The organism is Phaeobacter sp. CC-HEC084 (genome assembly GCF_059429255.1).
This window is the reverse complement of the sequence record NZ_JCAIJQ010000009.1, coordinates 955100-1012121: the sequence shown is the minus strand read 5'-3', so window position 1 is coordinate 1012121 and position 57022 is coordinate 955100. Positions and strand designations below refer to the sequence as shown.

Annotated in this window: 49 protein-coding genes and 1 tRNA gene (2 of these 50 cut by a window edge); 21 read left to right on the top strand and 29 right to left on the bottom strand. The window is 60.5% G+C overall.

Annotation, left to right across the window (positions count from 1 at the left end; genetic code table 11):
• Both AC5SSZ_RS21985 and dxs read left to right on the top strand, forming a co-directional pair.
• A protein-coding gene (locus tag AC5SSZ_RS21985; protein WP_495440079.1) for a polyprenyl synthetase family protein crosses the window boundary here: on the top strand, positions 1 to 67 show its final stretch. It extends 818 nt beyond the left edge of the window; the window shows 67 of its 885 coding nt (coding positions 819-885); its start codon lies off the left edge, out of view; it ends in the stop codon at positions 65 to 67.
• 39 nt (positions 68 to 106) lie between these two features.
• The gene (gene dxs, locus AC5SSZ_RS21980) at positions 107 to 2035 is read left to right on the top strand and encodes a 1-deoxy-D-xylulose-5-phosphate synthase (RefSeq protein WP_495440077.1); all 1929 of its coding nucleotides are present in this window, start codon (positions 107 to 109) and stop codon (positions 2033 to 2035) included.
• Here the strand turns inward: dxs and AC5SSZ_RS21975 are convergent, their stop codons facing one another.
• Both AC5SSZ_RS21975 and AC5SSZ_RS21970 read right to left on the bottom strand, forming a co-directional pair.
• Positions 2036 to 2656, bottom strand: a complete 621-nt coding sequence (locus AC5SSZ_RS21975) for an NYN domain-containing protein (RefSeq protein WP_495440075.1) — start codon at positions 2654 to 2656, stop codon at positions 2036 to 2038. It lies immediately after the preceding gene.
• Between the two features lie 165 nt (positions 2657 to 2821).
• Entirely contained in the window at positions 2822 to 3709 is an 888-nt protein-coding gene (locus tag AC5SSZ_RS21970; RefSeq protein WP_495440074.1) for an SDR family oxidoreductase, read from the bottom strand.
• Between the two features lie 125 nt (positions 3710 to 3834).
• Between AC5SSZ_RS21970 and AC5SSZ_RS21965 the strand changes: the two genes are divergently transcribed.
• Positions 3835 to 5841 (top strand): hydantoinase/oxoprolinase N-terminal domain-containing protein, encoded by a 2007-nt coding sequence (locus AC5SSZ_RS21965; RefSeq protein WP_495440072.1) that lies wholly within the window; start codon positions 3835 to 3837, stop codon positions 5839 to 5841.
• 75 nt (positions 5842 to 5916) lie between these two features.
• Here AC5SSZ_RS21965 and msrA read toward each other — a convergent pair whose 3' ends face one another.
• Together msrA and msrB are read right to left on the bottom strand one after the other, a co-directional pair.
• Positions 5917 to 6432, bottom strand: coding sequence for a peptide-methionine (S)-S-oxide reductase MsrA (gene msrA, locus AC5SSZ_RS21960; protein WP_274829969.1), 516 nt, complete (start codon positions 6430 to 6432; stop codon positions 5917 to 5919).
• Positions 6429 to 6878: a peptide-methionine (R)-S-oxide reductase MsrB gene (gene msrB, locus AC5SSZ_RS21955; protein WP_065271970.1), complete on the bottom strand. Its 450-nt coding sequence runs from the start codon at positions 6876 to 6878 to the stop codon at positions 6429 to 6431. Before msrB ends, msrA begins: the two co-directional genes overlap by 4 nt.
• A gap of 163 nt (positions 6879 to 7041) precedes the next feature.
• On the opposite strand from msrB, the gene AC5SSZ_RS21950 reads away from it, so the two are divergent.
• Positions 7042 to 7566: a glutathione peroxidase gene (locus AC5SSZ_RS21950; RefSeq protein WP_495440069.1), complete on the top strand. Its 525-nt coding sequence runs from the start codon at positions 7042 to 7044 to the stop codon at positions 7564 to 7566.
• A 7-nt stretch (positions 7567 to 7573) separates the two neighbouring features.
• On the opposite strand, the gene AC5SSZ_RS21945 is transcribed toward AC5SSZ_RS21950, so the two are convergent.
• The 4 genes from AC5SSZ_RS21945 to ade all read right to left on the bottom strand — a co-directional run bounded on the left by AC5SSZ_RS21945 (position 7574) and on the right by ade (position 12340).
• Positions 7574 to 8473 (bottom strand): DMT family transporter, encoded by a 900-nt coding sequence (locus AC5SSZ_RS21945; protein WP_495440067.1) that lies wholly within the window; start codon positions 8471 to 8473, stop codon positions 7574 to 7576.
• 165 nt (positions 8474 to 8638) lie between these two features.
• The gene (locus AC5SSZ_RS21940; protein ID WP_065271973.1) at positions 8639 to 8932 is read right to left on the bottom strand and encodes an HU family DNA-binding protein; all 294 of its coding nucleotides are present in this window, start codon (positions 8930 to 8932) and stop codon (positions 8639 to 8641) included.
• 142 nt (positions 8933 to 9074) lie between these two features.
• Positions 9075 to 10541, bottom strand: a complete 1467-nt coding sequence (locus AC5SSZ_RS21935) for an AMP nucleosidase (RefSeq protein ID WP_274835179.1) — start codon at positions 10539 to 10541, stop codon at positions 9075 to 9077.
• Positions 10538 to 12340: an adenine deaminase gene (gene ade / locus AC5SSZ_RS21930; protein WP_495440064.1), complete on the bottom strand. Its 1803-nt coding sequence runs from the start codon at positions 12338 to 12340 to the stop codon at positions 10538 to 10540. The genes AC5SSZ_RS21935 and ade overlap by 4 nt, the downstream gene beginning before the upstream one ends.
• Before the next feature lie 182 nt (positions 12341 to 12522).
• Between ade and AC5SSZ_RS21925 the strand changes: the two genes are divergently transcribed.
• Positions 12523 to 13293 carry a class II aldolase and adducin N-terminal domain-containing protein gene (locus AC5SSZ_RS21925; RefSeq protein ID WP_495440061.1) on the top strand — a complete coding sequence of 257 codons (771 nt, stop codon included), beginning with the start codon at positions 12523 to 12525 and terminating at the stop codon, positions 13291 to 13293.
• 43 nt (positions 13294 to 13336) lie between these two features.
• Positions 13337 to 14536: a hypothetical protein gene (locus AC5SSZ_RS21920; RefSeq protein WP_274867871.1), complete on the top strand. Its 1200-nt coding sequence runs from the start codon at positions 13337 to 13339 to the stop codon at positions 14534 to 14536.
• Between the two features lie 3 nt (positions 14537 to 14539).
• Here AC5SSZ_RS21920 and AC5SSZ_RS21915 read toward each other — a convergent pair whose 3' ends face one another.
• Entirely contained in the window at positions 14540 to 15478 is a 939-nt protein-coding gene (locus AC5SSZ_RS21915) for a GlxA family transcriptional regulator (protein WP_495440058.1), read from the bottom strand.
• 78 nt (positions 15479 to 15556) lie between these two features.
• Between AC5SSZ_RS21915 and AC5SSZ_RS21910 the strand changes: the two genes are divergently transcribed.
• From AC5SSZ_RS21910 to AC5SSZ_RS21900, 3 genes are all read left to right on the top strand, one after another.
• Positions 15557 to 16720: an acyl-CoA dehydrogenase family protein gene (locus AC5SSZ_RS21910; protein WP_065271978.1), complete on the top strand. Its 1164-nt coding sequence runs from the start codon at positions 15557 to 15559 to the stop codon at positions 16718 to 16720.
• A 353-nt stretch (positions 16721 to 17073) separates the two neighbouring features.
• Complete coding sequence (locus tag AC5SSZ_RS21905) at positions 17074 to 19113, top strand: acetate--CoA ligase family protein (protein WP_495440054.1); 2040 nt, start codon at positions 17074 to 17076, stop codon at positions 19111 to 19113.
• On the top strand, positions 19110 to 19910 hold the full coding sequence (locus AC5SSZ_RS21900) for a carnitinyl-CoA dehydratase (protein WP_495440053.1): 801 nt from the start codon (positions 19110 to 19112) through the stop codon (positions 19908 to 19910). Before AC5SSZ_RS21905 ends, AC5SSZ_RS21900 begins: the two co-directional genes overlap by 4 nt.
• Before the next feature lie 109 nt (positions 19911 to 20019).
• On the opposite strand, the gene queG is transcribed toward AC5SSZ_RS21900, so the two are convergent.
• The 5 genes from queG to AC5SSZ_RS21875 all read right to left on the bottom strand — a co-directional run bounded on the left by queG (position 20020) and on the right by AC5SSZ_RS21875 (position 28918).
• Positions 20020 to 21072 carry a tRNA epoxyqueuosine(34) reductase QueG gene (queG, locus tag AC5SSZ_RS21895; protein WP_495440051.1) on the bottom strand — a complete coding sequence of 351 codons (1053 nt, stop codon included), beginning with the start codon at positions 21070 to 21072 and terminating at the stop codon, positions 20020 to 20022.
• Positions 21073 to 21093: 21 nt separating this feature from the next.
• Complete coding sequence (fzlA, locus tag AC5SSZ_RS21890; protein WP_065271982.1) at positions 21094 to 21759, bottom strand: FtsZ-binding protein FzlA; 666 nt, start codon at positions 21757 to 21759, stop codon at positions 21094 to 21096.
• Positions 21760 to 21823: 64 nt separating this feature from the next.
• Positions 21824 to 22558 carry a monofunctional biosynthetic peptidoglycan transglycosylase gene (gene mtgA / locus AC5SSZ_RS21885; protein WP_065271983.1) on the bottom strand — a complete coding sequence of 245 codons (735 nt, stop codon included), beginning with the start codon at positions 22556 to 22558 and terminating at the stop codon, positions 21824 to 21826.
• Positions 22559 to 22870: 312 nt separating this feature from the next.
• Positions 22871 to 27403 carry a glutamate synthase large subunit gene (gene gltB / locus AC5SSZ_RS21880; RefSeq protein WP_274829980.1) on the bottom strand — a complete coding sequence of 1511 codons (4533 nt, stop codon included), beginning with the start codon at positions 27401 to 27403 and terminating at the stop codon, positions 22871 to 22873.
• A gap of 75 nt (positions 27404 to 27478) precedes the next feature.
• The gene (locus AC5SSZ_RS21875; protein ID WP_274829981.1) at positions 27479 to 28918 is read right to left on the bottom strand and encodes an NAD(P)-dependent oxidoreductase; all 1440 of its coding nucleotides are present in this window, start codon (positions 28916 to 28918) and stop codon (positions 27479 to 27481) included.
• Positions 28919 to 29156: 238 nt separating this feature from the next.
• On the opposite strand from AC5SSZ_RS21875, the gene AC5SSZ_RS21870 reads away from it, so the two are divergent.
• Positions 29157 to 29960 carry an undecaprenyl-diphosphate phosphatase gene (locus AC5SSZ_RS21870; protein ID WP_495440047.1) on the top strand — a complete coding sequence of 268 codons (804 nt, stop codon included), beginning with the start codon at positions 29157 to 29159 and terminating at the stop codon, positions 29958 to 29960.
• 88 nt (positions 29961 to 30048) lie between these two features.
• Here AC5SSZ_RS21870 and AC5SSZ_RS21865 read toward each other — a convergent pair whose 3' ends face one another.
• A complete protein-coding gene (locus AC5SSZ_RS21865) occupies positions 30049 to 31038 on the bottom strand; it encodes a complex I NDUFA9 subunit family protein (RefSeq protein WP_495440045.1) in 990 nt (329 codons plus the stop codon).
• A gap of 242 nt (positions 31039 to 31280) precedes the next feature.
• On the opposite strand from AC5SSZ_RS21865, the gene AC5SSZ_RS21860 reads away from it, so the two are divergent.
• A tRNA-Leu gene (locus tag AC5SSZ_RS21860) sits at positions 31281 to 31367 on the top strand.
• Positions 31368 to 31479: 112 nt separating this feature from the next.
• Here AC5SSZ_RS21860 and AC5SSZ_RS21855 read toward each other — a convergent pair.
• The 3 genes from AC5SSZ_RS21855 to AC5SSZ_RS21845 all read right to left on the bottom strand — a co-directional run bounded on the left by AC5SSZ_RS21855 (position 31480) and on the right by AC5SSZ_RS21845 (position 37106).
• Complete coding sequence (locus tag AC5SSZ_RS21855) at positions 31480 to 33663, bottom strand: methyl-accepting chemotaxis protein (RefSeq protein ID WP_495440043.1); 2184 nt, start codon at positions 33661 to 33663, stop codon at positions 31480 to 31482.
• Between the two features lie 305 nt (positions 33664 to 33968).
• On the bottom strand, positions 33969 to 34841 hold the full coding sequence (locus AC5SSZ_RS21850) for a ribokinase (RefSeq protein ID WP_495440042.1): 873 nt from the start codon (positions 34839 to 34841) through the stop codon (positions 33969 to 33971).
• Between the two features lie 9 nt (positions 34842 to 34850).
• Positions 34851 to 37106 carry an NADP-dependent malic enzyme gene (locus tag AC5SSZ_RS21845; protein WP_065271990.1) on the bottom strand — a complete coding sequence of 752 codons (2256 nt, stop codon included), beginning with the start codon at positions 37104 to 37106 and terminating at the stop codon, positions 34851 to 34853.
• 324 nt (positions 37107 to 37430) lie between these two features.
• Here AC5SSZ_RS21845 and AC5SSZ_RS21840 point away from each other — a divergent pair, with 324 nt between their 5' ends.
• Together AC5SSZ_RS21840 and mutS are read left to right on the top strand one after the other, a co-directional pair.
• Positions 37431 to 38252 (top strand): flagellin N-terminal helical domain-containing protein, encoded by an 822-nt coding sequence (locus tag AC5SSZ_RS21840; RefSeq protein WP_065273645.1) that lies wholly within the window; start codon positions 37431 to 37433, stop codon positions 38250 to 38252.
• A 111-nt stretch (positions 38253 to 38363) separates the two neighbouring features.
• Positions 38364 to 40997 (top strand): DNA mismatch repair protein MutS, encoded by a 2634-nt coding sequence (mutS, locus tag AC5SSZ_RS21835; protein ID WP_495440037.1) that lies wholly within the window; start codon positions 38364 to 38366, stop codon positions 40995 to 40997.
• Positions 40998 to 41098: 101 nt separating this feature from the next.
• Here mutS and AC5SSZ_RS21830 read toward each other — a convergent pair whose 3' ends face one another.
• Complete coding sequence (locus AC5SSZ_RS21830) at positions 41099 to 41659, bottom strand: nucleotide exchange factor GrpE (protein ID WP_065271992.1); 561 nt, start codon at positions 41657 to 41659, stop codon at positions 41099 to 41101.
• A gap of 9 nt (positions 41660 to 41668) precedes the next feature.
• Positions 41669 to 42733, bottom strand: coding sequence for a heat-inducible transcriptional repressor HrcA (hrcA, locus tag AC5SSZ_RS21825; RefSeq protein ID WP_065271993.1), 1065 nt, complete (start codon positions 42731 to 42733; stop codon positions 41669 to 41671).
• A gap of 143 nt (positions 42734 to 42876) precedes the next feature.
• Here hrcA and rph point away from each other — a divergent pair, with 143 nt between their 5' ends.
• Genes rph through AC5SSZ_RS21805 form a run of 4 tightly spaced genes read left to right on the top strand, consistent with a single transcriptional unit; the run spans position 42877 to position 45722 of the window.
• Complete coding sequence (gene rph / locus AC5SSZ_RS21820) at positions 42877 to 43590, top strand: ribonuclease PH (protein WP_065271994.1); 714 nt, start codon at positions 42877 to 42879, stop codon at positions 43588 to 43590.
• Positions 43587 to 44201, top strand: coding sequence for an RdgB/HAM1 family non-canonical purine NTP pyrophosphatase (rdgB, locus tag AC5SSZ_RS21815; protein WP_368947686.1), 615 nt, complete (start codon positions 43587 to 43589; stop codon positions 44199 to 44201). Before rph ends, rdgB begins: the two co-directional genes overlap by 4 nt.
• Before the next feature lie 8 nt (positions 44202 to 44209).
• The gene (hemW, locus tag AC5SSZ_RS21810) at positions 44210 to 45364 is read left to right on the top strand and encodes a radical SAM family heme chaperone HemW (protein WP_495440354.1); all 1155 of its coding nucleotides are present in this window, start codon (positions 44210 to 44212) and stop codon (positions 45362 to 45364) included.
• Between the two features lie 4 nt (positions 45365 to 45368).
• On the top strand, positions 45369 to 45722 hold the full coding sequence (locus tag AC5SSZ_RS21805; RefSeq protein WP_274867859.1) for a YbaN family protein: 354 nt from the start codon (positions 45369 to 45371) through the stop codon (positions 45720 to 45722).
• On the opposite strand, the gene AC5SSZ_RS21800 is transcribed toward AC5SSZ_RS21805, so the two are convergent.
• The 7 genes from AC5SSZ_RS21800 to AC5SSZ_RS21770 all read right to left on the bottom strand — a co-directional run bounded on the left by AC5SSZ_RS21800 (position 45712) and on the right by AC5SSZ_RS21770 (position 53167).
• Entirely contained in the window at positions 45712 to 46608 is an 897-nt protein-coding gene (locus AC5SSZ_RS21800) for a ParB/RepB/Spo0J family partition protein (RefSeq protein WP_065271997.1), read from the bottom strand. The two genes, AC5SSZ_RS21805 and AC5SSZ_RS21800, sit on opposite strands and share 11 nt — an antisense overlap.
• 13 nt (positions 46609 to 46621) lie before the next feature.
• Entirely contained in the window at positions 46622 to 47431 is an 810-nt protein-coding gene (locus tag AC5SSZ_RS21795; protein WP_274829989.1) for a ParA family protein, read from the bottom strand.
• The gene (rsmG, locus tag AC5SSZ_RS21790; protein ID WP_065271998.1) at positions 47424 to 48041 is read right to left on the bottom strand and encodes a 16S rRNA (guanine(527)-N(7))-methyltransferase RsmG; all 618 of its coding nucleotides are present in this window, start codon (positions 48039 to 48041) and stop codon (positions 47424 to 47426) included. The genes AC5SSZ_RS21795 and rsmG overlap by 8 nt, the downstream gene beginning before the upstream one ends.
• Positions 48038 to 49912, bottom strand: a complete 1875-nt coding sequence (gene mnmG, locus AC5SSZ_RS21785; RefSeq protein ID WP_495440032.1) for a tRNA uridine-5-carboxymethylaminomethyl(34) synthesis enzyme MnmG — start codon at positions 49910 to 49912, stop codon at positions 48038 to 48040. Before mnmG ends, rsmG begins: the two co-directional genes overlap by 4 nt.
• A gap of 12 nt (positions 49913 to 49924) precedes the next feature.
• Entirely contained in the window at positions 49925 to 51211 is a 1287-nt protein-coding gene (mnmE, locus tag AC5SSZ_RS21780) for a tRNA uridine-5-carboxymethylaminomethyl(34) synthesis GTPase MnmE (protein ID WP_368998254.1), read from the bottom strand.
• A gap of 31 nt (positions 51212 to 51242) precedes the next feature.
• Positions 51243 to 52514: a transcription termination factor Rho gene (gene rho / locus AC5SSZ_RS21775; RefSeq protein WP_065272000.1), complete on the bottom strand. Its 1272-nt coding sequence runs from the start codon at positions 52512 to 52514 to the stop codon at positions 51243 to 51245.
• Positions 52515 to 52711: 197 nt separating this feature from the next.
• On the bottom strand, positions 52712 to 53167 hold the full coding sequence (locus AC5SSZ_RS21770; RefSeq protein ID WP_274867855.1) for a CopD family protein: 456 nt from the start codon (positions 53165 to 53167) through the stop codon (positions 52712 to 52714).
• A gap of 414 nt (positions 53168 to 53581) precedes the next feature.
• Between AC5SSZ_RS21770 and AC5SSZ_RS21765 the strand changes: the two genes are divergently transcribed.
• Genes AC5SSZ_RS21765 through dnaQ form a run of 4 tightly spaced genes read left to right on the top strand, consistent with a single transcriptional unit; the run spans position 53582 to position 56328 of the window.
• A complete protein-coding gene (locus tag AC5SSZ_RS21765) occupies positions 53582 to 54181 on the top strand; it encodes a Maf family protein (RefSeq protein WP_274867854.1) in 600 nt (199 codons plus the stop codon).
• The gene (locus AC5SSZ_RS21760) at positions 54178 to 55011 is read left to right on the top strand and encodes a shikimate dehydrogenase (RefSeq protein WP_065272003.1); all 834 of its coding nucleotides are present in this window, start codon (positions 54178 to 54180) and stop codon (positions 55009 to 55011) included. Before AC5SSZ_RS21765 ends, AC5SSZ_RS21760 begins: the two co-directional genes overlap by 4 nt.
• The gene (gene coaE, locus AC5SSZ_RS21755) at positions 55008 to 55601 is read left to right on the top strand and encodes a dephospho-CoA kinase (protein ID WP_495440029.1); all 594 of its coding nucleotides are present in this window, start codon (positions 55008 to 55010) and stop codon (positions 55599 to 55601) included. Before AC5SSZ_RS21760 ends, coaE begins: the two co-directional genes overlap by 4 nt.
• Positions 55594 to 56328, top strand: a complete 735-nt coding sequence (gene dnaQ / locus AC5SSZ_RS21750; protein WP_495440028.1) for a DNA polymerase III subunit epsilon — start codon at positions 55594 to 55596, stop codon at positions 56326 to 56328. Before coaE ends, dnaQ begins: the two co-directional genes overlap by 8 nt.
• A gap of 73 nt (positions 56329 to 56401) precedes the next feature.
• On the opposite strand, the gene secB is transcribed toward dnaQ, so the two are convergent.
• Positions 56402 to 56899 (bottom strand): protein-export chaperone SecB, encoded by a 498-nt coding sequence (secB, locus tag AC5SSZ_RS21745; RefSeq protein WP_274829998.1) that lies wholly within the window; start codon positions 56897 to 56899, stop codon positions 56402 to 56404.
• A gap of 113 nt (positions 56900 to 57012) precedes the next feature.
• On the bottom strand, positions 57013 to 57022 hold the final stretch of the coding sequence (locus AC5SSZ_RS21740) for an FxsA family protein (protein WP_274833190.1). It continues 545 nt past the right edge of the window; only the last 10 of its 555 coding nucleotides appear in the window; its start codon lies off the right edge, out of view; its stop codon occupies positions 57013 to 57015.

Genomic DNA, 57022 nt, shown 5'->3' with positions numbered 1-57022 from the left:
TTCCTATGGGGAAGAGGCTGCAATCTTGAAGGACGCCGCCCGCTTCGTTATTGCGCGCGATAGCTAACCTGCGCACCATTTGCTGCGCCACTCCCGAGGAGGAGCCATGTCTGAGAGGCCCCATACCCCGCTACTGGATCAGATCGCCCGCCCGGCGGATCTGAAAGGCCTCAGCGACCGCCAGCTGACGCAGGTCGCGGACGAGCTGCGCCAGGAGACCGTTTCGGCCGTTTCCGAAACCGGCGGCCACCTGGGCGCAGGCCTTGGCGTAGTGGAGCTGACAGTGGCGCTGCACGCGGTGTTCGACACGCCGCGGGACAAGGTGATCTGGGATGTCTCCCACCAGTGCTATCCGCACAAGATCCTGACCGGGCGCCGCGACCGCATCCGCACCCTGCGCAAGAAAGACGGGCTGTCCGGTTTCACCAAACGCGTCGAATCTCCCTACGACCCCTTTGGTGCCGCCCATAGCTCCACCTCGATCAGCGCGGCGCTGGGGTTCGCCGTCGCCCGCGATCTGGGGGGCAACGTGCCCGAAGGGCTGGGTGATGCCATCGCGGTGATCGGCGATGGCGCCATGTCGGCTGGCATGGCCTTCGAGGCGATGAACAACGCCGGCCACCTGGGCAAACGGCTGATTGTGATCCTCAACGACAATGAAATGTCGATTGCCCCACCGGTGGGCGCGCTGTCGTCCTACCTGTCGCGCCTTTACGCCGAAGAACCCTTTCAGGAGCTGAAGGCCGTGGCCAAGGGCGCTGCCTCCTTGCTGCCGGAACCCTTCCGCGAAGGTGCCAAACGCGCCAAGGACATGCTGAAGGGCATGGCCGTCGGCGGCACCCTCTTTGAATCCTTAGGCTTTTCCTACCTCGGCCCCATCGATGGGCATGACATGGACCAGCTTTTGCCGGTGCTGCGCACGGTAAAGGCGCGCGCCTCGGGGCCGATCCTGATCCATGTGCTGACGAAAAAGGGCAAAGGCTACGCCCCCGCCGAGCGCGCCGATGACAAGGGCCACGCCACCGCGACCTTTGACGTGGTGACCGGCAAGCAGAACAAGCCGCCGTCGAACGCGCCCTCTTACACTTCGGTCTTTGGCAGTGAGCTGGTCAAGCTTGCCGCCACAGACGACAAGATCTGCGCCGTCACAGCTGCCATGCCCGATGGCACTGGTCTGGGGCTGATGGCGGAACGCTACCCCTCGCGCTGTTTCGATGTGGGGATTGCCGAACAGCATGGCGTGACCTTTGCCGCCGCCCTGGCCGCTGGCGGGATGAAACCCTTCTGCGCCATGTATTCGACCTTCCTGCAGCGGGGCTATGACCAGGTGGTGCACGACGTCGCGATCCAGCGCCTGCCGGTGCGTTTCGCCATCGACCGCGCCGGTCTGGTGGGCGCGGACGGGGCCACCCACGCGGGCAGCTACGACATCGCCTATATGGCCAACCTGCCCGGCATGGTGGTGATGGCCGCCGCCGACGAGGCCGAGCTGAAGCACATGGTCGCCACCGCCGCTGCCCATGACGCCGGCCCCATCGCCTTCCGCTATCCCCGTGGTGAGGGCGAAGGCGTCGAGATGCCCGAAGAGGCGCAAGTGCTGGAAATCGGCAAGGGCCGGATGATCCAGAAAGGCGCCCGCGTTGCGATCCTGTCCTTTGGCACCCGTCTGGGCGAGGTGAGAAAAGCCGCCGAGTCCCTGTCTGCCAAGGGGATCACGCCGACGATTGCCGATGCGCGCTTTGCCAAACCCCTGGACCGCGACATGATCCTGCAGCTGGCCGCCAATCACGAGGCGCTGATCACCATTGAGGAAGGCGCAGTGGGCGGTTTCGGCAGCCATGTGGCGCAGCTCCTGGCCGAGGAAGGCGTCTTTGATACCGGCCTGAAATTCCGCTCCATGGTGTTGCCCGATACTTTCATCGATCAGGCCAGCCCTGCAGATATGTACGATACCGCCGCCATGAACGCCCCGCAGATCGAAGCCAAGGTGCTGGAGGTCCTGGGTATCGCGACGATTGGCGAAAAGCGGGCCTAACTACTCGATAAACCCGTCAGTATGAGCTTTCAGTTCCCGCTTCACACCATGTCCCATGTGAGCAAGCAAAACACGTACACCTTCACGACGCGCAAATTTAAATGCAGGAATGAAGTCACTATCCCCCGTGACAACCACAATTGTTCGCACGAGCTGACGCAAGGATAACCTCGCGATGTCGAGGCCAATCCTTAAATCTACGCCCTTCTGCTCGATATCGAAAACGAAGTCATCCTTCGTCAACGGACGCTCGGGCAACGTTTCATCATTGACTACCCAATGACCGAGCTTGAAACCTCTGGGCGACAATTCTCCGGCTCGAAGCGAAATTTCAGGTTGTAGCTCTAAACGTTGAAGGAACGACTTATTTTTGGAGAATACTGGTGTATCGACGAGATTGATCTCTTCTTTCGAAATCGGATTAGTCACTTTCCCGGTCGCCGGGTAAGCGTCATAGTAATAAGTTCTCAGCAACTCGTATTCTTTTAGAAGAGGCGAAGAGCGTATTTTTTCAATTTCTGAAACCACATCCTTCACATCAGGACGTTTGTTACCCAACTTCTTGTAAAGCTTTCGAGTAAAGAACCCGCCATCAACCAAAATTGCATAACGATGATCCATAAGAGAAATCGACTCCGTACATTCGCGGTATAGTTGCCTATACTCTTTGATAAACGGCGAATGATACGGAGTCTATTTTTCTATGCAGCCGCCTACCGGCGCCTGTAATGTGTTTATACACTCTTCCGGTTAAGAAATGGTAGAGTCTTTTTTGCCACACTCCCCCTACAACGCAGGCGGCTCAGCTGGCGGCGTGTAACTCTCCAAATCCTCGGCTTCCTTCACCGCGCGCAGGCCCGTGCGGTAATCGGGATAGGCCAGCCTCACGCCCAGTTCCTCCTTGATGCGGGTATTCCGAACGCGCTTGTTCTCACCGTAGAAACTGCGCGCCATCGGGGTCATCCCGGCCTCCTCGAACGGCACTTCGGCAGGCACCGGCAGGCCCAGCAGCTCGGCGCCGTAACCAAGCACATCCTGCGGCGGGGCGGGTTCGTCATCGCAGACATTGTAGATCGCACCCGGGTTGGGTCGGTCGATCGAGGCCTCCAGCACCGTCGCGATATCCTCCACATGAATGCGGGAAAACACCTGTCCGGGCTTCACGATGCGCCGCGCTTTTCCCGCCATCAGCTTGGCAAAGGGACCGCGGCCGGGACCGTAGATGCCCGCGAGACGAAAAATGTGCAGCGGTAGATCCGGGATCGCCCGCCATGCCGCCTCGGCCTGTGCGCGCCAGTTGCCGCGGCGGCTGGAGGGAGCGACGGGCGTGTCCTCATCCACCCAGGCGCCGCCCTGATCGCCATAGACGGCGGTGGTGGATAGATAACCGACCCAATCGAACTGTCCGGACGCAGCGCGCGCCGCCAGTTCGTCCCGCAGCGCCTCCATCACCGGATCGCCGCCCTCATTCGGACCAACCGAGGACAGCACATGGGTGACGCCATCGAGCGGAAGCATTGCGCCGGGCCATTGCAGCAGCTCCACGTCCTCATCCGGCCGCTCTTCACCCAGTTCCCGCGTGGTGCCAATCACCCGCCAGCCCCGCGCCAGCATCCGCCGCGCCAGTGCCCGGGCCGAGTAGCCATATCCGATACAGAGAAGTGTTTTTGTCATGCCCCAATAGATGCGTCGCAGAGAGCCGCCCGGCAAGGGCGGAAATATCCGCGATGACGCAAACGGGATGGACCGGGGCGAAAACGGCGCTAAACCGGGGGCAGCGAACGGAAAAGGATCAGGCAATGGCGCTGCTACTCGGTGTGGATACGGGCGGGACCTATACGGATGCGGTGCTGATCCGCGACGAGGAAGAGGTGATTGCATCGGCAAAATCTCTGACCACCCGCCACGATCTAGCCATTGGCGTCGGTGGTGCGGTACGGGCGGTGCTGGCGCAATCCGGCGTTGCGGCGCAGGATGTCTCGATGGCTGCACTGTCGACGACGCTTGCCACCAATGCGCTGGTCGAAGGGCAAGGTGGGCGGGTGGCGCTGGTCTATATCGGCTTTGCCCCCGAAGATCTTGAACGTCACGGCTTGCGCGATGCGCTGAAAGGCGATCCGGCGCTGGTGCTGGCGGGGGGCCACACCCATGCGGGCAGCGAGGCTGCGCCGCTTGATACAGACGCGCTAATGGCCTTTTTAGAGACTGAATCGCCGGGGGTGAGCGGCTATGCCGTGGCCGGTGTCTTTGCCACCCGCAACCCCGCGCATGAGCTGGAGGCTGCTCGGATCATCACCGAGGTAACCGGAGCGCCAGTCACCTGCTCGCATCAACTCTCAGCGAAACTCAACGGGCCGAAACGGGCGCTGACGGCGGTGCTGAACGCGCGGCTGATCGGGATGATCGACCGGCTGATCGGGCGGGCACAGCACACATTGGCGGACCTCGGGATCACGGCGCCGATGTTGGTCGTGCGCGGCGATGGGGCGCTGATGTCGGCAGAACAGGCGCGGGAACGCCCCATCGAAACCATCCTCAGTGGCCCGGCAGCCTCAATCGTTGGCGCCCGCTGGATGACCGGGGTCGACACCGCGCTGGTCAGCGATATCGGCGGCACCACCACCGATGTGGCGTTGATCCGGGACGGAAAACCAGCCATCGACCCTGCCGGGGCGCGGGTCGGAGATTACCGAACCATGGTCGAGGCCGTCGCCATGCGCACCACCGGTCTGGGCGGCGACAGCCAGGTCCATATCCAAAGCGAAGGGTTGAACGGCGGGGTGACCCTGGGTCCGCGCCGGGTGGTCCCGGTCTCTCTGATCGCCCATCAGGCGCCGGAGGTGGTGCATGCGGCGCTGGACCGGCAGGTCAACGCAACGGTTGTCGGGGAACACGACGGCAGATTTGTCCGGGCGATCCCGGGTCAGCCGACCAGCGGCCTTGGCGAGCGGGAGGCGGCCCTGCTGAACAAGATTGGCACCGACGTGCATCCCCTTGGCGCCGTGCTGCGCACCCGGATGGAGCAAGGCGCCCTGAACCGGTTGGTGGATCGCGGGTTGGTGCAGTTGGCCGGCGCCACCCCGTCGGATGCCTCCCATGTACTGGGCCGCCTGAACGATTGGGACAGCGCAGCCGCCGAAAAGGCGCTGACCATCTTTGCCCGCCGCCGCATCGGCAGCGGCGACCCCCTGGCCCCCGATGCCGAAACCCTGGCCCGTATGATCATCGACCAGCTGACAGAACAGACATCATTGGCCTTGTTAGAGACTGCTTTTGCCGAAGAAGGCGACACATTCGGACTGCCTGCGGATCAGCTGGCCCGCCATATCCTGCTGCGCAGGGGATTGGAAAATCACCGGGGCATGCTGTCGCTCAGCGCGGCGCTGAACGTGGATGTGGTGGGGCTTGGGGCCTCGGCCCCCAGTTACTACCCGGCGGTGGGGGAGCGCCTGCATTGCAGGATGATCCTGCCCGAACACGCCGGGGTCGCCAATGCCATCGGCGCCGTCGTCGGCCGCGTCACCCTGCGTCGCAGCGGCACCGTGACTTCCCCTGCCGAGGGGAAATTCCGGGTACATCTGGAGGATGGGCCGCAGGATTTCAGCGCCTCTGAGGACGCGCTGGCCTTGCTTGAAACCCATCTGAGCGAGGAAGCAGAGAAAGAGGCCCGTGCGGCAGGCGCCGAGGATATTCATGTGCATGTGGAGCGGGATATCCGCACCGCCCAGGTCGAGGCGCGCGAGGTCTTCGTCGAAGCCTTCATCACCGCCGAGGCCAGCGGCCGCCCGCGCGTGGCACTGGGCTGATACCCAGAAATAAAGAACCCTCCCTTGCGGCAGCAAGGACGGGTTTAGCACCTTATATTCCGATGATATCAGGCTCTATTCCGCGGCATCAGCCCGTTTCGGCAGCACCCAGTCGGGGCGCGGGAAATGGCAGGTATAGCCGTTGGGCAGACGCTCCAGATAGTCCTGATGCTCGGGCTCTGCCTCCCAGAAATCACCGACGGGTTCCAGTTCGGTTACCACCTTGCCAGGCCAGATGCCCGAGGCATTCACATCGGCAATGGTGTCTTCGGCCACGGCCTTTTGCGCGTCATCCACATAGTAGATGGCTGAGCGATAGCTCATCCCGATGTCATTGCCCTGCCGGTTCACCGTGGTCGGATCGTGGATCTGAAAGAAGAACTCCAGCAACTCCCGGTAAGAGGTCTTTTCCGGATCAAACAGGATTTCGATCCCTTCGGCATGGGTTCCGTGATCGCGGTAGGTGGCATTGGGGACATCACCGCCGGTATAGCCGACGCGGGTCTTGATCACCCCGGGGCGTTTGCGGATCAGGTCCTGCATGCCCCAGAAACAACCGCCGGCCAGAACGGCACGTTCAGGATTGCTCATCTGTTATCCTCCACTTGGTCGATATAGTCGCCATAGCCTTCGGCCTCCATCTCGTCGAGAGGAACAAAGCGCAGTGACGCCGAGTTGATACAATAGCGCAGGCCACCCCGGTCCAGCGGGCCATCCGGGAACACGTGCCCCAGATGGCTGTCACCATGCGCCGAGCGGACCTCGGTACGGATCATGCCCAACGAGCGGTCTTCCAGTTCGGCCACATGCGCCGGTTCAATGGGTTTGGTGAAACTGGGCCAGCCGCAGCCGGATTCATATTTGTCGGACGATGCGAACAGTGGCTCCCCCGAGACGATATCCACATAGATGCCTGGCGCCTTGTTGTGCAGCAACTTACCCGTGCCGGGGCGTTCGGTGCCGGATTTCTGCGTGACGTAGTACTCTTCGTCTGACAGGGCGGCAATGGCATCTGGATCTTTGGTGTATCGCGTCATGTCGGGTCTCCGGCAAATCGTGGTGAGTCAGTACATGGGCTGATGCAGCGGAAATGCAAAGCGATTATTGCCCATCTCGCGCTCTTGTGCGGCAGCGGGGCATCCCGGAATGATCCAAACCGGTGCCCGATCCGTAGCCCTGATAACAACAGTGGAGAGTAAAATGGTTCGAATGTGGGTATTGGCGGCGCTGTTAATGGTGGGACAAATGGTGCACGCAGCACCTGTCGGGGGCGTCTTTGCCTCCATCGATGGCGGTAAAATCGACATATCATCCTTCCGGGGGCAGCCGGTTCTGGTGGTGAACACCGCCTCGCGCTGCGGCTTCACCAAGCAATACGACGGTCTGCAAACGCTCTATGACCGATACAAGGACCGCGGCCTTGTGGTGCTGGCCGTGCCTTCGAATGATTTCAAACAGGAATTGTCCAGCGCCGAAGAGGTCAAGGAATTCTGCGCCCTGAACTATGATCTGACCCTGCCGATGACCGATATCACCCCGGTGCGGGGCGATGGGGCGCATCCGTTCTTCCGGGCGGTGCGGGCGGAAACCGGATTTGAGCCGGGCTGGAACTTCAACAAGATCCTGATCGCCGCCGATGGCACGGTTGCGGGCACCTGGGGTTCCATCACGCGGCCTCTGTCGGGGCAGATCACCGGCGCCGTCGAAGCCAACCTGCCGCGATAACAGAAATCTATTCCGCGGGTTTCGCTGCGACTTTGGCCGTTCTGCCCGGCTGACGGGACAATTGCACCGCCAGAATGCCGCCGGTGACAATCACCACCCCAACAATATCCAGCGGCCCCAGTTTTTCACCCAAAAGAAGGCTGGCGATCGCCACCCCAAAGACGGGGTTCAGAAAGTGGAAGGTGGCCGCACGCACCGCGCCAATGCGGTTCAGCAGCAGCACCCAGATAAAGGTCGCGGCAAGCCCCGGCACCAGCGTAGTATAGGCAAAGGCCAGTGCCAGCGGCAGGGTCGGATTGACAAAGATATCCTCGAACAGCGGCGCCGCGATGAACAGGAAGGCCGATCCGATCAGCATCTGCAACCCGACCACCATCATGAAATTGCCGCCCGATGTGGCCCCGCGCAGGGCCAGAGTTGCCAGGGTCAGGGCCAGAACGCCGACACCGCAAAGCGCCATGCCGAACAGATCGACCCCGGCGCTGATCCGGGTGCCCATGATCAGGGCAACGCCGACAACACCGGCCAGAAGGCCGACAATGCCCAGGGGTTTCAGACGTTCCCGGAACACCAACCAGGAGGCCAGTGCTACCAGCAGCGGCATGGTCGAGGCGATGATCGCCGCCAGCGACGCTTCGATCGTCTGCATGGCGACAAAGTTCAGCCCCAGATACAGCGCATTCTGACAAATCCCGAAAATGATGGTCGCGCGCCACTGTCCGCGTGTCAGCCGCCACGTCTGTCCCATTGCCAACGCGATGGAGATCCCGATCAGGCCCGAAATCAGGAACCGCACCGCCAGTGAAAACAGCGGCGAAGCGTCCACGACGATGATCCGCGCAGAGGTGAAAGCCGAGGACCACATCAGGGCAAAGGTCAGCCCCATGGCGATTGCACGAATGTCCAAAGCTGATCCTCCCCTGAATTGCCCGGACAGTCCCGCAAATGGCGCCGGGGCGCAAGGCCCGCTCACATCACAGTGAGACATCCCGGCTGGTCTTGGGCCCAAAAAGAAAGGGCCGCCCGAGGGCGACCCAAATTCCTGTCAGATCCAAAGGATCCGGTCCGAGACTTATGCGTCTTCGTTGACGCTGTCTTTCAGAGCCTTGGCGATGGTCATTTTGACAACCTTGTCGGCTTCTTTCATGAACTTTTCGCCAGTGGCAGGGTTGCGCACTTCGCGCTCGGGGCGCTCGCGGCAATAGATCTTTCCGACACCGGGCAGGGTCACGGCGCCGCCGTTGGAAACTTCACGCGTGATCAGCGCGCAGACGGCGTCCAGAGCGGCACCAGCTGCTTTCTTATCGCTGCCCATTTCCTCAGCCAGCGCTGCGACAAGCTGGGTTTTGGTCATCGGTTTGGACATTCTTAGCTCTCCTTAAAACTGCCCGAACTGTGGGGCCTCATTGCGTGACATTATCGTTATGTTGTGCGGTAACACAACGCGTAGCGATAGCAAAGATTGTGAAAACAAGCGAATTTCCGCAGAAATTTGGGGAAAACTAGCCTCAGAGGAAGGCCGTTTCATCAAAAGAGCGCAGTTTTCGGCTGTGAAGCCGCTCCAATGGCATGCCGCGCAGCTGCTCCATTGCCCGAATTCCGATCTGCAAATGGCGCGCAACCTGGGTCTGATAGAAGTCCGACGCCATGCCGGGCAGCTTCAGCTCGCCATGCAGCGGCTTATCCGAGACACAGAGCAATGTGCCATAGGGAACCCGGAAGCGATAGCCATTTGCGGCGATTGTCGCGCTTTCCATATCCAGCGCGATGGCGCGCGACTGGCTGAGCCGCTGCACCGGGCCGGACTGGTCGCGCAGTTCCCAGTTGCGATTGTCGATGGTGGCGACGGTGCCGGTGCGCATGATCCGCTTCAGATCGTAGCCTTCGAACTCGGTCACCTCGGCCACGGCCTGTTCCAGTGCGATCTGGATTTCCGCCAGCGCCGGGATCGGGGTCCAGACAGGCAGGTCATCATCCAGAACGTGATCCTCGCGCAGGTACGCATGGGCCAGCACAAAATCGCCCAGCGCCTGCGTGTTCCTGAGGCCAGCACAATGGCCCACCATCAGCCAGGCATGCGGCCGCAGCACCGCGATATGATCGGTGGCGGTTTTGGCATTGGACGGGCCAACGCCGATATTAACCAGCGTGATGCCGCTGCCATCCGCCCGTTTCAGATGGTAGGTCGGCATCTGCGGCAGCTTGGCGATGGGCGGGATTTCAGCATCTGCATCGGTGATCTCATGATCGCCGGTGCTGACAAAACTGCTGTAGCCCGAGGCCGGATCAGCCAGCTGCGCGCGCGCGTAGGCTTCGAACTCGGCCACGTAGAACTGGTAGTTGGTGAACAACACGTGGTTCTGGAAATGGGACGGATCGGTTGCTGTGTAATGGGCCAGCCGCGCCAGCGAATAATCGACACGCTGGGCGGTGAACAGCGACAGGGGGCCGCTGCCATTGGCGGGCTGATGGGTGCCGTTGACGATGTCATCATTCGTCGTGGACAGATCCGGCACATCGAACACATCGCGCAGGGTAAACCCGGCGGCGCCTTCCTGCGGCACCGTCAGATCGGGACGTGCAGCCACCGCGAAATGCACTGGAATCGGCGTATCGGAGGCACCAATTGTCACCGGCTGTCCGTGGTTCTTGATCAACAACCCGATCTGCTGGATCAGGTAATTGCGGAACAGATCCGGGCGCGTCACCGTGGTGGCATAGGTGCCCGGCATCGACACGTGGCCAAAGCTGAGCCGCGAATCCACCTGCGCAAAGGAAGAAGTGGTAAAGCGGATTTCAGGATAGAAGGCGCGGATGCGCTGATCCTGCGGTCCCGTGTCCGACATCACAGAAAGGAAGGCATCACACAGGAATTCCGTGGCCTGCCGATAGAGCAGCTCCAGCCGCTCCACGGCCTGCGCCGCGTCGGTGAATGTCTCGGGGGCGGGATGTTCAGGCAGGCGAATGGTGGTCATGAAATCGGCTCTAACACGGGGATTTTCTTGAATGTACGCACATCCACCAGCCCCAGGTCCGAAATCCGCAGTTCCGGGATCACCACCAGCGCCAGCAGTGAATGCTGCATATAGGCGTTGTTCAGCTTGCAGCCACAGGCCTCCATCGCCTCGACCATCTTCTGCGCCTTGGCGGCAACCTCGGTCGCGGGGCTGCTGGACATCAGGCCCGCGATGGGCAATTCGACCAGCGCCAGCTCCTCTCCGTCGCGGAACAGGGTGATACCGCCGCCAACCTCGGCCAGGCGATTTGCGGCCAGCGCCATCTGCTCCCGGTCGGTGCCAACCACGATCATGTGGTGGCTGTCATGCGCCACGGTCGAAGCCATCGCCATGGACCCCTGATAGCCAAAGCCCGAGACGAAGGCATTGGTGACGCCGCCCGTGGCCTGATGGCGTTCGACCAGCGCGATCTGGCAGACCTCGCCGGTGCCTTGGACCAACCCGTCGACCACCGGCAATTCCGCCTTCAGCGCCTTGGTCGGGGCCTGGTTCTCCACCACGCCAATCACATTGGCGGTAACCGAGTTCGCCCCCTCCGGCGCCTTCAGTTCAAAATCACCCGCCGACAGCGCGTGGCCCAGATGCACCGTGCCGGTGGCGCTCTCTGGCCAGTCATAGTGCGGGCATTCAACAGTAATAGAGCCGTTTTCTGCCACGATCTGCCCGCGCGCGATCACCAGTTCGATGGGCAATTCGCGCAGGTCCGAGGTCAGGATTACATCCGCGCGCCGCCCAGGGGTGATCGAGCCAAGCTGGCGCTCCAGCCCAAAGTGCGTCGCCGTGTTGATGGTGGCCATCTGCAGCGCGATTACCGGATCGCAGCCGCAGGCGATGGCGTGGCGCACCACCCGGTTCATATGGCCATCGTGCACCAGCGTGCCGGAATGGCAGTCATCGGTGCAGAGAATGAAGTTGCGCGGATCCAGGCCCTTTTCCGTCACAGCGGTGATCTGGCTTTCGACGTCATACCAGGCAGACCCCAGCCGCATCATTGACCGCATGCCCTGACGGACCCGGGCGATGGCGTCCGCTTCGCAGGTGCCTTCGTGATCATCCGCCGGGCCACCTGCCACATAGGCCGCGAAATCCGGTCCCAGATCGGGAGAGGCGTAATGCCCGCCGACTGTTTTCCCTGCCCGTTGGGTGGCGGCGATTTCCGCCAGCATCTTGGGATCGGCGTTGGCGACGCCGGGGAAGTTCATCATCTCACCCAGACCGATGATGCCGGGCCATGTCATCGCCTCGGCCACGTCTTCGGCGGTGATTTCATATCCGGTGGTTTCCAGCCCCGGCGCCGAAGGCGCGCAGCTGGGCATCTGGGTGAAGATATTGACCGGCTGCATCAGCGCCTCGTCATGCATCATCCGCACGCCATCAAGGCCCAGAACATTGGCGATCTCATGCGGGTCGGTGAACATCGAGGTGGTGCCATGCGGGATCACCGCGCGGGCAAATTCCGCCGGGGTCAGCATACCGGATTCGATATGCATATGGGCATCGCACAGGCCGGGAATCATAAAGCGACCGTTGGCCTCGATCACCTCTGTCTCCGGTCCGGTGCAATAAGAGGCGTCCGGCCCGACATAGGCAATGCGCCCCGCGACGATGGCGATGTCGTGCCCGTCCAGCACTTCACGGGTGTGGACATTCACCCACCTGCCCTGACGGATCACCGTATCTGCGGGCGCGCGGCCTGCAGCGACTTCGATCAGTTTCGGGGCGGAATCGGGCCAGCTGGGAAATGCGGTCTGTGTCATGCGCCAATTGTTCTGATTGCGCTCACAAGTGCAAGGGCCGAAGGCATCCTGTCATCAAAGGATCACCTTCTGCACAAAGCGAAAAATCCCCCTTGCCACTTCCCTGTCGGCGGAGGAGGCTGGGGCAGGATGATCAATGAGCCCTGAAACAGGCTCTAATTTGGATATATGAAGAGGTTCCCATGACCGTCACGGATCTGCGCCCCGATGTCGACCGGCAGAATATAGAACACTGGCAGGAGCGGGTGGACCTTGCAGCGACCTTCCGCTGGACCGAGCGGCTCAATATGCACGAAGGGGTGGCGAACCATTTCAGCCTCGCGGTGAACCCCGAAGGCACGCGGTTCCTGATGAATGCCAACCAGATGCATTTCGCCCGCATCACCGCCTCGAACCTGTTGCTGCTGGATGCGGATGATCCGGCCACGATGAACCGGCCCGATGCCCCCGATCCCACCGCCTGGGGGCTGCATGGCTCGATCCACCGCCTGTGCCCGCACGCGCGCTGCGTGATGCATGTGCATTCGATCTTTGCCACGGTTCTGGCCTCGCTCGCCGACAGCAACCTGCCTGCCATCGACCAGAACACCGCGACCTTCCATGACCGTTACGTGATCGACGATGGCTATGGCGGTCTTGCCTTCGAGGATGAAGGCGCCCGCTGCGCTGCCATGCTCACCGATCCCAAGAAGAAGGTGATGATCATGGGCAACCATGGGGTTCTGGTGATCGGCGACACGCCCGGCGATACCTTCAACCGGCTCTACTATTTCGAACGCGCGGCCGAGACCTATATCCGCGCCCTGCAAACCGGCCAGCCGCTGAGCTATCTGTCGGACGAAGTCGCCGAAAAGACCGCTGCCGAGCTGGACGCCTATCCTGGGCAGGCCGAAGCACACCTGCGCGAGATCAAGGCAGTACTGGACAGCGAGGGGTCAACTTACGCAAGCTGAGGCGGGGCCTGTCCCCGCATGAGTTGTTGATGAGGGCTGCCCGATGCATGCGATTGCCGATACCACCCGTCTGACGGCAGAGGGCGTGATCACCGCCGATCAGGCCCGCATCATCGAATCCCGCGCCCGCGAAGCGATGATAACCCTCGGGGTCAACGTCATCCTGTGCCTCGGGATCCTCGCGGCGACGGGCGGCTTCATCTTCTGGCTGGCCGATCCGCTGCCCGTGGCGATTGCGGGTCTGCTGATGACCCTCACCGGGCTGGCGATCCTGGCCCGGGGGGGCGAGATGTTCCACATGTTCGGCAATGCTGCCACGCTGATCGGCGCAGGCATGCTGATCGGTGGCGCCACGCTGGAACTGATGGACAATTACGAAGAGATCGCGGGCTGGGTCCTGTGGCCTGTGGGTGGTTTGCTGCTGGCAGTTCTTGCCCTGCGGTACTGGCGCGGCGGGCTGTCGTCGCATTTCGTGCTGGGGGCGCTGATCCTGATGGCGCTGGCCGTCCATATCATCGGGATCGAAGCGCTGAGCAGACAACACGATATCGGCTCTCCGCTGCGCAACTTTGAAATGCTGTATTATGCGGCGCTGCTGGCGGGGATCGGCGCGCTGATCGACGTGCGGCTGGTCACCGCTTTTGCTCTGGCGCCTTTTGCTCAGGCGCTGGAAACGGGCAGCGCCTATTTCCACGCCGCCTACGTGTTCTATTCCCCGGAACCTACCCTATCGATTCTGCAGATGTCTGCGCTGATCGCCCTGTGCCTGTGGCTCGCCCGCAGCCAGCCGGAACGCATTGCGCGGCATCTGCGCATTCTTGTCATGCTGGCCTTTGTGGTGGCCAACCTCTGTGCGCTGGTCGGTTCGCTCTGGGGCGATTTCGTGGGTGAAACCATCTGGGGGCCGGGCCGCTATTACGGTAGCGTTCATCAGGACTGGGACAGCTTCAATGCCGCGCGCACAGCGTTCCGGGACACCGCGCTGGAGCTGTCGGCCAATCTCTATTCCATCCTCTGGGCACTGGCGCTGGCGGGCATGGTGGTCTGGGCGGCGATGCGCAATGAACGCGGCCTGTTCAATGCGTCGCTGACCTTTGGCGGCATCCACGCCTATACCCAACTGTTCGAGAGCTTTGCCGATGAACCGCTGGCCTATGTGATCGGCGGACTGGCAGCGGTTCCGCTGGCCTGGGGGATCTGGCGGCTGAACCTGTGGATCACTGCCCGGCAGGCTGCCCCCTAACCCTTACCCCCGGCGCATCTGGCGCGGGGTACTGCCGAACTCCTGCCGGAAGGCACGTGTCATGGCGCTGGGATCTTCATAGCCGCAGCGCAGGGAAATCTCGGCCACGCTGAGCGTGGTTTCCAGCACCAGTTTGCGCGCCTGTATCAGCCGCAGCCTGCGATAGACCGCTTGCGGCGGCGCGCCCAGTTCCGCCTTCATCCGCGCCTCCAGATCCTTTTGACTGCGGCCCACCCGGCGGGCGACCTCTCCAATGGGCAACGGCATCTCCAGATTCGCCTGCATCAAGTCGATGGCCCGCACCAACGACCGGCTGCGGGCCAGTGGGATGACCTGACCGCCAGTGGCCTCCGGGCTCATGAACAGCGCCGCAAGCTCCAGCCGCAGCGCTTGGCCGTGGCGTTCCGCGATCAGATCCAGCATCAGCTCGAAGGCAGCCAGCGCGCCGGAACAGGTGACCCGATCCCCGTCCCGCACATAACGCAGCCGCTGCGCATCGACCGAGGGGAAGGCCTCGGTGAAACCCTGCAACTCTTCCCAGTGGATGGTGGCCCGGTGCCCGTCCAGAAGACCTGCAGAGGCCAGCAGCCAGGCCCCGGCATCAAACCCCGCCATCACCGTGTAGCGCCGCGCCGCCGCCCGCAGCCCGCGCAACGCCTTATCGGTGGCCAATGGCCGGTAATGATAGCTGGGCATGGCGATCAGCATGTCGCCGCCGTATTCAGCGAGCCGCCCGTGCGCGTTGACCTCCATCCCCGCCGACGACACCGCCGTGCCGCCCTCCAGCGTAAGAAAGCGCCAGTCGTAGATCTGCCGCCCGGCCAGCGTATTGGCCGCGCGCATGGGCTCGACTGTATTGGCCAAACAGTGACCCGAGAAATCATCAAACAGCAGCACATCCACCTGCTGCGGTGCGGCGCGATCTTTCACCCAACTTTGCATGATTTTCTCCATTTGCGCATGAAACCTACCTATACTCCGCGTAGTCTCCCGGACAAGCGAACAAGAAGGATTCCGCAGATGCAGTTTGGGATGACCGAAGAACAGTCGATGATCGTCGACACCACCCGCGCCTTTGTCGAAAAAGAGCTGTACCCGCATGAGCTTGAGGTGGAGCGCAGCGGTCATCTGCCGATGGAGCTGATCAAGGAGCTGCAGGCCAAGGCGATGGAAGCGGGTCTTTATGCCGCCAACATGCCGGAAGAGGTGGGTGGCGCCGGGCTCGATACGCTCAGCTGGCTGATGTACGAAAAGGAACTGGGTCGCGCCAACTACGCGCTGCACTGGACCTGCGTTGCGCGCCCGTCGAACATCCTGCTGGCCGGCACGGATGAGCAGAAGGAAAAGTACCTCTACCCCTGCATGAAGGGCGAAAAATGGGATTGTCTGGCAATGACAGAGCCGGGCGCCGGGTCCGATCTGCGCGGCATGACCGCCACGGCGCGGGCGGATGGGGATGATTACATCCTCAACGGCACCAAGCATTTCATCAGCCACGCCGATATTGCCGATTTCGCCATCGTCTTCATGGCCACGGGCGAAGAGGATACTCCGCGCGGTCCGAAGAAGAAGATCACAGCGTTTTTCGTCGACAAGGGCACGCCGGGCTTCAGCGTGCGCGACGGCTACCGCAATGTCAGTCACCGCGGCTATACCAACGCGGTGCTGGAATTCGACGATTGCCGCCTGCCGAAATCCGCCATTCTGGGTGAGGTGGACAAGGGGTTCGAGGTCGCCAACACTTGGCTAGGCGCAACGCGACTGCAGGTTGCGGCCACCTGTCTGGGCCGCGCTGAACGCGCCTTGCAGCATGCGGTGGAATACTCCGCCGAGCGCAAGCAATTCGGCCAGCAGATCGGGAAATTCCAGGGCGTGTCCTTCAAACTGGCGGATATGGCGACCGAGCTGAAGGCAGCAAACCTTCTGACCTGGGAAGCAGGCTGGAAATTCGATCAGGGCAGCGTCACCGAAAGCGACATGTCCATGGCGAAACTGAAGGCGACTGAAATGCTGGCCATGGTCGCGGATGAGGCGATCCAGATTCACGGCGGCATGGGCCTGATGGACGAGCTGCCGCTTGAGCGTATCTGGCGCGATGCCCGGGTTGAACGGATCTGGGAAGGCACCAGCGAAATCCAGCGCCACATCATCAGCCGGGAGTTGCTGCGTCCTCTGGGCGGGTAACCCCCGGTGGTGAAGACCATATTTCCCGGCTACCGGCCGTTTTTCACTCATTGGATGAGCGCCGGATTTGGGTCAGATTTCGCGACCTGTTTACGGTACGCCTCTGTCGCAGACCTGATACCGTCGGCTCCCTGTGCAAACAAAGTGCAGCGATCTCCCGGGAAAAAAGGCAGTTCAAAAACGACAACCCCCCGGACCCAAAAGGAACCGGGGGGCGTTCTGAAATCGCGGTCTAAAGCATCCCTACTCAATCCGCACAACCATAAAGGGATCATTTCATTAATGAAACGTTATCAGCGCGGCTATAATTCCGCCCTTGGCCCAAAATTTTTCAGTTTGCATGGAGTTTCAGCATGACTCCGCGCCTGTCACGACTGTTGCGGCCCGAAACAATCGCCGTCATTGGCGGCGGCGACTGGTGTCGGCTGGTGGTTGAGCAATGCCGGTCGATGGGATTCGCTGGCCAGATCTGGCCGGTTCACCCCAAGGCCGAAGAGATCGCAGGTCTGCCCGCCTATGCCTCCGTTGCGGATCTGCCCGCTGCACCGGATGCCAGTTTCATCGGGGTGAACCGCTTTGCCACTGTCGATATCGTCGCCGACCTTGCCGCCCGGAATGCCGGCGGCGCGGTCTGTTTCGCCTCCGGTTTCCTCGAGGCCCAAGCCGAGGATGCCGAAGGCGCTGACCTGCAGGCCCGATTGCTGGAGGCCGCGGCCGAGATGCCGATTCTCGGACCGAACTGCTATGGCTTCATCAACTATCTGGACGGCGCGCTTTTGTGGCCGGATCAGCATGGCGGGCAACCCACCGACAGCGGTGTGGCCATCGTCACCCAAAGTTCCAACATCGCCATCAACCTCACCATGCAGCAACGCGGTCTGCCCCTTGCCTATGTGGTGACAGCGGGCAATCAGGCGCAATCCGGCATCGCCGACATTGGCGCCGCCCTGCTGGAAGACGACCGGGTGACGGCCCTTGGTCTGCATATCGAAGGCTTTGGCGATCTGCGGGCCTTCGAGGCCCTCGCCCAACGTGCCCGGGAGCTGGGCAAACCCATTGTTGCCCTCAAGGTTGGAAAATCAGCCGAGGCACAGGCAGCGACCGTTTCCCATACCGCATCGGTCGCCGGGGGAGATGCCGGGGCGGCAGCGCTGCTCGCCCGCCTTGGCATTGCGCGGCTCGATGATCTCTCTTCTTTCCTTGAGACGCTGAAACTGCTGCACGTCACCGGGCCTCTCGCCTCAAACCGGATCGCCTCGATCAGCTGTTCTGGCGGCGAGGCCAGTCTGGCGGCGGATACGGCCCATGACCTTGATGTGGTCTTTCCGCCGCTGAACGAGCGCCAGACGACCAACCTGCGCGCGGCGCTGGGACCGATGGTGGCACTGGCCAACCCGCTGGATTACCACACCTATATCTGGCGCGACGTCGATGCGATGACCCGCGCCTTTTCCGCGATGATGGACCCGTCGCTGGCGATGACCCTGCTGATCGTCGATTTCCCGCGCCCCGATCGCTGCTCGGCTGCGGACTGGGACTGCGCGATTGAGGCCGCGATTGGCGCCCGCCAGCAGACCGGCGCCAATGTGGGGATGGTAGCCTCCCTGCCCGAATTGCTGCCCGAAGAAGTCGCGGCGCAGCTGATGGCGGCAGGCGTGGTGCCCTTCTGCGGATTGCGCGAAGCGATCATCGCCTGCGAAGCGGCCGCAGGATCCCCCCTGCCCGCTGCCGAACCGCTGTTGCTGCCCACGCCGACGGTAGATCCCGATCTGATCCCCGAGGCCGAAGCCAAGCGGCGCCTTGCGGATTACGGACTGCGCATCCCGAAATCCCATCGCGCAAAAACACCGGGCGCGGCGCGCGCCAGCGCAGCTGACATCGGCTATCCGGTCGCGCTGAAAGGTGAAGGCGTCGCCCACAAGACCGAGGCGGGCGCCGTGGTTCTGAACCTGATGTCCGGCGGCGCCGTAAGCGCGGCCGCAGAGCAGATGCCTGCCTCCTCCTTCCTGGTCGAAGAGATGATCACGGATGCGGTGGCCGAACTGCTGATCGGCGTAGTGAAGGATCCAGCACATGGCTTTGTCCTGACCCTCGCCGCCGGTGGCACCCTGACCGAATTGATGCAGGACAGCGTCTCACTTCTGCTGCCCGCCAGCGACACAGCAATCGAGGCTGCACTCGGCTCCCTGCGGATCGCCCGGGTGCTCGACGGCTACCGGGGCAGACCCGCCGCAGACCACGCGGCCATCCTGCGCGCCATTCGCGCGGTCGGCTCTTATGTGCTGGACCACGCCGAGGGACTGGAAGAGATTGAGATCAACCCGCTGATTTGTACCGCCGATGATGCCATCGCGGCGGATGCGCTGATGCGCAGAAAGGACTGGATGAGATGACCGACACAGAAACTGCACAAAGCCCCGTCAAAACCCGCCGCGAAGGCGCCATCCTTGAGGTGACGCTGGACCGACCAAAGGCCAACGCCATCGACCTTAAGACCAGCGTTGTCATGGGCGAGGTGTTCCGCGAATTCCGCGATGATCCCGAATTGCGCGTCGCCATCGTGACAGGTGGCGGTGACAAGTTCTTCTGCCCCGGCTGGGACCTGAAGGCTGCCGCGGATGGTGATGCCGTCGATGGCAATTACGGCGTTGGCGGCTTCGGTGGCCTGCAGGAAATGCGCGAGATGAACAAACCGGTGATCGCAGCGGTAAACGGCATCGCCTGTGGCGGTGGGCTGGAACTGGCGCTGTCAGCGGACATGATCATCGCCGCCGATCACGCCACCTTTGCCCTGCCGGAAATCCGTTCGGGCACGGTGGCCGATGCGGCCTCGATCAAACTGCCCAAACGCATCCCCTATCACATCGCCATGGAGCTTTTGCTCACCGGACGCTGGTTCGACGCGGAAGAGGCGAACCGCTGGGGGCTGGTGAATGAAATCGTCGCCGCCGATCAGCTGATGGACCGTGCCTGGGAACTGGCTCGGCTGCTCGCCTCGGGGCCGCCGCTGGTCTATGCGGCGATCAAGGAAATCGTGCGCGATGCCGAAGATTCCAAGTTCCAGGATGCGATGAACCGGATCACCCAGCGGCAATTACGCTCGGTCGATGTGCTCTATGACAGCGAAGACCAGATGGAAGGCGCCCGCGCCTTTGCCGAGAAACGCGATCCGGTCTGGAAGGGCCGCTAGAGCTTTTCAGGCTGAGCCTGAAACGATAGATCGCCTGAGACACGTCGCTAAGCGTCTGCCCGAGCGGGCGGACGCGTGCCTGCCGCTGGCGCGACAGGCGTGAAAAGCTTCAACTCCCTTTGATGCGCTGCACCGCCCAGCGCGCGGCATCGGCGACCACGGGATCCGCATCCTCGGTCAGCCGCGCCGCCACCCGGCCAAGGGCGGGATCGCCCGAATTGCCGATGGCATATAGAACATTGCGCACAAACCGATCCCGCCCGATCCGCTTGATCGGCGAGCCCGAGAACATCGCCCGGAACGCCGTATCGTCCAGCGCCGCCAAATCGGCCAGACGCGGCGCGTTGAGCCCTTCGCGGGCGGCATAACGCATGTCGCTGGCTGCAACCGCGAATTTGTTCCACGGGCAGGCGGCCAGACAATCGTCACAGCCATAGATCCGGTTGCCCATCTTGCCGCGCAGCTCTTCGTCAATCGGGCCTTTGTACTCGATCGTCAGATAGGAAATGCAGCGCCGCGCATCCAATTGGTAGGGCGCGGGAAAGGCATCGGTCGGACAGGCCGCAAGGCAGGACCGGCAGGAGCCGCAATGATCCCGCTCTGGCGTATCGACCGGCAGCTCCAGCGTGGTGAAAACAGAGCCTATGAAGGCCCAGTTGCCCCAATCCCGGCTGACCAGATTGGTATGTTTGCCCTGCCAGCCCAGCCCGGCCGCCTGCGCCAGTGGCTTTTCCGGAACTGGCGCAGTATCGACAAAAACCTTCACCTCGGCAGGATCGCCCGCCTTCTCCGCCTCGGCAATCAGCCAGCGGGCCAGACGTTTCAGGCGTTTCTTGACCAGATCATGGTAATCCTTGCCGCGTGCATAGACCGAGACCGCGCCCCGGTCCTTCTGACCGACAACCGCCATCGGGTCTTCGTCGGGGGTATAGCTTTCGGCGAGCATGATCACCGATTTCGCCTCGGGCCACAGCTGCGCCGGATCACCGCGCCAATGGCTACGCTCCGCCATCCAGCCCATCTGCCCGTGATACCCTGCCTCAAGAAAGGCCTGCAGCCGCGCAGGCACCTCGGGTACATCCCCCGGGCGGCAGATCCGGCAAGCGACGAACCCCTCGTCCAGCGCCTGGCGGGTCAGCTTTTCCTTCAGGGCAGCACTCATGCCAACACCGGCAGGCGCAGATCAGAAATCGAGGTCAGCATAATGCGGTGGCGGCCGGAAGCCGGGGATCTGATCAGCCAGGATCGACCGGAACGCCGGGCGCGACTTGATCTTGGCATACCAATCCTTCACGGCAGCGGACCGGTTCCAGTCCACATCGGAGATATAATCGAGCGATGACAGATGCGCGGCGGCGGCAAAATCCGCCAGCGTCATGCTGTCCCCCGCCAGCCAGCGCCGGTGGTCCAGAAGCCAGGCCATGTAATCCAGGTGATATTTGATCGCCCGCGCACCGGCCTTGACGTTGCGGCTGTCGGGATAGCCTTCGCCGGTGACCTTCTTGTTGACCCGCTCATACAGCAGTTTCGAGGTCACCTCGTGGTGGAACTTGTCATCGAACCAGCTGACCAGACGGCGCACCTCATAACGGCCATCGGGATCAGAGGGCATCAGCGACGGTTCCGGGCGGCTTTCTTCCAGATACTCGCAGATCGCCGCGCTTTCCGACATCATCTTGCCATCAAGACGTACCACCGGAACCTTGGCCGCCGGGTTGCGCCGCAGGAAATCGGGATCTTTCTCCCAATAGCGTTCTTCGACCAGTTCGACCTCGATCTTCTTTTCCGCCAGCGACAAGCGGACCTTGCGACAAAACGGTGAGAGCGGGACATGATACAGGCGTGCCATTGGCGGGTGGAGTCTCCTGAAGCGTGCGGGATAGAACCAGCAATGCCCGCTTGCGGCAAAAGTTTCAATCCTCGAAACAGGCTGATCGTCCATCTGCGCGGATGGTGGCCGCCCCATCCCGGATCTGCGCCGCCCGTTGCCGGACGAATTTTGACGGCCGCGACGCCGATCTGCCCTTGGGATCCGGCAGCACCGCCGCGATCAGCGCCGCCTGACGCGCGGACAAAGCATCCGGGCCGACGCCGAAATACTGCCGCGCCGCCGCCTCGACGCCAAAGACGCCTTCGTCCATCTCCGCGACGTTCAGATAGACCTCCAGAATGCGCCGCTTGCTCCAGATCGCCTCGACCAGCGGAGTCATCAGTGTTTCCAGCGCCTTGCGGATCCAGCTGCGTCCCTGCCAGAGGAATACGTTCTTCACCACCTGCTGGGAAATCGTCGACCCGCCACGCTGACCGCCCTCAGCCAGTGCCGCACGGATCGCGGTGACATCAATACCCCAATGCTGGCAATACCGCGCATCTTCCGCCGCCACCACGGAGCGCGCCATGACCGGCGCGATATGGTCAAACGGGACCCATTCCCGATCCACCTCACCCAGCCTGCGCTGTTCGCTCCAGATCGTATGGGTGATCGGCGGGTTCACCACCGAATAGAGCGCCACCAACGCCACAGCCAGCAGGGCAGCCGCAAAAAAGGCTCTAAGAACCCATTTGCGCACCCACCTCAAGGGCCAGGTCATCCGGCGCAGCAGAGACGCACTGCGCGGGCCCGGCTTTTTCTTCGCTGCCTTCGCCATACCCCCTCTATACGGCAGAGCCACCCGTGGCTGCCACCGTGAAATCCGCCTGCTGCTCCGGAGCCCTCATCGCATGCCCAAAACGGGCACGGGACAAAGGGACGGCTCAGGCAGAATTGCGGAGGCTCCGCGCCGCAGGCGGGGCACCGCCATTGTGCTTGAACCGGTCCTGTCCCGGGATAGGCAGGGGTCAGGCGATGTAGGCGCCGGGGCTTGCTGCTCGGGTGACTCGGAGAAACACTCCCCCAAAAAGAAAAAGCCCCGCAGGCGGGTCGCCTGCGGGACAATTTGATAGCACTGTTTTCGTTCGGCTTATTCGGCGGGAACGGCAGCCTGCTCTTCCGAGATAGGATGCGCCAGCTTGTTCAGCATTTCCTTGGGGCAAACCTGCAGGAAATTACCCTTCTCGATGTCCCAGTGTTGCAGGATCTCCGCGGCCTTGCGGCTTCCGGTTTCCTCAAGATGACGCTCGATCAGGCCTTTCAGCTGCGCTTCCCAATGCGCCACGGTGACCGGGCAGGTAACCAGCGATTCCATGTTCATCATGGTCTCGGCCTTACCCTCGGGGTCATAGAGGTATGCCATACCCCCGGTCATGCCCGCACCAAAGTTGGCGCCGATGGAGCCTAGGATGACCGCAACACCGCCGGTCATATATTCACAACCGTTGGAGCCGCAGCCCTCGATCACCACCTTGGCGCCCGAGTTGCGGACCCCGAAACGCTCGCCCGCGCGGCCCGCTGCGAACAGGTAACCGTCCGTAGCGCCATAAAGCACCGTGTTGCCAACGATGGTGTTGTCGCTTGCCACCAGCGGCGAGGCCATCGGAGGACGCACGACGATCATGCCACCCGACAGGCCCTTGCCGACATAGTCGTTGGCATCACCGGACACTTCCAGTTTCAGACCCGGCGCCGCAAAGGCCCCCAGGGACTGACCGGCCGAACCTTGCAGCTTCACCGTCAGGTGGTTGGGCTGGAAGGAATTGCGCATTCCGAAGTTGCGCACGATATGGCTCGACGTGCGGGTGCCCACGGTGCGGTGGGTGTTCTGCACCGCATAGGACAGCTGCATCTTTTCGCCATCCTGCAGGAACCGCGCCGCATCGCGCACGATTTCCGCGTCCAGCGTATCCGGCACCGCGTTGCGGTCCTTGTCGCGGTTGTAGACGATGCTGGCAGAGCCATCGACTGTGATCAGCAGCGGGTTGAGGTCGAGATCATCGAGATGCGCCGACCCGCGGGAGACCTGCGCCAGCAGATCCGCACGGCCAACCACTTCATCCAGACTGCGCGCACCGATGGAAGCGAGGATTTCCCGCACTTCCTGCGCGTAGAAGGTGATCAGGTTCACCACCTTGTCGGCGTTGCCGGTGAACTTGTCACGCAGGCTTTCGTCCTGGGTACAGACGCCCACCGGGCAGGTGTTCGACTGGCACTGACGCACCATGATGCAGCCCATCGCGATCAGCGCGGCGGTACCGATGCCGTATTCCTCGGCGCCCATCATCGCGGCCATGACGATGTCGCGTCCCGTGCGCAGACCACCATCGGTGCGCAGAGTCACGCGGCCCCGCAGGTTGTTCATCGCCAGAACCTGATGCGCTTCGGTCAGACCCATTTCCCAGGGCAGACCCGCGAATTTGATCGAGGTCGCGGGCGAAGCACCGGTGCCGCCATTGGCGCCCGAGATCAGGATGATGTCGGCCTTCGCCTTGGCAACGCCAGCAGCAATGGTGCCAACACCAGAGGAAGCCACCAGTTTCACCGTCACCTTGCAGCGCGGGTTGATCTGTTTCAGGTCATAGATCAGCTGCGCCAGATCCTCGATCGAGTAGATATCGTGGTGCGGCGGCGGCGAAATCAGGGTCACGCCCTTGGTCGAATGGCGCAGGCGGGCAATCAGGTCGGTGACCTTCATCCCCGGCAACTGACCACCTTCACCCGGCTTGGCACCTTGAGCGACCTTGATCTCCAGCTCTTCACACTGGTTCAGGTATTCGGCGGTGACACCGAAACGGCCCGAAGCCACCTGTTTGATCTTGGCCGACGGGTTGTCGCCATTGGGCTCCGGCACGAAGTGTGCCGGATCCTCGCCACCCTCACCGGAATCCGATTTGGCGCCGATGCGGTTCATCGCGACGTTCAGCGTCTTATGCGCCTCGGGCGACAGCGCCCCCAGCGACATGCCCGGCGTCACAAAGCGTTTACGGATCGCGGTAATGCTTTCCACTTCCTCCAGCGGCACCGGCTTGCCCAGCGGCTTGATGTCCAGAAGGTCGCGCAGATGGATCGGCGGATTGCTTTGCATCTTGGCCGAATACTGCTTCCACATCTCGTAGGACGCCTTGTTACAGGCCATCTGCAGCATGTGCATCGAGCTGGCTTCCCAGGCGTGGGTCTCACCCGATTTACGCGCCTTGTAAAAGCCGCCAATCGGCAGAACGTTCTGCTGTTCTGCCCATGCGGTGCCGTGGATTTCCTCGGCCTTGACCTGGATACCCGACACACCGATGCCGGAAATCCGGCTGGTCATACCCGGGAAGTATTCGGCGCACATGGCGCGGGACAGGCCGACGGCCTCGAAGTTGAGACCGCCACGGTAAGAGGAGATCACCGAGATGCCCATCTTGGCCATGATCTTCAAGAGGCCCTGATCGATGGCTTCGCGGTAGCGGCTGACGTTCTCGGTCAGGCTGCCGTCCAAGAGGCCGCGTTCGATACGGTCTGCCAGCGAATCCTCGGCCAGATAGGCGTTCACCACGGTGGCGCCACAACCGATCAGCACCGCAAAGTAATGCGGGTCGATACACTCGGCCGAACGCACGTTCAGCGAACAGAAGGTCCGCAGACCCTTGCGGGTCAGATGCGAATGCACGGCGGAGGTCGCCAGGATCATCGGCATTGCAACCTTGTCCGCATTCGAATGCTGATCGGTCAGAACGATATGGCCAGAGCCGGAGCGCACTGCCTCTTCAGCCTCGGCGCGAATGCGCTGGAGCGCCGCATTCAGCGAGCCTTTGCCTGCCACGAAGGTACAGTCGATCTCGACCAGCGGCGCGTTGAGGCTCTCCATCAGCTTGTCCCACTGGGCGTTGCCGACAAAGGGGCTTTCCAGAACGAAGATCTCGGTCTGGCTGCTGTCCTCGTCCAGAACGTTCTTGAGGTTCCCGAACCGCGTTTTCAGCGACATCACCCGGTATTCACGCAGGGAGTCGATCGGCGGGTTGGTCACCTGGCTGAAGTTCTGACGGAAGAAATGCGACAGCGGGCGGTATTTCTTGGAGAGAACCGCCGACGGGGTGTCGTCGCCCATCGAGGCCAGCGTTTCCTTGCCGTCCTCGGCCATCGGCGCAAGGATCTGTTCCAGTTCTTCGATGGTGTAACCGGCCGCAATCTGGCGGCGGCGCAGTTCTTCGCCCTGGAACAGCGGCTTTTCCGTCACCGTGGCAAGGGATTCGTCCAGATCGTTGATCTTTTCAACCCACTCGCCGAACGGCAGCGCGGCGGCCAGCTTGTCCTTGATCTCGGTGTCGTGGAACAGCTTGCCCTTTTTCATGTCCACGGCCAGCATCTGACCGGGGCCAAGCGCGCCCTTTTCCACCACGTTGGCTTCGTCGATCGGAACCATGCCCGCTTCGGACCCCGCGATCACCAGACCATCGCCAGTGACGACATAGCGCATCGGGCGCAGGCCGTTACGGTCCAGACCGGCGCAGACCCAGCGACCGTCTGTCATTGCCAGCGCGGCCGGGCCATCCCAGGGCTCCATCACGGAGTTGCAGTAGGAATACATGTCGCGCCAGGCTTCGGGCAGTTCGACCGCCTGTTTCGACCAGCTTTCGGGTACCAGCATGGTTTTCGCCATGGGGGCGGAGCGACCCGCGCGCACCAGAACCTCAAACACCGAATCCAGCGCCGCCGAGTCGGAAGACCCGCCCGCGATGATCGGTTTGATGTCCTCAGCATAATCGCCAAAGGTGGAGGAAGCCATGCGGATCTCGTGGCTCTTCATCCAGTTGACGTTGCCCTTCAGTGTGTTGATCTCACCATTGTGGGCCAGCATGCGGAACGGCTGTGCCAGCCACCACTGCGGGAAGGTATTGGTGGAATAGCGCTGGTGATAGATTGCAAAGGCAGATTCAAAGCGTTCGTCCATCAGGTCGGGATAGAAAACCGCAACCTGTTCGGCGAGCATCATGCCCTTGTAGATGATCGACCGGCAGGACAGCGACGCGATATAAAGACCACCGATCCCGGCAGCAGCGGCTGCTTTCTCAATCCGGCGGCGGATCACGTAGAGTTCCCGCTCAAAGGTGTCTTCGTCCACGCCCTTGGAGTTGGAGATCAGGATCTGCTCGATCTCGGGGCGGGTGGCGTTAGCCTTTTCACCCAGGCAGGTCACATCGACGGGCACGTGGCGCCAGCCATAGATGTAATAGCCCATGCGCAGAACTTCGGTTTCCACGATGGTCCGGCAGGTTTCCTGTGCGCCGAAATCGGTACGCGGCAGGAAGACCTGACCAACCGCGATCAGCTGATCGGTGTGCGGCTCGTGGCCGGTGCGCTTGATCTGGTCATAGAAGAAGGGAACCGGGATCTGCACGTGGATGCCCGCACCATCGCCGGTCTTGCCATCGGCATCGACCGCACCGCGGTGCCAGATCGCCTTCAGCGCGTTGATACCGGCTTCGACCACCTTGCGGCTGGCGCTGCCATCCTGCGAGACGACCAGACCCACACCGCAGGAAGAATGCTCTTCTTCCTCGGAATAGAGACCGTTTTCTGCCATCCACTTGCGCTTGGCTTCTTCGGCGCGGACCCATTCTGCATCATATTTCGTCATGTCATTTTCCTTTGCCTGGCGGGGGCGCCTCGCCTGTTTCAGGGGCGCGCATCCACGTGGGACCGAAGTCTTTGGTTATTCAGCTGCGACGGCTGCCTTTGCGTTGAACCGCTCCAGGATCGCCTCGGCACAGTCACGTCCATCCTTGATGGCCCAGACCACGAGGCTCGCCCCGCGCACGATATCGCCCACGGCATAGACGCCGGGCAGATCGGTTGCGCCGGATTTGAACTCGGCCTTGACGGTGCCCCAGCGGGTGACCGGCAATTCGGGCTGGCCCCAGAGGGTGGGCAGATCTTCGGGTTCAAAGCCCAGCGCCTTGATCACCAGATCGGCCTCTTCGACATAGTCGGCACCTTCGATCACCTCGGGAGCCTGACGGCCGGTGGCATCGGGGGCACCCAGGCGCATTTTCTGCACCATCACGCCAGTCACCTTGCCATCCGTATCGGCAAATCCCTTGGGCGCCGACAGCCATTCGAAGACGACGCCTTCTTCCTCGGCGTTCTGCACTTCGCGCTGCGAACCGGGCATGTTGGCACGGTCGCGGCGGTAGAGACATTTCACCGATGTCGCGCCTTCGCGGATCGAGGTCCGCACGCAGTCCATCGCGGTATCACCGCCGCCGATCACGACGACCTTCTTGCCTTCGGCATTCAGCTCACCGCTGTCGAATTCGGCAACCGTGTCGCCAAAGCTGCGCTTGTTGGAGACGGTCAGGAAGTCGATCGCCTTGACGATGCCCGCCGCGCCGCTGCCCGGCATGGCCAGATCGCGGGATTTATAGACGCCGGTGGCAATGATCACCGCGTCATGCTTGGCCCGGAGATCAGCAAAGGAGATGTCCTCGCCAACGTTGCAGTTCATCACGAATGTAACGCCGCTGTCTTCGAGCAGTTTGTTGCGGCGCATTACCACGTCTTTTTCCAGCTTGAAGCCGGGAATGCCGTAGGTCAGCAGCCCGCCGGCCCGGTCATAGCGGTCATAGATGGTGACCTGCACACCCGCGCGGCGCAGCATGTCCGCAGCTGCCAGACCGCCGGGGCCGGCACCGATGATGCCAACGCTTTCGCTACGCTCATGAAGCGGTGCAAAGGGTTTGACCCAGCCGTTTTCCCAGGCGGTGTCGGTGATGTATTTCTCCACCGCGCCGATGGTGACCGTGCCATGGCCGGATTGCTCGATGACACAGTTGCCTTCGCACAGGCGGTCCTGCGGGCAGATGCGGCCGCAGATTTCCGGGAATGTATTGGTCGCCTGGCTGGTGGCATAGGCTTCTTCCAAGCGGCCGGTCGCGGTCAGGCGCAGCCAGTCGGGGATGTTGTTGTGCAGCGGACAATGGGACTGGCAATAGGGCACGCCACACTGGCTGCAGCGGCTGGCCTGCTCTTCTGCCTTCGCCTGGGCGAACTCCGCATAGATTTCGTCGAAATCTTCCTTGCGCGCTTCCGCGGTCCGCTTCTCGGGCATGTCGCGTTCGATCTGCACGAATTTGAGCATTGGTTGCTTGGCCACGGGGGGACTCCATTTTTAGCTTGCTCCGGTCGTCATAGATCGAAGCGCGGCGGATTAAAAGTCAACTGTACTGACCTATTTTGTCAGTTCTCGCTTTCTGATACCCGCTGGAGCAAAAAAGTACAGTGATTTTAGATCCGAATCGGACCTAAGTGCTGCGCTTCCCATCCGGGCGCAAATTTAATAAAGAAAATTGACCGCTTAGGACCCCTCCGGTCCGATACAGGAGCGCCCGACCATGCCTCTCTTTCAACTCGTCCTGGTCGCCCTCATTCAGGGCATCACCGAATTCCTGCCGATTTCCTCCTCCGGGCACCTGATTCTGCTGCCTGCGCTGACCGGGCTGGACGATCAGGGGCAGGTGATCGACGTGGCCGTTCACGTCGGCACACTGGCGGCCGTGGTGATCTATTTCTGGAAAGATGTGCGCACCGGCCTGATGGGGTTGCCGCGTCTGGCCTGTGGACATGTAGACACCGAAGGTGCCCGGCTGGCGCTGGGGCTGATCGTCGCAACAATCCCCACGGTCCTGTTCGGCGCCGCCCTGCATTTCACCGGCTTCAGCGACACCTTGCGCTCAACTGCGGTCATCGGCTGGACCATGCTGATCTTTGGCATTGTCCTATATGTCGCCGATCAGAAGGGAGCGAGCCTGAAATCTGCACAAGACTGGGGCCTGCGTGATGCGCTGATCATGGGGTTGTGGCAGATGATCGCGCTGATCCCCGGCACCTCACGGTCCGGCATCACCATCACCGGTGCCCGGCAGTTGGGCTATACCCGCACCGAGGGCGCACGGATCGCCATGCTGATGTCGATCCCGACCATTATCGCCTCGGGCGTTCTGCTGGGGGCTGAAGTCGCGGTCGAGGCAAATACCGCCCTGATGCGCGACGCCGCCATCGCCGCCGTGCTGGCGCTGGTCTCGGCCCTTGCAGCCCTTAGCCTGATGATGAGGTTGCTGAGATCGGTCAGCTTCACCCCCTATGTGATCTACCGGGTGGTTCTGGGCGTTGTGCTGCTGATCGTCGCCTATAGCTGAGATCCCTCTGCACCGATCAGACAAAGAAAAAGCGCGGCACCAGATGGACCGCGCTTCATGATCTTATATGGACCTGCCGCCAATGCGATCAGGCGTCGCCCTTCAGATTGCGGGCCGAAGCGGTCATCACGTCGTATTGCCCGGAGGGACGGAATTTCCACAGGTAATCCGGCAGGATCGGCCCCATCAGTTCCGGCTCGATCCCCAGATCCGCGAACCCTTTGGCGCCCTCAGATACCACATTGTCGCGGCGCAGGTTCTTCAGCTGGTCGCGGGTCAGCACCTTGTTCTCGATCAGCTGGAAGCTGGCGGCCTGAAGCACGTCAAACCCGAAAGCCACGATACCGGCAACAAATCGCGGCAGCGACAGCACCAGACGACGGCGATGGATGACCGACAGCATCTCTTGCATCAGCGCGGCAAAGCTCTTCACTTCCGGCCCGCCCAGCTCGTAGATACCCGGCTCGGCCTGGCCCAGCACACCGGCAACGGCGGCGCGCGCCACATCATCTACATAGACCGGCTGGAACAGGGTCTTGCCGTAGGCAATCGGCAGCACAGGCGACAGCCGTGTCATCAAGGCGAAGCGGTTGAAGAACTGATCTTCGGTGCCAAAGATGATCGAGGGGCGCAGGATCACTGCAGCCGGGAAAGCCTCCTGAACGGCGGCTTCGCCTGCGGCCTTGCTGCGGGCATAGTCGCTGTCGCTTTCGGCATCGGCGCCAAGGGCAGAGATATGTACCAGCTGCTGGACACCCTGTTCGGCAGCGATCCGGGCGATGCGGCCCGCGCCTTCGGCCTGGACGGCATCAAAGGTATTCTTGCCCAGCTCGTTCAGAACGCCGACGCAGTTCACAACCGCATCCGCGCCCTGCATTACCGCCGCGACAGAGGCATCGTCGCGGATATTGCAGAAGACAGGCTCAACCTGACCAGGGACACCGTAGGGTTTTACATGCATCGCCTCGTTCGGGCGGCGCACGGCGACCCGGACCCGCCAGCCTTCCTTGGCCATCCGGCGCGCAATGTATCGACCGACAAAACCAGATCCGCCATAGATCGTGACCAGTTTGGACATCTTTTGGCTCCTGCAGTTAGCTCTTGACCCGATCTACCGGGCCAGCGGGTTTCAAACAAGGCGCAAAATCGTGTCCGGACCCACAGTTTCATGATAAATCGCTGGCTTTACCGCCGCCACAGGCCCCGGCCTTCACAGGCTCCGGGCCGTGTGGCCCGGAATCCGGCTGCAAATTGCCACCCGATGCAAAAATCCGTTTGACGCTCCTGCCGCCGGTGCGTATACGCCGCTGCACGACACCTGCCCAGGTGGCGGAATTGGTAGACGCGCTAGCTTCAGGTGCTAGTGTCCGTATGGACGTGGAGGTTCGAGTCCTCTCCTGGGCACCATAATCCTTTGTCGGAATCCCCTACAGTTTCAGATGTTCAAAGACGCCCCGCAGGGCGCCCTTGAATGATGTCTTGCCTCAGCTCAGGCTGATATTCAGCCCTGCTTCCTGCTTTAGAAATCCTGCCACTTGTCGAGGGCCGCGTTGCCATCCGTGGCAGCGGCAGGTGTCGCGTCGCTGAAGTCCCAGTCCGCATCCCCATGGGCCGTTGGCATGCTTGGCGCTGCTTCAGGGGTGCTGGACATTGCCGTGATATTACCACCGGCTGCGATTTTGAAATGAGCAACCAGCTCGGCCAGCTTGGTGGCGTCACTGTTCAGCATGTGCCCTGCTGCGGTGGCCTCTTCCACCATGGCGGCGTTCTGCTGAGTCACCTGATCCAACTGCACCACGCCGGTGTTGATCTCACCAAGGCCCGTGGATTGCTCCACAGCGCCTTCGGCGATATCGGTGACCAGACCAGAGATATGGTTCACCCGCTCGACAATGTTCTGCAGTGCCTCGCCGGCCTTTCCAACCAGATCCACACCGCGTTCCACCTGTCTTGAGCTATCGCCGATCAGCGTCTTGATTTCCATCGCCGCATCGGAGGACCGCTGTGCCAGCGCCCGCACTTCGGAGGCAACCACGGCAAAACCTCGGCCTGCTTCGCCAGCACGGGCGGCCTCGACCCCCGCGTTCAGGGCCAGAAGGTTGGTCTGGAAAGCGATGTCGTCGATGACACTGATGATCTGGGCGATATGCGTCGAGGATTGCTCGATCTCGGTCATCGCCGAGACTGCACTTTGCACCACGACGCCACTGTTCTCGGCCTCCTTCTTGGCCTCGTTCATGATGTTTTCAACGCTGCGGGCGCCGTCGGCAGCGGATTTGACCGACGCCGTCAGCTCGTCCAGCGCAGCAGCGGTTTCTTCCAGCGTCGCGGCCTGACTCTCGGTGCGGTGTGACAGATCATCCGAAGACTGGCTAATCTCGGCAGCACCGTTGCGGATGCTGGAGGCCGATTCCACCACTTTCGTCACCGTACCGTTCAAATTTTCGACGGTTCGGTTGAAATCCAGACGCAGCTGTTCGTAATCCTCGGGGAACCGGTCGGAGATGCGAGTTGTCAGATCACCGCCTGACAATTCGGACAGACGCGCGCCGAGGCTGGCAACGACCTTGGCCTGATTTTCACTATGTGCCTTTTGAGTCTGCTCCATCTCACGCTGGCGGACCAGGGCCGCATGGAAGACGCCCAGACTGCGGGCCATGTCGCCGATTTCGCCTTTGTCCGGCAGGCCTGTCATCTCGATGTTCAGATTGCCCTCAGACAGGGAAATCATCCGGTTGCTGATCCGGTTCAGCAGACCACACAGCCATTTCCCCAGACCCAGCGCCATGGCGCCGGCCAGAACCATCGCCACGATGGCCGCGCCGATACCGGTGTTGCGGATCGTATTGGTGATCGCCGTGATCGCATCCAAGGGGACAAGCGCATTGCCCACGGCAACCAGATTTCCGGAGAAGTCACGGATTTCAAACGGGCTGCCCGCATAGGCATGGCCGCCAAGGTCATAGTCCGACGTCTCTGCCGCCTCGCCTTTCACAAAACCTGCAATGGCAGCCGCATCCAGAAGCGCGGGACCGTCGTAACTTCCGGTCAGTCGGCGGATCTCTTCGCCAGTGCTGGAGAACGAACTGATATCGCTGTCTGGCAACAGGTAGATTTCAAGCGCGGAATCGCCTCCTTCTGTCAGGCTTTGAACCAGGGCGCTGTCGAATTTGAGTCCGATTTCGACGCTGCCCACGTGGCTGCCATCATGGCTGATCGGGGCGATACCGCGGATACCGATGCCCGCGCGTCCCCGTTCAAGGCCCGAAACTGGCGCCTGCGTCTTGTTCGCGGCAACAACGGAATGGCGGAACCCGGATAGGTCATCGCCAAACTTCTCGGGCTTGTGCACCCGGAACAGAGACAGCGCCTCTGGAGTGTGAAACTGGAACTGAGCGATCCCGGCACTCGTTGCCAGTCCTTTGAAGTTTTGGGCAAAAATCCGGTCAAGCGTGTCTCGGTCCTGCTCTGCCACGGCGCGCTGCACGTCCGACATGGCAGCCACGGTCTGGGCCGTGGTCAAGGCGAGCCGCTGGCGCCCTTCGATCTCGGAACTGACACGGGCCTCGAACTGACGCAGCTCGCGGAGTGTTCCCTCATCCGAGACTGTCCCCAGGCCCATGAACAAAGGCACAGTGACAATCGCGATCGCAACCAAAGAACTGACCAACAGCGCAACAACAATCCGCATTCTGAGGGACATCGTTAAAAACTCCTATCAACAGAGTCTTTTCCTAGCGCGGAGAGGCTTAAGAATTTGCATACTTAAATCACGACATGTTGATCTTTTCGCACCTACGGGTATTGGGAAGCCGCCTGAACCTTGGCTCCATATTTAGCATTTATTCGAATAAGTTACGATTTCAGAACCATGGGCGGACGGATCCCGGGCGCATAAGCAGACCAGAATATCGCCCGATTAAATCACCGAGAATAACAAGAGAAACCGGATCGACCGGCGTTAGAATTCTACCCGTTCGGTAGGCTCAGTACGGGTCCGGGGAGGCATCAAAGCCGACTGTCCTGAACCTCTTTCAGATCGGGAATGACATCGGCGGTGCCATGGCGAGTCACCATCAGGGCCGCCGCGCGGGAGGCTTGCGCCATGGCCTGCGCCATCGGCATTCCGCGATCCAGACCGGCAAGGACATAACCGGTAAAGGTGTCTCCTGCCCCGGTGGTATCGACCGGGGTGACCGGCAAGGCTGGAATATCCTGCACCGCGCCTGTGGTGCCATGGAAATGGCGCGCGCCCTCTGCCCCGAGGGTAACGATCACATCTTCAACGCCCAGCGCCTCGGGCGGTTTGCCGGTGGCCTCCTGCAATTGACGCGCCTCGACCGCATTCAGGAACAAAAGATCCAGATGCGGCAAGACCGCTGCAACCGCTGCCGCGTCAAAAGGCGCCGCCGCATAGGCCACCCGCAGCCCCAGATCACGGCCCATCCGCGCTGCATCGACCTGCAGGTTGGTTTCGTTCTGCATCACCAGAATATCCCCGGCAGAGGCAGCCGACAGGGCCTGACCGATCTGATCCGGGCTGATCGCGCGGTTGGCTCCGGGAAACAGGATGATCTGGTTTTCGCCGTCCTGATCCACAGCAATGATGGCATGGCCCGTGGGCGTGTCGATCTGCGCGATATGGCGGGTGTCGACGCCGTACTCCAGCAGGCGGTCCACCGCCCATCTGCCATCAGCGCCGACAGCACCGATGTGGCAGACGTGGCTACCGGCCCGGGCGGCGGCGACCGACATATTGGCCCCCTTGCCGCCCAGAAACTGGTCCAGACCCGAGGCTGCCAATGTCTCACCCGCCACCGGTAGATGCGGCAGCGCGTAGACCATGTCAGCGTTGATCGAGCCCAGGTTCCAGATTGCCATCGTTGCCGCCTAGCCGATGTTGCAGGCAGCCAGAACCGCCATGTTCAGCACGTCATTAGCGGTCGAGGTGGTCGAGCAGATCTGGATCGGCTTATCCACGCCCGCCAGGATCGGGCCAACCACGGTGGCACCGCCCATTTCCTGCATCAGCTTGACCGAGATGGAGGCCGAGTGCCGGGCAGGCACGATCAGAATGTTCGCGGGGCCCGACAGACGCTGGAACGGGTAATTCTCCTGCGCCTTGGCATTCAGCGCCACATCCACGGTCATTTCGCCTTCGTATTCAAAATCGACGCCGCGCTTGTCCAGAACGCCCGGGGCGATATGCATCTTTTCCGCCCGCTCGGACACCGGATAACCAAAGGTCGAGAAGCTGACAAAGGCCACGCGAGGATCCAGCCCCATGTGCCGGGCCACACCAGCCGCGCGTTCGGCAATCGTCGCCAGATCGTTCTCATCCGGCCATTCATGCACCAGCGTATCGCCAATCAGCACGATCCGGCCCTTATGCAGCAACGCGGTCACGCCGGCCGCGCCGTGTTTGGCATCGGCGTCAAAGACGTGGTTGATCTGATCCAGAACATGCGCGGATTTGCGGGTGGCACCGGTGACCAGACCATCGCCATGCCCATGCGCCAGCATCAGCGCCGAGAAGACGTGCCGGTCACGGCCCACCAGACGGTGGATGTCCTTACGGTCGAAGCCCTTGCGTTGCAGGCGGTTGAACAGGAAATCCTTGTAGGTGTCGAAATGCTGGGTGTTGGCGGCATTGACCACCTCCAGTTCGCGCACCGCATCGCCAAGGCCGGCGGCCTCCAGCTTGGCCTTCACATCATCGGCACGGCCAACGACCAGCGCCTTGCCAAAGCCGGACCGCTGATAGGTAACGGCAGCGCGCAGCACACGGGGATCGTCGCCCTCGGCAAAGATCATCCGCGACTGGGCCGAGCGCGCGCGGGCGTTGAGGCCGCGCAGGATCGAAGCCGTCGGGTCCATCCGGCTTTTCAGGCTGATCTCATAGGCTTCCATGTCGATGATGGGACGACGCGCAGCACCCGTGTCCATGCCCGCCTTGGCCACGGCTGGGGGGATCCGGTGGATCAGACGCGGATCAAAGGGTGTCGGGATGATGTAATCGCGACCAAAAGTCAGCGATTTGCCATAGGCCAGCGCCACCTCATCCGGCACATCCTCGCGCGCCAATGCGGCCAGCGCATGAGCGCAAGCGATCTTCATCTCGTCGTTGATGGCGCGCGCATTGATGTCCAGCGCCCCGCGGAACAGGTAGGGAAAGCCCAGAACGTTGTTCACCTGGTTGGGATAGTCCGAGCGGCCCGTGGCGACGATGGCGTCGACGCGGACCTCATGTGCCTCTTCCGGGGTGATTTCGGGATCCGGGTTTGCCATGGCAAAGATCACAGGGTTGTCGGCCATGGAGGCAACCATCTCCTGCGTCACCGCGCCTTTGACCGACACGCCAAGGAAGACATCGGCGCCTTCCATTGCTTCCTCAAGCGTCCGCAGCTCAGTCTTGACCGCATGGGCCGACTTCCACTGGTTCATACCTTCGGTACGGCCCTGATAGATCACACCCTTGGTGTCGCAGACGATGCAGTTGTCATGCCGCGCGCCCATGGATTTCAGCAGCTCGATACAGGCGATGCCCGCCGCGCCCGCGCCGTTCAGCACGATTTTCACGTCTTCGATCTTCTTGCCCGAGATATGCAGCGCATTGATCAGGCCCGCCGCACAGATCACGGCGGTGCCGTGTTGGTCGTCATGGAAGACGGGGATATCCATCTCTTCCTTCAAGCGCTGCTCGATGATGAAACACTCGGGCGCCTTTATGTCTTCAAGGTTGATGCCGCCAAAGGTCGGGCCCATCAGCTTGACCGCGTCGATGAACTTGTCCGGATCTTCGGTGTCGAGCTCAATGTCGATCGAGTTCACATCGGCAAAGCGTTTGAACAGGACAGATTTCCCCTCCATCACCGGTTTCGATCCCAGCGCGCCCAGGTTTCCAAGCCCCAAAACCGCCGTCCCGTTGGAGATGACAGCCACCAGGTTGCCCTTGTTGGTATAATCATAGGCGGTTTCCGGGTTCGCCGCGATCGCTTCGCATGGCACCGCAACACCGGGGGAATAGGCCAGGGAGAGATCCCGCTGCGTGGTCATCGGGACGGTCGCATTGATTTCCCATTTGCCGGGTGTCGGCTCCAGATGGAAGGCAAGCGCCTCTTCGTTTGTGATCTTCGCTTTGGGCATGGGCTGTAGGTGTCCTCTCCTAATCGGGCACAGTCTTATCCCAGCCCTGCGTCCCTCTCAATCCGATCCGGAAAGAAAACGACCCCTAAAAAGCAATAATATTTCAAATAAAACTTGATAGATTCCGTCGGCTTTTCGCCACAATCTCGACCGATCCGTGCTACATTCCGTTAATAATGCTTAACAGCTTCTGTGTGACGCGTGGCTATAATGCCGCAAACCGGCGCCAGAACAGCACATGTCAGAACGGCATACGACCATTTCTGAAAAAGTCACACCCGCCGCCGCAATACCGGCGGGCAGGGTAAATTTGGGATGCACGATATGACAAGTATCAACTCCAACACCGGCGCTGCCACGGCGCTACACCTGCTGGGAGGGACGACACAGCAGCTGGAAACCGTCCAGAACGAGGTCGCAACCGGAAAAGAGGTGAATACCGCCAAAGACAATGCCGCGCTTTGGGCGATTTCCCAGATCATGGAGGCCGATGTCTCCGGGCTGCGGGCAACCTCTGATGCGCTGTCGCTGGGTGAGTCCACCGTCGCCGTCGCCTCGGCTGGTGCGGAACGGATTTCCGAAGCTGTCATCGAAATGAAGGAACTGGCACTTACGGCAAGCAGCGGCCTTGTTGACTATTCCAAGATCGAAGCGCAGCTGGCCCAGAAGACGGAGGAAATCAATTCGATCATTTCTTCCTCCCAGTTCAATGGTGCCAACCTGCTGGCCACAAATGTGGACGGCAATGGCGCAACCGGCCTTAGTATTCCAACCGGAGCAGACCTGTCGTTGCTGACAGTGGATGGTGTCGATTTCGAAAGCGACCCGTTGTTCGATATCAACAACCGCACCCAGGTCACGGATCAGGCAAGCGCCCAAACCGCGCTGAGCGAGATTACCGGTTTCCTGCGCTTTGCCATCGAAGGTGCTGCTGCACTTGGGGCCTCGGCCAATGGACTGGCAGAAGAGAACAAGACCGTGCAGAACCTTGCTGATGCCACAAAGAAGGGGATCGGCGCCCTGGTGGATGCCAATATCGAGGAATCCGCGGCGCGGCTGGTTGCGCTTGATGTGCAAAAACAGCTGGGTACCACCTCTTTGTCGATTGCGAACTACAGCCCGCAATCGATCGGCGTGCTGTTCTGATCAACGTCGGCCCGCCAGGGTCTGAGCAACAGATTGCAAATCCGGGTAATCGGGTTTTCCTTGGACCGTCCGCATTGTAAATGTCGGGCAAATAACCCCGGGGGAGCTCGCATGACCGTTACGCCCATGATGGCGCAATATCTTGAGATCAAAGCAGCGCATCCCGATGCGTTGCTTTTTTATCGGATGGGCGATTTCTACGAGATGTTCTTTGACGACGCGGTCAATGCCGCCGAGGCGCTGGACATCGCCCTGACCAAACGGGGCAAACACGACGGCGAGGATATACCCATGTGCGGCGTTCCCGTGCATGCCGCCGAAGGGTATCTGCTGACCCTGATCCGCAAGGGGTTCCGCGTCGCGGTAGGCGAACAGCTGGAAAGCCCGGCCGAAGCCAAGAAACGCGGCTCCAAATCCGTGGTGAAACGGGATGTGGTGCGGCTGGTGACTCCCGGCACGCTGACCGAGGATTCCCTGCTCGAAGCACGGCGCCACAACTTCCTGGTTTCCTATTCCGAGTTGCGCGACGAAGCGGCCTTGGCCTGGGCGGATATTTCCACCGGCGCGTTTCACGTGATGCCCATCGCCCGCGTGCGCCTGTCGCCGGAATTGGCGAGGCTGGCGCCATCGGAACTGATCGTCGCTGATGGCGCGCCTTTTGATGCGACCCGCCCGCTTGCAGATGAATACAAGATCCCGCTGACCCCGCTCGGCAAGGCAAGTTTCGACAGCACGGCGGCAGAAAAACGCATCTGCACCTTGTTCAACGTCGGTGCGCTGGATGGGTTCGGCACCTTCACCCGCGCCGAGGTCTCAGCCATGGGTGCGCTGATCGACTATCTGGAGATTACGCAGAAGGGCAAACTACCGCTGTTGCAGCCGCCGGTACAGGAGGCGCAGGATCGCGTGGTGCAGATCGATGCCTCCACCCGCGCCAGCCTGGAACTGACCCGATCCCTGTCGGGCGGGCGCGCTGGATCGCTGTTGTCGGTGGTGGACCGGACCGTGACGCCGGGCGGTGCCCGCCTTTTGGAACAACGTATGGCAAGCCCCTCGCGCACGTTGGATGTGATCAGCGCGCGATTGGCGGCACTGGATTTCGCGGTCGAGGCGACGCAGCTTTCGCAGGATATCCGCGCCGCGCTGCGCAAGACGCCGGATCTGGACCGCGCCCTGTCGCGCCTTGCGCTGGAACGCGGTGGTCCGCGTGATCTGGCCGCCATCCGCAACGGGCTGGTGCAGGCCGAAACCATCGCCCAGATGTGCGAAGGACAGGATCTTCCTGAACTGATCGGCGGTGCCGTGCGCGATCTCCTTGGCTTTGACGATCTTCTGTCGCTGCTGGATGCATCCCTGGTGGCCGATCCGCCGCTGCTGGCCCGTGACGGCGGGTTCATCGCGACCGGCTATGATCCCGAACTGGATGAGGCGCGCACCCTGCGCGATGAGGGACGCTCGATCATTGCTGGGATGCAGCAGAAGTATGCGGAGCACACCGGCATCACCTCGCTGAAGATCAAGCACAACAACGTGCTGGGCTATTTCATCGAAACCACCGCGACCCACGCGGAGAAGATGTTGTCAGCGCCGCTGTCCGAAACTTACATACACCGTCAAACTACCGCAAATCAGGTGCGTTTCACCACGGTGGAGTTGAGCGAGATTGAAACCAGGATCCTGAATGCAGGAAACCGAGCGCTGGAGATCGAAAAGCGGCTCTATGACAGGCTTTCTACCGCCATTCTGGACACCGCTGCGCGTCTCAATACCGCTGCCAAAGGGTTGGCAGAGCTGGATCTGGTGACCGCATTGGCCGATCTGGCCCGCGGTGAAAACTGGACCCGGCCAAAGGTGGACGCCTCCCGCGCGTTTCACGTGGAGGGCGGACGCCATCCGGTGGTGGAACAGGCGCTGCGGCAACAGGGCGGCGATACCTTCGTCGCCAACGATTGCGATCTCTCGGCCGGGGATGGCGCCGCGATCTGGTTGCTGACCGGTCCCAACATGGCCGGTAAATCGACCTTCCTGCGGCAGAACGCGCTGATCGCGCTGTTGGCGCAGATGGGCAGCTATGTTCCCGCCGAAGCCGCGCATATAGGGTTGATCAGCCAGCTGTTCAGCCGTGTCGGGGCCTCGGACGATCTGGCGCGCGGACGCTCGACCTTCATGGTTGAAATGGTGGAAACCGCTGCGATCCTGAACCAGGCCGATGACCGTGCTCTGGTGATCCTTGATGAAATCGGGCGCGGCACCGCAACCTATGATGGCCTGTCGATCGCCTGGGCCACGCTGGAGCACCTGCACGAGGTGAACCAGGCCCGCGCCCTGTTTGCCACCCACTATCACGAGATGACCCAACTGGCCGGTAAGCTGGAAGGCGTCGAAAACGCCACCGTCACCGTCAAGGAATGGGAAGGAGAGGTGATCTTCCTGCACGAGGTCAAGAAAGGCGCCGCCGACCGCTCCTACGGGGTGCAGGTGGCGCAGCTTGCCGGCCTGCCAGCTTCGGTTGTGGCACGGGCGCGCGATGTGCTGGATATGCTGGAACAAGGCAGCCGCGAAGGCGCTGGCGCAAAGATCCAGATCGACGATCTGCCGCTCTTTGCTGCTGCCCCGCCGCCGCAACCAAAACCCGCCGCAGGTCCATCACTGGTCGAGGAATTGCTGGAGAGTATCCACCCCGACGATCTGACCCCGCGCGAGGCACTGGAGGCGCTCTACCGTCTGAAAGACGCCACTGCGTAAATGCAAAGCTGTATTAATGCAAAAAGGCGACCCGCAAGGGTCGCCTTTTTCAATTCTGGATGCAGGGTCCGAGGCGATTTACACCAATAACCCCGACAGCCTTATGCCGGTGTCGAGGAGACCCCGACCTGCGCCGGCCGCAGCAGGCGGTCGTGCAGCATGAAACCTTCGGCGGAAACCTGAATAATTTCGCCTGCCTTGGTGCCGGGCACCGGGGCTTCGAACATGGCTTCGTGCACCTGCGGGTCGAACTTGTCACCCACTGCGGGCGAGACAACGCGGATACCGTGCTTTTCAAACACGCCCAGCAGCGCCCGCATGGTCAGCTCAACACCTTCGATCAGGGCCGAGGCCGCCTCTTTCTGTTCGTCGGTTACCGATTCAACCGCGCGCTTCATGTTGTCGAACACCGGCAGCATGTCACGGGCCAGCTTCGAGCCGCCATATTGCTCGGCTTCGCGGCGGGCCTTGTCGCCCCGCTTGCGCGAATTCTCGGCATCCGCCAGAGCGCGCATGAACCGGTCCTTCAGCTCATCACGCTCGGCTCGCAGGGCATCCAGCTCCAGCGCCGCGTCATCAAATTCTTCGGTCTGTGCCGCCAGCTCTTCTGCTTCGGCATTTGCGATATCGTCGAGAAAATCGTCGTTCTTGGGCTCTGCCATTTTTCACCTCTAACTCCGGTCTGACAGCAATTTGCCGACCAGTTGCGCCGTATAGTCCACGATGGGCACAATCCGTCCGTAGTTCAGGCGGGTCGGGCCAATCACCCCCACCGCGCCAATCACCTTTCGATCCGCGTTCATATAAGGAGACACCACCAAAGAGGAACCCGAAAGTGAGAAAAGTTTGTTCTCCGAGCCAATAAAAATGCGCACGCCCTCGCCCTCTTCGGTGAGTTCCAGGAATTCGGCAATATCCTGCTTGCGCTCCAGATCGTCGAACAGGCTGCGGATCAGATCCAGTTCTTCTGTGACGCCATTATCGGCAAGCAGATTCGCGCGTCCCCGCACGATCAGACGCGCCTGGTCGCTGCCGTCTTCTTCCCAGGCGGCCAGACCGCTTTCGATCAGCTGATGCGCCAGGTTGTCGATCTCCTGCCGCCGGGTGGCGATCTCTTCCTGCATGTCGAGGCGCACGTCACTCAGCGTGCGCCCTTCGACGAGGGCATTCAGGAAATTGGCCGCCTCGCGCATCGAACTGGGCGTCTGCCCCGGCGGCGGGGTGAACAGCCGGTTTTCCACGTGACCATCGGAAAACACCAGCACCACCATCGCTCGGTCATGACCCAGCGAGACGAATTCGATATGGCGGATCTCTGCTTCATGCTTTGGCGTCAGTACCAGCGAGGCACCCTGCGTCACCCCGGAAAGCGCCGCCCCGACACGGTCGAGCATACCGCTCACATCGCCGGAATTGCGACCCAGGGTGGCGTCGATCTTTTCGCGGTCCTGCGCCTTCAGATCCTCGACCTCCAGTAGGCCATCGACGAACATCCGCAGACCCAGCTGCGTCGGCACCCGTCCGGCGCTGACATGCGGGCTGTCGAGCAGGCCCAGAAACTCCAGATCCTGCATCACGTTGCGTACCGTCGCCGCGCTGACCTTTTCGCTCAGCGACCGGGTCAGGGTACGGCTGCCGACGGGATCGCCGCTTTCCAGATAGGATTCCACGACCGCCCGGAACACATCCCGCGACCGGTCGTTCATGTCTTTCAGGATATTGTTTGCGTCTGTCATGAGCATTTTCAGCGGTTACACGCTACATAGATAGGAAGGCTTTTCCGGATTGCCATTAAAGAGGCCCACACGCAAAGGTCAATCATGCTTGCATACCGCGCGCAGGCAGGGCTATCCGAAGGCCAGCAAAAAAAGGATTACTCATGCGACCCTCTGGACGACAATTGAACGAGATGCGCCCGATTTCCATCGAAACCGGATTCACCAAACATGCCGAGGGATCATGCCTGATCAAGGCTGGCGACACCCATGTTCTGTGCACCGCCACCATCGAAGACCGCGTGCCGCCCTTTATCAAGGGATCCGGCCTTGGCTGGGTGACGGCGGAATACGGCATGCTGCCCCGCGCGACCAACACCCGGATGCGCCGCGAAGCCTCGGCTGGCAAGCAAGGCGGCCGTACCGTCGAAATCCAGCGCCTGATCGGCCGCGCCCTGCGCGCCGGCGTGGACCGCGTGGCCCTGGGTGAACGCCAGATCAGTATCGACTGTGACGTGCTGCAAGCCGATGGCGGCACCCGTTGCGCCTCGATCACCGGTGGCTGGGTGGCCCTGCGTCTGGCAGTCAACAAACTGATGAAGGCCGGCGATGTCAGCATCGACCCGCTGGTCGATCCGGTGGCAGCCGTATCCTGCGGGATCTATGCCGGCCAGCCGGTTCTTGATCTGGACTACCCCGAAGATTCCGAAGCCGGCGTCGATGGCAACTTCATCATGACCGGATCCGGCAAACTGATCGAAGTGCAGATGTCCGCCGAAGGATCGATGTTCTCGCGCGAGCAGATGAATTCCCTGATGGATCTGGCCGCAAAAGGCACCGCCGAACTGGCAGAAATGCAAAAGGCAGCCTGCGCATGAGCCGGAAGTTTGAAGGCGATCGGCTGTTGATCGCCACACATAACAAAGGCAAGCTTGAGGAGATGGCGCATCTCCTCAAGCCCTTTGGCGTCTCCGTTGTCGGCGCCGCCGAAATGGATCTGCCAGAACCTGAGGAAACCGAGGACACCTTTGTCGGCAACGCCCGGATCAAGGCGCATGCCGCGGCCAAGGCAACCGGGCTCCCTGCCCTGTCCGATGATTCCGGGATCACCATCGACGCCCTAGGTGGGGCGCCGGGCGTCTATACCGCAGACTGGGCGGAAACCGGCAATGGCCGCGACTTCATGATGGCCATGACCCGCGCCCATAACGAGCTGGAAGCCAAGAACGCCCCCCACCCGCGTACCGCGCAGTTCCGCTGCACGCTGGTTCTGGCCTGGCCCGATGGCCATGACGAGGTTTTCGAAGGTATTGCCCCCGGTCATCTGATCTGGCCAATCCGCGGCGAGGCTGGTTTTGGCTATGATCCGATGTTCATACCTGATGGCTTTGACGTGACCTTTGCCGAGATGGATCGCTGGGAAAAGAACAAGATCAGCCATCGGGCAAACGCCGTGGCAAAGTTCATCAAAGGGTGTTTCGGGGAATGACCCATCCCGTGGATGACTGGCGCAATGGGGGCTTTGGCCTCTATGTGCACTGGCCCTTTTGTCAGGCCAAATGCCCCTATTGCGATTTCAACAGCCACGTCACTGCTAATATAGACCAAAGCGTCTGGGTCAAAGCCTATCAATCTGAGCTGGCACGTATGTCCGAGCAGCTTCCGGGCCGGGTATTGAATTCGATCTTCTTTGGTGGCGGCACCCCTTCGCTGATGCATCCCGACACCGTAGCCGCCGTGATCGACGCCGCGCGGGATATCTGGCCCTTTGCCAATGACATCGAAATCTCGCTCGAGGCGAACCCCGGATCGGTCGAGGCTGGCAGGTTTGCAGGCTATCGCGACGCAGGAGTGAACCGGATCTCGATGGGCATTCAGGCGTTAAACGACGCCGACCTGCGCCGCCTTGGCCGTATCCATTCCGTGGCTGAAGCCAAGGCCGCCTTTGACATTGCGCGCAATTGTTTTGACCGTGTCAGTTTCGACCTGATCTATGCCCGGCAAGGTCAGACGCCGCAGGACTGGCAGGCAGAGCTGACCGAAGCGCTGTCGATGTCCATCGACCACCTGTCGCTCTATCAGCTGACGATCGAAGAAGGCACCGCCTTTGGCGACCGCTATGCCCGGGGTAAGCTGCGGGACCTGCCCAGCGATGACAGCGCCGCAGACATGTACCAGCTGACACAGGACATCTGCGCCGCCCATGGCATGCCCGCCTATGAGGTTTCTAACCATGCGGTTCCCGGCGCGGAGAGCCGCCACAACCTGATTTACTGGCGCTACGGCGACTATGTGGGCATCGGCCCCGGCGCCCATGGTCGTATCACTCTGGATGGCGCCCGCTATGCCACCGAAACCCACCGCGCCCCCGGCGCCTGGCTAGAGGCGGTTTCCAAAGGTTCTGGCGAAAACCTGCGGGAAGCCCTGGAGCGCGAGGATGCCGCTGTCGAATGCCTGATGATGGGGATGCGCCTGCGGGAAGGGCTGGATATGGAGCGCTATGCAGAACTCTCTGGCACGCCGCTGAACGCTGACAAGCTGCAGGACCTTGCCAAGATGGGAATGATCTCTATCTCAGGACAAAGACTGCATGCCACGGACAAGGGACGTGCAGTGCTCAACGCGATCCTTCGCGATCTCTTGGTGGACTGACCCAATGCGCTATATCTACGCCGGACTAGGGATTTGTTGCGTAGCATTGGCAATCGTCGGGGTTATCCTTCCCCTGCTCCCCACCGTGCCCTTCTTGCTTCTGGCAACATTCTTTTTCGCAAACTCTTCGGAGCGGCTGCACGACTGGATCATCTCTCACAACATCTTCGGGCCAATGATCCTGGATTGGCGCGAAAACGGCGCCATCCGACCAACCGCAAAAAAGGCGGCAACCGGATCGATTGCCGCCGTCTTTCTGTTGTCTCTGATGCTGGGCGCCCCCTCCCACATCCTGATTATTCAGGCGGTGGTTCTGTCAGGCGTTCTGACCTTTATCTGGTCGCGCCCTAGCGGCTGAGCAGATTGCAAAGCTCATCCAACTGATCAAGCGTCTCATAGCTGATCGTCACCGAGCCGCTCTCCCCGCCCGCGATATGATCAATCGACACCTTCATCCGCAGCATCGCTGACAGATCGCCTTCAAGCGCACGGGTATCCGCGTCTTTCTCCACCTCTTTGCGCGGTTTTTTCGGAGAAGAGTTGGTAGTGGTACCCGCCGCATCCTTTTTGACCAGATTCTCGGTCGCACGTACGGAAAGCCCGCCTTTGACGATCTTCTTGGCCAGTTCCGATGCATGGTCTGACGTAATCAGCGCCCGCGCGTGGCCCGCGGACAATTTCCGTTCCTGAACAAGCTGTTGCACGTCGGAAGGCAGGTGAAGAAGCCGCACAAGGTTGGCAATATGGCTACGGCTCTTGCCCAACGCCTCAGCCATTTTTTCCTGGGTGTGGCCGAACTTTTCCATCAACTGCTTATAGCTCTGCGCCTCTTCCATCGCATTCAGATCTGACCGCTGAATGTTTTCGATGATGGCGACTTCGAGCATTTCAACGTCGTCATAGTCCCGGATCAGAACCGGAACCTCATGCAACTGCGCCGCCTGCGCGGCCCTCCAGCGCCGTTCACCAGCCACGATCTCGTACATGCCGCCATCGCGCGGACGCACGATCAGCGGCTGCAAGACGCCCTTTTCCTTGATAGAGGCCGTCAGGTCATCCAGATCTTCTTGAAGAAACTGACGACGGGGCTGATCAGGGTTGGCGGTAACCTTCTCGATTGGCACCAATACTTCGGCATTGCGGGGTGCTTCGGCTTGGGTGCTGACGGGCTCCGGGTTCACATCGGCCATCAGCGCCGACAATCCACGTCCCAATCCGCGAGGTTTGTTCTTTTTTTCTGTCATGGTGCCCTCCCCTTTATGCTGCCAGTCTTTGATGATTGGCGACTATTTCTTCCGCCAGTGCCCGGTACGCCCGCGCCCCCAGCGAATTCGTATCGTAGTTCAGGACCGGCAACGCATAGGACGGCGCCTCGCTCACCCGTACGTTCCGGGGAATCACAGTCCGGAAGACCAGCTCACCCAGGTTGTCGCGCGCATCCTGTTCAACCTGTTGCGACAGATTATTGCGACGGTCGTACATCGTTAGCACCACACCTTCGATCCTCAGATCCGGGTTTGCCGCTTGTCGCACCTCACGAATCGTCAGCATTAACTGCGATACCCCCTCGAGCGCGAAGAACTCACTTTGCAGCGGGATAAGAACCGAATGCGCGGCGACCATGGCATTCACCGTAAGCAGGTTCAGCGATGGCGGGCAATCGATCAGGATGTAATCCCATTCGTATTCGTCCATCGCCGTCTGTCGCAGGGCGTCATGCAATAAGAAGCTGCGTTTTTCGTTGGAAACCAGTTCGATATCGGCGGAACTCAGATCCACCGTCGCTGGAATAACGCAGAGATCCTCGATCTCAGTTGCCCGAATAACCTCGGACAGCGGCGCATCATCAACCAAAAGATCGTAGGTGGTGTAATCCCGATCATCGGCCTCAATTCCCAAGCCGGTAGATGCATTCCCCTGCGGGTCCAAATCAACGACCAGGACGCGTAATCCGCCTTCGACCAGGGCCGCAGCGAGGTTTATTGCCGTCGTTGTCTTACCTACTCCACCCTTTTGATTAGCAACCGCGATGATACGTGGCCCATCCGGGCGGGATAAGTCAGACACGAGCAACTCCCTCTATTTTCAGTACGACCGCGTCGGGTTCAGTTAAACTTGTAATCGGTTCGAAATCGAATCTCCATCTCTGCCGCGCGTTATCCACTTCTTTTTTCCAGTTTGCGCCTTTTGGAAACAATGCTGTGCCCGTTGGGCTCAGATGGCGTTCGGAAAATTCCAGTAGGAGCGACAGATCTGCCAGCGCCCGGGCAGACAGAACATCCGCATTTTGCGGGTCCGCCTGCTCTATTCGCTTTGAAATTACGGTAAGTTTCGCCCCGCACTCCCGTGCCGCGGTACGCAGGAAGGCCGACTTTCGTTGATCCGATTCGATCAGCGTAACCTTGGTATTCGGAGATTCCTCTGCCGCCATAATGGCGACGATAACACCTGGAAGGCCACCGCCACTTCCCATATCAACCCAGTGGTTTGGCGGAGAAACACATCGGAAAACCTGGACCGAATCGATGATATGACGGGTCCAAAGGTCATCCAGGCTGTTCCGGGAAACTAGGTTGATCTTAGGATTCCATTTTAGCAAAACTTGTTCGAATATTTTCAGCCGGTCGAGTGTTTCACGTGAAACATTCAGCCGTTCCAACAAAGCTTCGGTTGTCATGCAGTACGGCTCCGTTGGGTGGAACTCTTCCGCAACCTTGCCAAAAGCAGGGCCAGTGCAGCCGGCGTCATCCCATCCAGACGTGCTGCCTGCGCCAGGTTTTCAGGCCGGGCTCGCTCCAGTTTTTGTTGCAACTCGTTGGAAAGACCTTCGATCCCGACGTATTCAAAATCCCTCGGGATCAGATAGCTCTCATCCCGCTTTAGCGCTGCGATCTCCCGCTCCTGCCGGTCGATGTAATTTGCGTAAAGCGCGTCACGCTCCAACTGACGTCGTGTTGTGGTATCGCTGTTCGCGAGTTCAGGCAGCAAAGGAAAAAGATCTTCGAACGACACATCGGGAAACGCAAGGACGTCCAAGCCGGTCCGTTTATTACCATCCTGATTAACGCGGATACCAGCCTCGGAAACCTGTTTTGGAGTGAACACCGCCTCAGTCAGAACACCACGCGCAGCATCCAGGCGCTCCATCTTCTTTTGAAACATTTCTTTGCGGGCCTGCCCCGCGCAGCCAACCTCAATCGCCAGAGGCGTCAGCCGCTGATCCGCATTGTCGGCCCGGAGGGACAAACGGAATTCCGCACGGGAAGTAAACATTCGGTAGGGTTCCGTCACGCCATTCGTGGTCAGGTCATCGACCATGACCCCAATGTAGCTGCCGGAGCGACCAAAGATGATCGGGTCCTCCTCCCTGCTCCGCCGCGCAGCATTGAGGCCTGCGACCAGGCCCTGTGCAGCGGCCTCTTCGTATCCGGTTGTACCGTTAATTTGTCCAGCCAAGAACAAGCCGGGAACTTCCTTGAGTTCCAAACCCAGTGTTAGCGCCCGCGGATCAATGTAATCGTACTCAATGGCATATCCGGGTTGAATGATCTTGGCGTCTTCCAGGCCAAAGATCGAATGCACGTAGTCCTCTTGCACATCCACCGGCAAGCTCGTCGAAATCCCGTTCGGATAAACGGTGTTGTCGTCGACGCCCTCTGGTTCCAGAAAGATCTGGTGCGATGTTTTATCGGCAAACCTGACGACCTTATCTTCAATCGAGGGGCAATACCGCGGCCCGACCCCTTCGATATGACCGCCGTACATAGCAGATCGTTCAAGGTTTTCCCGAATGATCTCATGCGTCTTTTCGTTGGTGTGCGTGATACCGCAGGACACCTGTTTTGCGGTCACCTGCGTAGTTGCAAAGGAAAAGAACGTTGGATCATCATCCCCGGGCTGCGATTCCAATTCATCCCAACGAATCGTTGTTCCGTCCAACCGTGGCGGCGTACCGGTCTTGAGGCGTCCCAATGGCAATTCAAAGCTATCGAGACGCTCTGCCAGGCTGACCGACGGCTTGTCGCCCATACGGCCACCGGGTCGCGACACATCTCCGATATGAATAACACCACGCAGGAACGTTCCTGAGGTAAGAATGACAGCCTTCGCCGGGATTTGAGATCCATCTGCCAAGACGACGCCGGTTACCGATTGGCCGAACATGATGAAGTCGGTCGCTTCTCCTTCGATAACGTCGAGACAGTCCTGCTGTTCGGTAAGCTTGAGCATCTCCCGATGATAGATTGCTCGGTCGGACTGGGCGCGAGGGCCTTGTACAGCCGGTCCCTTCCGCCGATTCAGGAGGCGGAACTGAATGCCGGCAAGGTCGGCAACACGACCCATAACGCCGTCAAGAGCGTCAATTTCCCGCACGAGGTGGCCTTTGCCCAAACCGCCAATAGCCGGGTTACAGGACATCACACCAATGCCTTCGCGTTTTAACGTGATCAGGGCGGTGTTTACACCCATCCGAGCCGCCGCATGAGCAGCTTCGGTGCCGGCGTGACCACCGCCGATTACAACAACGTCATAGGCTGAATGTTTCACGTGAAACACTCCTCATTTTCCAAGGCAGAAGCTCGAGAAAATCTCATCCAGAAGATTTTCAACTCCAACTCGCCCAACCAATAGTTCAAGTGACCGGATCGCGGATCGCATATCTTCAGCCGCAAGATCATAGTGCTCCGGTCCCAGCTCGAGAACCGATTGCGCCTGATGTAAGCTCTTCAACGCGGAAGACAAAGCCTCCCTGTGACGATTTCGGGTGGAGATCCCTGGATGAGCCGAGCGCGACTTCAAAACCGTCGCAATGTGCTCAACTAGCCTATCGATCCCCTGCCCCGTTTTCCCGGAAATTGCATCTTCCGCATCATCCCGAGCATCCGCTTTTGGCAGCAGGCGAATATCTCCGTCCTGCATTTCCACGTCAGGCGTTTCGCTAGCTTCTGCGAGAAATACACGGATATCAGCATTCTCAGCCCTCTTCCGCGCCAAGGCAATACCAATGCTTTCGACGTGATCCTCGGTATCGCGCAGGCCGGCTGTATCCAGAAGTGTGACCGGAAGGCCAGCAAGATCCATCTTCACTTCGATAATATCCCGCGTGGTGCCAGCGTATTCCGACGTAATGGCTGCCTCACGTCCCGCAAGCGCATTCAGCAGTGTCGACTTCCCGACGTTTGGCGCACCAACGATGGCCACCTCAAACCCAGAGCGGATGCGTTCGGCGATTTTGACGCCGGCGACCTCGGTTTCCAAATCCTTTTGAACGCCTGCGAGGAGGCTCGATACCTCGGGCGTAACGTCCACCGGAACCTCTTCATCCGCGAAATCAATGGTGACTTCGATCAAAGAGGCTGCCCGGATCAGATCGCTCCGCCACCGTTCGGCCAGTTGCCCAATTGCCCCAGACAGCACTACCTGGGCCTGTTTGCGCTGCGCCTCGGTTTCGGCATCGATCAGATCGGCAAGACCCTCGACCTGCGCCAGATCCAGCTGTCCGTTCTCCAGCGCGCGACGCGTGAACTCACCCGGTTCTGCCTGACGCAATCCGTCGATTTCGCCAAGCGCATCCAACACAGCAGAAACCACTGCCGTACTGCCATGCACCTGAAATTCAACGACATTTTCACCGGTAAAGCTATGCGGTGCGGCGAAACTCAGTACCAGCGCCTCATCCAGAGGATCACCTGCCGCATCCGTCAGCACCCGCAGTCCCCGTCCAGGAACCGGCACCGCAGTTTCGCAAAGCGCGTTCATCGCCTCCAGCGCCTGTGGGCCAGAGACACGAATAACCGATACCCCGGCCTTCCCCTGAGCAGAGGCCAACGCAAAGATCGTATCCATGTGTGGCCGTCCTTTCCTGAGCCGCCGGGTTCTAGGTGTTCATCGAATCGAAGAATTCAGAGTTGGATTTGGTTTGTTTCAGTTTCGACAGCAGGAATTCAATGGCATCCGTGGTACCCATCGGATTGAGAATTCGCCGCAAAACAAAGGTCTTAGCCAGATCCCCCTTGTCGACAAGCAGGTCTTCCTTCCGGGTGCCCGACTTGAGAATGTCGATCGCCGGGAAGACGCGTTTGTCGGCAATTTTACGATCCAGGACCAATTCGGAGTTACCGGTGCCTTTGAATTCTTCGAAGATGACCTCGTCCATGCGGCTTCCGGTGTCGATCAGCGCGGTTGCGATAATGGTCAGCGATCCGCCTTCTTCGATGTTCCGGGCAGCACCGAAGAAGCGTTTCGGCCGCTGCAGGGCGTTGGCGTCGACACCGCCGGTCAGAACTTTCCCCGAGGACGGAACCACGGTGTTAAAGGCTCTACCAAGTCTTGTGATCGAGTCCAAGAGAATCACAACATCTCGTTTATGCTCAACCAGACGCTTGGCCTTTTCGATGACCATTTCCGACACTGCCACGTGGCGCGTTGCCGGCTCGTCAAAGGTGGAGGAAACGACCTCGCCCTTGACCGAACGCTGCATGTCGGTGACCTCTTCCGGGCGTTCGTCGATCAGCAGGACGATCAGGTAGCATTCCGGATGGTTCTTCTCAATCGAGTTCGCAATGTTCTGCAAAATCACGGTCTTACCAGTCCGAGGCGGCGCCACGATCAGGGAGCGCTGACCTTTACCGATGGGCGCGACCAGGTCGATCACACGGGCGGATTTATCCTTGATCGTGGGATCTTCGACCTCCATTTTCAGCCGCTCATCCGGGTACAGCGGCGTCAGGTTGTCGAACGCGATCTTGTGACGGGCCTTTTCAGGATCTTCAAAGTTGATCTTGGTGACGTTGGTCAGCGCGAAATAGCGTTCATTTTCCAGTGGCGCCTTGATCTGCCCTTCGACGGTATCGCCAGTGCGCAGAGAATACTGACGAATCATGTCGGGCGAGACATAGATATCATCGGGACCGGGCAGGTAGTTCGCTTCAGGCGAGCGCAGGAAACCGAATCCGTCTTGCAGAACTTCCAGAACGCCGTCGCCGGCAATGTCCCATCCTTCATCTGCGCGTTCACGCAGGATCTGGAACATCATCTCGCCCTTGCGCATGGTCGAGGCGTTTTCGATCTCCAGATCTTCGGCCATGGACAAAAGGTCCTTGGGGCTTTTGGCTTTCAGATCGGAAAGATTCAGGGATTGGACGGTCATCTACATACAGCCTTTGCGTCCCCGGCATCGGGGAGAGGTGTCATTATCAAATCGGAAGACACGAATGCCCGGACGGGCCCGTTGAGGGCCATACATAGGGGCATGTCCACGATGAGTCAAATACCGCCTCAGAGGCCGCCTGAGGCAATGCTTACAACTGTGGTACGCCCGACCCTGTCAGGGGCGTAAGATCGGCCTCAGAACTTGAAAATGACCGATATGACGATGACCACCATCAGGAGCGTCGGCACTTCGTTTGCCATCCTGAACTGTCTTCCCGTCAGGCGGTTCCGCCCGGCTTCGAAATCCTTGATGCGCCACACAAGCCAGGTGTGAAACAGCGTCATACCGATTACACAGGCGCCTTTGGTCCAAGGCCATATATAGGACCAGTCGATCATCCCTGGCGTAAAGACGATGAAAAGGCCGGCGAGCCAGGCGGTGTGCATCGCAGGGCGCATGATCACCTTCATGAGCTTCTGTTCCATGGTCAGGAACACCGGACCCGTCTCTGGCACCTTCTCAGCCTGCTCCACGTGATACACGAACAGACGTGGGAGATAGAAGAGACCGGCCATCCAGCTGAGCACGGCCATGATATGGAGCGACTTTGCATAGGGGTACAGGGTGTACATCCAGTCTGTCAGGTCCATGCGTGTCTTCTCCGCCGTTCGTTTGGGTCACCCTAAAATAAATAAGAAAGATTTAAAGGATGATGTTTTTGTAGGGCCCCCTGTTTTCCGTGGATTACTGAGTGCTTCCTTCCCTTATCCCCAGCGTGGACAAGATTCCACCAGCCGACAGCTTGAAAGAGTATAAGAATCCTTAACAGCCTTTGTTTTATGGATCATTAAGTGATCCTTAACCTTGAGCATCGTGGGGATAACTAAGGGATCGATTGTGAAGTTCTGGGATATCCCCGGGTTTAAAGTTATCCCAATCCACGCGGGATGGATGCGGGTGAAACTGGGATGGAATCCGGGCTTTGCCTGTGGGCTTGCCAAAACCGGGGAAAACCATACAAAACGTCCTTAACTTCCGAACCGCTTTCCCACGGGGTTTTCCACATGACTGCCCACATCGTGCTCGCCTCCGGGTCCAGTATCAGGGCCCAGCTGCTGCGGCAGGCAGGCATTCCCTTTGAAACAGATGTGCCGCGTCTTGATGAAGATAGCATCAAGGCAGCCTTGCTGGCAGAGGGCGCGCCGCCCCGGGATATCGCCGATGCCCTGGCCGAGGCAAAAGCCCGCAAGATCAGCAGTAAACATCCTGGTCAGATGGTGATCGGCTGCGATCAGGTGCTTGATTTCAGGGGAAAACTTCTGTCCAAACCGCGTTCTGCCGAAGAGGCGCTGTCGCAGCTTTGTGAGATGCGCGGACAGCGGCATATGCTATTGTCCGCGGCGGTGATCTACCGCGATGGAGAACCATTGTGGCGCCACGTTGGTCAGGTCCGGTTGCTGATGCGCAAAGCCTCGGATGAGTATCTGCGTGATTATGTGGCCCGCAACTGGGACAGCATCCGCCACGCCGTTGGCGCCTACAAACTGGAAGAGGAAGGCGTGCGGCTGTTCGCCAGTATCGATGGTAGCTATTTTAATGTCTTGGGCCTGCCGCTGACTGAACTTATAAACTACCTTGGACTGCAGGGGATTATCGATCAATGAATGCCGTGAAGATACCTCTGGCCGGGGTCATTGGATGCCCGGTGGCCCATTCACGTTCGCCGCAGATCCAGAACCATTGGCTCCGCAAATACGGAATCGCCGGACATTATGTGCCGATGCACGTGGAACCGCAGGATCTTGAAACCGTGATCCGCGCGCTGCCAAAGGCCGGCTTTGTCGGGGCTAATGTGACCTTACCACACAAGGAAACGGTGATGACAATCGCCGACAAGGTTACGGATCGTGCCACGCTGATGGGGGCGGCGAACACGCTGATCTTCCGCGAAGATGGATCGGTTCTGGCTGATAATACAGATGGGTATGGCTTTATCACCAATCTGCATCAGGGTGCACCGGATTGGAAACCGGACGCAGGTCCTGCGGTGGTTCTGGGCGCCGGCGGCGCCTGCCGCGCGGTGGTTGCCTCCCTGATCGAGGCTGGCGTGACCGAGATCATGCTGACCAACCGAACCCGCGAACGTGCGGACAAGCTGCACAAGGAATTCGGCAAACGTATCAAGGTCGTGGATTGGGTTCTGGCCGGCAATATCGTCGAAGAAGCCGCGCTGGTGGTGAATACCACCTCCCTAGGAATGGAAGGGAAGCCGCGGCTGCGGGTGCCGATGGACGGTTTGCGCCCGGGCTGCGTTGTGACCGATCTGGTCTATACGCCGCTGAAAACAGATATGCTGCAAGCCGCAGAGGACGCAGGTTGCACCGTTGTCGACGGTCTCGGCATGCTGCTGCACCAGGCTGTTCCGGGCTTTGAACGCTGGTTTGGCAAACGGCCCGAAGTGGATGAGGAAACACGGGCGGCAGCACTGGCATGACGTTTAAACTGGGTCTCACCGGCTCCATCGGAATGGGCAAAAGCACCACGGCAAAGATCTTTGCCGAACTGGGCTGCGCGGTCTGGGATGCGGATGCGGCGGTGCATCGTCTTTATGCGCCAGGCGGTGCTGCTGTCGCACCGATGCAGGCGCAGTTCCCGGAGGCAATTGTCGACGGTGCGGTGGATCGGAGTGCGCTGAAGGACATCATTGGCCGCGACCCCTCTGCCCTGCCCCGGATCGAAAGGATCGTGCATCCACTGGTCGGGGAAGATCGTGCCGAATTTCGCCGTACTGCTGCCAGCGATATCCTAGTCTTCGATATTCCGCTGTTGTTTGAAACCGGCGGTGAGGCTGCGATGGACGCGGTGGCCTGCGTTAGCGTGGATGCGGAAACCCAGAAACAGCGGGTTCTGGACCGTGGCACAATGACGGTTGAGCAATTCGAGCAGATCCTGCAGAAACAGATGCCAATCGAAGAGAAACGCGCCCGCGCCGATTACGTGATCGAGACTGACACGCTGGAACACGCCCGCGCGCAGGTGGAACAGATCCTGGCCGAGATCAGGAGAAAGATGGCAGATGCGTGAGATCGTTCTGGATACCGAGACCACGGGGTTTGATCCGTTTTCCGGGGATCGGATCGTCGAAATCGGTGCGGTGGAACTCTATAATCACATGCCCACCGGCAGGACCTATCACGAATACATCAACCCCGAGCGCGACATGCCGGAAGAGGCTTTTGGCGTGCACGGCATCGGTCCGGACCTGCTGAGCCCGCCGCAGACGCCGGCACCGGGGGCGGTCACGCTGCGCGATAAACCGGTGTTCGCCAAGATCGGTCAGGGGTTTCTGGATTTCGTCGGTGATGCGCGGCTGGTGATCCACAATGCCAGCTTTGACATGAAGTTCCTGAACGCGGAACTGGGCTGGATGAACCTGCCGCAATTGCCGATGGAGCAGGCGATCGACACGCTGGCCATGGCGCGTAAACGGTTTCCCGGCTCACCGGCAACGCTGGATGCCCTGTGCCGCCGGTTCAGCATCGATAACTCCAACCGAACCCTGCACGGCGCGCTTCTCGACTCGGAAATCCTGGCCGAGGTCTATCTGGAGCTGATCGGTGGCCGTCAGCCCGATTTCGCTCTGTCCAGCAGCGGCAGCGGATCGGATACCGCAGCGGTAGACAGCAATTGGCGCCCGGAACCACGGCCGATCCCCCTGCCCTCGCGCCTGACGGCCGAGGAAAAAGCTGCCCATGATGCCTTTGTGGAAAAACTGGGCGAAGACGCACTTTGGGTTTCGGCACAGTCCTGACATATTGTCCCGACAAATAAAAAACGCTGCCGGTCTGACCGACAGCGTTTGAATTTTCAAAGCAATAAATGACTTATTGCGTCGGTTGGGCTTCGGCCTGACGGCGTGCCAGCTCGTTGCGGTAGATCGCAACGAAGTCGATGTTGTCGAGGTTCAGCGGCGGGAAGCCACCGTCGCGGGTCACGTCGGACACGATGCGGCGCAGGAATGGGAAGGTCATGCGCGGGCATTCGATCAGCAGGAAGGGGTGCAGCTGATCGTCCGGAACACCCTGGATGTTGAAGACGCCGACATATTCCAGCTCCAGAACGAACAGAACCTCGCCACCGTCCTTGTTTTTGGACTCGACGGTCAGCTTGGTCATAACTTCGTACTGGTGTTCCGCCGCGCGTTTCTTGGCGTCCAGATTGACCTGAACGTTCACGTCGGGCTGAACTTCACCGGCAGCACCCTTTTGCGCCATCACGTTTTCGAACGACATGTCGCGGATGAATTGACCCAGAATGTTCATCTGGACCTGGGGCTGCTGCGGGGCTGCTGCTGCGCCCTCTGGGGTGTCGTTTTCGGCCATGGAGATACTCCTGAAAATATATCTTTGCCGATTGCTTAGCAGCTTGGCGCGGGTATCTCAACGGTCTGTCCAACCGTGGCAAACAGCGTGGCGCAACAGGCTTTGACTGTGCCTTATTTTGGG

What these genes read in the sequence shown, in the direction of transcription:
- msrA (WP_274829969.1), bottom strand. Translation starts at nt 6,432, where the DNA reads ATGAGCAATCCTGAACGTGCCGTTCTGGCCGGCGGTTGTTTCTGGGGC.
- AC5SSZ_RS21920 (WP_274867871.1), top strand. Translation starts at nt 13,337, where the DNA reads ATGCATGCGATTGCCGATACCACCCGTCTGACGGCAGAGGGCGTGATC.
- mtgA (WP_065271983.1), bottom strand. Translation starts at nt 22,558, where the DNA reads ATGGCGAAGGCAGCGAAGAAAAAGCCGGGCCCGCGCAGTGCGTCTCTG.
- AC5SSZ_RS21865 (WP_495440045.1), bottom strand. Translation starts at nt 31,038, where the DNA reads ATGTCCAAACTGGTCACGATCTATGGCGGATCTGGTTTTGTCGGTCGA.
- hrcA (WP_065271993.1), bottom strand. Translation starts at nt 42,733, where the DNA reads ATGACAGACGCAAACAATATCCTGAAAGACATGAACGACCGGTCGCGG.
- msrB (WP_065271970.1), bottom strand. Translation starts at nt 6,878, where the DNA reads ATGACGCGATACACCAAAGATCCAGATGCCATTGCCGCCCTGTCAGAC.
- dxs (WP_495440077.1), top strand. Translation starts at nt 107, where the DNA reads ATGTCTGAGAGGCCCCATACCCCGCTACTGGATCAGATCGCCCGCCCG.
- rho (WP_065272000.1), bottom strand. Translation starts at nt 52,514, where the DNA reads ATGACCGTCCAATCCCTGAATCTTTCCGATCTGAAAGCCAAAAGCCCC.
- rph (WP_065271994.1), top strand. Translation starts at nt 42,877, where the DNA reads ATGCGACCCTCTGGACGACAATTGAACGAGATGCGCCCGATTTCCATC.
- AC5SSZ_RS21925 (WP_495440061.1), top strand. Translation starts at nt 12,523, where the DNA reads ATGACCGTCACGGATCTGCGCCCCGATGTCGACCGGCAGAATATAGAA.
- AC5SSZ_RS21830 (WP_065271992.1), bottom strand. Translation starts at nt 41,659, where the DNA reads ATGGCAGAGCCCAAGAACGACGATTTTCTCGACGATATCGCAAATGCC.
- AC5SSZ_RS21935 (WP_274835179.1), bottom strand. Translation starts at nt 10,541, where the DNA reads ATGACCACCATTCGCCTGCCTGAACATCCCGCCCCCGAGACATTCACC.
- AC5SSZ_RS21950 (WP_495440069.1), top strand. Translation starts at nt 7,042, where the DNA reads ATGGTTCGAATGTGGGTATTGGCGGCGCTGTTAATGGTGGGACAAATG.
- AC5SSZ_RS21905 (WP_495440054.1), top strand. Translation starts at nt 17,074, where the DNA reads ATGACTCCGCGCCTGTCACGACTGTTGCGGCCCGAAACAATCGCCGTC.
- AC5SSZ_RS21855 (WP_495440043.1), bottom strand. Translation starts at nt 33,663, where the DNA reads ATGTCCCTCAGAATGCGGATTGTTGTTGCGCTGTTGGTCAGTTCTTTG.
- AC5SSZ_RS21870 (WP_495440047.1), top strand. Translation starts at nt 29,157, where the DNA reads ATGCCTCTCTTTCAACTCGTCCTGGTCGCCCTCATTCAGGGCATCACC.
- coaE (WP_495440029.1), top strand. Translation starts at nt 55,008, where the DNA reads ATGACGTTTAAACTGGGTCTCACCGGCTCCATCGGAATGGGCAAAAGC.
- gltB (WP_274829980.1), bottom strand. Translation starts at nt 27,403, where the DNA reads ATGACGAAATATGATGCAGAATGGGTCCGCGCCGAAGAAGCCAAGCGC.
- AC5SSZ_RS21770 (WP_274867855.1), bottom strand. Translation starts at nt 53,167, where the DNA reads ATGGACCTGACAGACTGGATGTACACCCTGTACCCCTATGCAAAGTCG.
- AC5SSZ_RS21805 (WP_274867859.1), top strand. Translation starts at nt 45,369, where the DNA reads ATGCGCTATATCTACGCCGGACTAGGGATTTGTTGCGTAGCATTGGCA.
- AC5SSZ_RS21940 (WP_065271973.1), bottom strand. Translation starts at nt 8,932, where the DNA reads ATGTCCAAACCGATGACCAAAACCCAGCTTGTCGCAGCGCTGGCTGAG.
- AC5SSZ_RS21840 (WP_065273645.1), top strand. Translation starts at nt 37,431, where the DNA reads ATGACAAGTATCAACTCCAACACCGGCGCTGCCACGGCGCTACACCTG.
- AC5SSZ_RS21765 (WP_274867854.1), top strand. Translation starts at nt 53,582, where the DNA reads ATGACTGCCCACATCGTGCTCGCCTCCGGGTCCAGTATCAGGGCCCAG.
- AC5SSZ_RS21965 (WP_495440072.1), top strand. Translation starts at nt 3,835, where the DNA reads ATGGCGCTGCTACTCGGTGTGGATACGGGCGGGACCTATACGGATGCG.
- AC5SSZ_RS21800 (WP_065271997.1), bottom strand. Translation starts at nt 46,608, where the DNA reads ATGACAGAAAAAAAGAACAAACCTCGCGGATTGGGACGTGGATTGTCG.
- AC5SSZ_RS21900 (WP_495440053.1), top strand. Translation starts at nt 19,110, where the DNA reads ATGACCGACACAGAAACTGCACAAAGCCCCGTCAAAACCCGCCGCGAA.
- AC5SSZ_RS21970 (WP_495440074.1), bottom strand. Translation starts at nt 3,709, where the DNA reads ATGACAAAAACACTTCTCTGTATCGGATATGGCTACTCGGCCCGGGCA.
- rdgB (WP_368947686.1), top strand. Translation starts at nt 43,587, where the DNA reads ATGAGCCGGAAGTTTGAAGGCGATCGGCTGTTGATCGCCACACATAAC.
- queG (WP_495440051.1), bottom strand. Translation starts at nt 21,072, where the DNA reads ATGAGTGCTGCCCTGAAGGAAAAGCTGACCCGCCAGGCGCTGGACGAG.
- AC5SSZ_RS21760 (WP_065272003.1), top strand. Translation starts at nt 54,178, where the DNA reads ATGAATGCCGTGAAGATACCTCTGGCCGGGGTCATTGGATGCCCGGTG.
- mutS (WP_495440037.1), top strand. Translation starts at nt 38,364, where the DNA reads ATGACCGTTACGCCCATGATGGCGCAATATCTTGAGATCAAAGCAGCG.
- secB (WP_274829998.1), bottom strand. Translation starts at nt 56,899, where the DNA reads ATGGCCGAAAACGACACCCCAGAGGGCGCAGCAGCAGCCCCGCAGCAG.
- rsmG (WP_065271998.1), bottom strand. Translation starts at nt 48,041, where the DNA reads ATGACAACCGAAGCTTTGTTGGAACGGCTGAATGTTTCACGTGAAACA.
- AC5SSZ_RS21845 (WP_065271990.1), bottom strand. Translation starts at nt 37,106, where the DNA reads ATGCCCAAAGCGAAGATCACAAACGAAGAGGCGCTTGCCTTCCATCTG.
- fzlA (WP_065271982.1), bottom strand. Translation starts at nt 21,759, where the DNA reads ATGGCACGCCTGTATCATGTCCCGCTCTCACCGTTTTGTCGCAAGGTC.
- dnaQ (WP_495440028.1), top strand. Translation starts at nt 55,594, where the DNA reads ATGCGTGAGATCGTTCTGGATACCGAGACCACGGGGTTTGATCCGTTT.
- AC5SSZ_RS21850 (WP_495440042.1), bottom strand. Translation starts at nt 34,841, where the DNA reads ATGGCAATCTGGAACCTGGGCTCGATCAACGCTGACATGGTCTACGCG.
- ade (WP_495440064.1), bottom strand. Translation starts at nt 12,340, where the DNA reads ATGACACAGACCGCATTTCCCAGCTGGCCCGATTCCGCCCCGAAACTG.
- AC5SSZ_RS21975 (WP_495440075.1), bottom strand. Translation starts at nt 2,656, where the DNA reads ATGGATCATCGTTATGCAATTTTGGTTGATGGCGGGTTCTTTACTCGA.
- AC5SSZ_RS21915 (WP_495440058.1), bottom strand. Translation starts at nt 15,478, where the DNA reads ATGCAAAGTTGGGTGAAAGATCGCGCCGCACCGCAGCAGGTGGATGTG.
- AC5SSZ_RS21910 (WP_065271978.1), top strand. Translation starts at nt 15,557, where the DNA reads ATGCAGTTTGGGATGACCGAAGAACAGTCGATGATCGTCGACACCACC.
- mnmE (WP_368998254.1), bottom strand. Translation starts at nt 51,211, where the DNA reads ATGGATACGATCTTTGCGTTGGCCTCTGCTCAGGGGAAGGCCGGGGTA.